Raw genomic sequence first — 57,671 nt, forward strand, 5'->3', positions numbered from 1 at the left:
CTTGGCGCGATCCGAAAGGCGCGAAGGATCAGTGCGCTTGGCCAAATGATCATAGAATGTTGCAGGGGCAATCGGCAGCAGACGGCAGATTGGCTCGACCCCATAATCCGCGCGGTGGTCTTCTATGAACCGGATCATCGTTTCAGTGGGCGGTCGAGCTCCGCCTGGGCAAAATATGCAGACGCTTTGCGCAGGATCTCATTGGCTTGCTTGAGCTCGCGCACTTCGCGCTCAAGCTCCTTCATCTTCTCGGTCTGCTCGGTCGTGATACCGCCGCGCTGGCCGGTATCGACCTCGGCCTTCTTGACCCATTCGTTCAGCGTCTGAGGCGCGCAACCGATCTTCGATGAAATCGACAGGATCGCCGACCAACGGCTTTCATGCTGCCCTGCGCCTTCCAAAACCATCCGCACAGCGCGCTCGCGTACTTCCGGTGAATACTTGTTCGTTGTCTTTGTCATGATGCTCCATCCTACTCAGGAGTTGGAGCCTCCGGCAAACCCGGTGCGGGTCAATTGGCACTGCCGCCCTCTGTTTCAGCGGCTCGGTTAAGAACGTCTTTGGACGCTCTTAGACCGGATAATCTGATCCGACATGGAAGATGTGACACTACGGGCTACTTGAGGCACGAGGACGCCTGTGCCCCTATTGGCGGGAAGGGGCGCACTGAGAAAGGAGGTTCTCGGAATGAATGTGATAGATTCTCGAACGGATAGAACCTCACAGGTTATTCGGTCGGCGGTCTTCGAACCTCTTGCCAAGGCGTCTCCGGTCTTGGAGGCCCACCAGACTCAGCTTGGCAATGGCGAGTACAAGATTGACGCGGTTGTAGGCCGCGCTCAAGAGACCTGGCTCATCAGGAACCGTGTCGACCCCCTCAGCGTCGGTCATATCGTTCCCGACCCGTCCCTGATTGCTTTCGTGGTGCCAGTCCACTGGCGCGGTGAGTATTTTTTCAACGGCGTCTCCGCTTCCGCTTCAACCCTGTACATCAGTTCTGGCCCAGACGGATATTCGACGCGGGGCGCCGGGCGCGACTACTTCACTATCGGGTTGAACCGGGACAGTTTTGTCAGGTCACTGGCCGCGCTCGAGGGCGTGGAGCCTGACGAAATCCATCTGCATGATGGCGCCCTGTACCTGCCGCCTTTGTCGGCAATCCGGCTGCGCCGTTCCCTGAGCGCCTGCCTTGCTGAACTATCCGCCGGTTCGGGCTGCCACCACACCCGCCAGGCTGTGATCGCCGAATGCCTGTATGACGTCATGTTGGAAGCGTACATGGCTGGCACACCAGTTACGGGCATGCGGATGCCGCTCGCAAAGAGCTATCAACGGATTGTGAGAGGTGCCGAGGAGCACTTTATGGCGGCCGAGGGAGCGCCGGTGTCCCTCGCAGATCTGTGCAGGGCCACAGGCGTGGGACGCACGGTGTTCTACGATGCCTTCAATTCGGTCTACGGGACCTCCCCCCTGAACTATTTCAAGAAACGACGTCTGATGCAGGCCCGAACGGCACTCGCGATGTCCCGACCAGACGAGACGAAAGTCAAAGAAGTCGCCCTCTCGCTTGGACTAACTCACTTGGGGCGGTTTTCAACGGAGTACAGAAACCTCTTCGGAGAAACACCGTCGGTCACACTCAGTTCTCCAGATTAGAGTCGGTCGTAGGCGTTTCTCATCCCAGCCTGAAGCTGGGCGTTTTCTCGTGCACATTCCCCAATATGCCCGTCCACGACTATGGCCTGGCATGCACCGCGCCGCGAGGCAGAGAAAAGACGGAAGATTCGGATAGCGTAATTCCTTTCCCATCAAGAGACGGAAGATTCGGATAATGTAATTTCTTTCCGACCTCCGGGGTTTGTCTAAGCTTTTTCTGCAGTTAGCAACTGGGCGTCGCGGATGAACCACGACGTTCATTGGGTGTCATTGCATTGCTCGCAGAGCCCTTGGTGGTCGGCGATCAAGGATGTTGTGCGGGGGAGTCATAGCATGACGAAAGCGTTTTACAGACGATCGAACTGTGCATCTCTGGCTGCGCTGTCTTGCTCATTGACATTGACATTGACATCAAACGTTACCTTTGCGGATGCCGATCTTGCCAAGCAGCTTTCGAACCCCGTGGCGAGCCTGATCAGCGTCCCGTTCCAGTTCAACTACGACGACGGCATCGGCCCGAACGATACCTCGCGCCGGACGCTGTTGATCGAGCCGGTCTTTCCGTTCGACATCGGGGAGAACTGGAACCTAATTTCGCGGACCATCATTCCCCTTGTCGACATTGAGGCTCCAGCGCCCGGACTCGACGACATTTCGGGGTTGGGAGATATCCAGCAGTCCCTGTTCTTCTCCCCGAAGCAACCTGTTGGAGGCTGGATTCTTGGCTTCGGTCCGATCGCCCTCTTGCCAACGGCAACCGACGACGCGCTTTCCAGCAAGCAGTTCGGCCTTGGTCCGACCGCCGTTGCGCTTCGGCAGGCCAACGGCTGGACGTTCGGCGGGCTGGTCAACCACATCTGGGGCATCAACGAACCGGATGATCGCGAGCAGTACAACACGACCTTCGTGCAGCCGTTCCTGACCTATACGACGCCGGACGCTTGGACCTTCTCGTTGAATACGGAATCCACCTACGACTGGAACACCGAGGAATGGAGTGTTCCGGTCAATGCCGGCGTCAGCAAGCTCGTGACATTCGGCAAGCAGCCGATCAGCTTCCAGCTCGCAGGCCGGCGCTATGTCGATGGAAACGAGAACGGTCCCGATTGGGGTGCGCGATTCAACGTGACTTTCCTTTTCCCGAAATAGACCGGCGAACACACAACCGGCGATCTCTAAAAAACCTGTTAGTGGAGACTATTCAATATGAGCAAGAACTCTACCGCTCTCCTACTTCTCGCGTCCCTTGCCTTGCCCACTGGGGCCTTTGCGCAGTCCTTTGACCTTGTCATCGCGGGCGGTCGGGTGATGGACCCCGAAACCGGCTTCGATGCCGTTGCCAATGTTGGCATCAACAATGGCTTCATTACCGAGATCACCGACCAGGAACTCGAAGGAGCGCGGGTGATCGACGCCACGGGCCACGTGGTCGCCCCCGGTTTCATCGACTACCACTCACATGCTCAGTCGGAGTTCGGGCACAAGCTCTATGTTCGGGATGGCGTGACCACTCCGCTGGACCTCGAGGTGGGCGCGTTCCCGGTCAAGAACTTCTATGAATATTGGGACGGCAAGTCCTTCGTGAACTACGGGACCAACGTTGCGCATGTCGGCGCGCGTGTGGCGGTGCTCGACGGGCAGGAACCGGACGGACGTGTTCTCTACAGTCCGGCCCTCGGGGCAGCCATGCAGGACGGAGCGAAGTTCAAGACGAAGACCTTCGATCCGCTTGATGAGGGCGCGATCATCGAGGCGATCGAAACGGAGCTGAAGCAAGGTGGGATCGGAATTGCCTATCCCATCGGGTACTACACCGTGGTTGGCAGCCCGGAACTCATGGGCGTTACCAGCTTGGCTGCCAAATACGATGTGCCAATCACCACGCATGTCCGGTATCTGGCCCAAATCCCGCCCAGCGGCTTCATGGGCATCACGGAGATGCTGACCATTGCGCGCGAGAACAACGTGCCGATGCTGATCCACCATGTGCAGAGCAACTGTCTTGGTCTGACAAAGCAATGCCTTGACCTGATCGACTCGGCCCGGGCCAACGGCCAGAAGGTGGTTGGCGAGTTCTACCCCTATGAATATGCCGGCACCTATGTGGATGCCGATTACAATGCGCCGGGTTTCGAAGAGCGGATGGGCATTCAGGCTTCGGACTACAAGCTGGCGGCGACGGGCGAACCGCTGACGAACGAGGAATTCGATCGTCTGCGCAAGGAAGCGCCCGGAACCGATCTGCTGATGTACACCATGAAGCAGGAATACATCGACGAAGCCTTCGCCCGGCCGGGCGTGATCGTCGGATCGGACGGGATGCCGTGGATTATCACAGACGATGACGGGAACAAGCTTGGCTTTACCGCAACGTTCGACACGCCCTACGGCAAGGCGAACGGACACGCCCGCGGCGCAGGAACCCACGCGAAGATCCTGCGCATGGTGCGTGAGGACGGGACGGTCTCGTTGATGGATGCCATCTCCAAGATGAGCTACGAGCCGGCCTTGTTCCTTGAAGACCATGTGCCCCAAATGAAGATCCGCGGGCGCGTTCAGGAGGGCTCGGCCGCCGACATCACGATCTTCGATCCCGAGACGGTGACCGATAACTCGACCCCCAAGATCGGCGAGAACTCTCTGCCCTCGACCGGCATTCCCTATGTCGTCGTGAATGGTCGGGTCGTGGTGGACGACTCGGTCGTGCAGAACATTCCAGCGGGAGTTGCCATCCGGAATGCGCTCGCAAACTGAAAAAGTTGACTGAAACACCTTCTCCCTGGTCGAGCATTGGCTTGGCCGGGGATCTCGCGTTTTTCGACAGGGAGGAAAGACCTTGGCTAAACAAAGCTCAGCAACCGCGCTTGCAACCTTTCTTGCTTTGTCCGTCTCTTCAACGGCCATTGCACAGGACTACGATCTCGTCATCACCGGCGGACGGGTCATGGACCCGGAGACGCTCTACGACGACATCGCCAACGTCGGGATCACGGACGGCCGGATTGTCGAGATCTCGAAGGACACTCTGACTGGCGCGGACGAGATCGACGCCACGGGCCACGTCGTCGCGCCCGGCTTCATCGATACACATTTTCACTGGCAGGCACCGATCGGCTACAGGTTCGGGCTGCACGACGGGCTGACCAGCAGCATGGATCTGGAGATGGGCTGCGCTGCAAACCTCATCCCGGAATGGTATGCCGCGCGCGAAGGCGTTACGCAGGCCAACTACGGATGCGCGGCGAGCCACGAGATCGCGCGTTCTATCGCCATCGACGGGGCCAGCGGGGACAACCTGCTGCGCGGCCCGATTGCTGTTCTGGAAACCCGCAAGCAATCCGGCTGGAGCCAGACCAAGGCAGATTATGACACTGGCAACGAGATTCTGCGCATCCTCGACAAGGGCTTGCAGGACGGCGCGGTCGGGATCGGCAGCACGCTGGGCTACATGCGCAACAGTGTTACCTCGCGCGAGATGTTCGAGGTTCAGAAGGTCGCCGCCCGCTACGGCCGGCACACCGGCGTCCACACGCGCTTCACCCCGGACAATGCAACCAACGAGAATGTGGGCGCGCAGGAGGCTTTGGCCAACGGTCTCGCGCTCGACGCGCCGGTTTCGATCCTGCACTTCAACAATCCCGGCTACCGTTTGACGCATGAATTGCTGACACGTCTGTCCGAACAGGGTCACAACGTCTGGGGCGAGGTCTATCCCTACTCGGCTGGGGCAACCACGGTGAACGCGGTCTTCATGCAGCCTGAAAACTGGGTGGACAGGCTCGGCCATAGATACGAGGACACGGTGCAGGACCCCATCACCGGTGACTTCTACACGACGGCATCGTTCGAGGAGGCCCTGAAAGACGATCCGACCCGCGAGATCATCCTCTTCAAGATGCCAGAGGAGGACTCGGTGCGCTGGCTGACGCTGCGCGGCACGACGATGGCAAGTGACGCGATGGCAGCGACACCGCTCTTTGGCGCGTGGGACACGCCGTCCGATCAGATTGGCAACACTCATCCGCGCACCTCGGGCGCACGTGCCAAGGCGATCCGGCTCGCCCGAGAGAACGACATTCCGCTGATGCAGATCATGTCGATACTCAGCTACAACGCCGCCAAACACCTGGGCGACACCGGACTAAAGGCCATGCAGGAACGTGGTCGGCTGCAGGAAGGGATGGTCGCCGATATCGTCGTGTTCGACCCAGCAACGGTGACGGACAACTCGACCTATGCCGAAGGGCTGGTGCCGTCGACCGGGTTCAAGGCGGTTGTCGTTAACGGGACCGTCGCGGTGCGGGACGACGAGTTGCTCAGCGTCTTTCCGGGCCAGCCGATCCGCTTCGAGCCCGAGGCCACGCCGCGCTTCGAGCCGGTGAGCGAGGAGGCGTGGAATCTCGAGTTTTCCACCGGTATGCCCGACATCGCCCCCGGCCTGCCGCCCGAGGGCGGCAATTGAGCCGCCGCGGGGGCGGACAAGGGATGCGCGTGATCCTCGCGACCGCCATGGCCCTCTCCGCGGGGACGGCCGGGTTTGCAGCGGAGCCGGCCACGGTTGACTTCGACGATCTGGCGGACCCGGCGGCCCGCGCCTTCGTCGATCCCTATCTGGAGATGGGGCCGGAGCGGCTGAACGACCTCAGGACGGTCGTCCGGCTCGGCGCGCGGCTTGCGGAGGCGGAGCTGTCCCCGGAGGACAGGAAGCGCCTCGAAGCGCGCCGTTTGGACGCCGAAGCGGCGCTCGCCGATGCTGGCTTCGATATCGCGGCGCTACTGGCGCAGCGCTGGACCGTCGCCCAAAAACGTCGGGAGGCGCAGATCGCCACGAACCCGTTGCTCGAAGGCGCCGCAGTGCGCCTCGAAGGGTACCTGATCCCGGCCGGAACAGGCCCGGACGGCAAGCGGATCGGTTATCTCGTTCCGGTGATCGGGATGTGCAGCCATATTCCCGCGCCGCCGCCCAACGAACTGGTACGGCTGTACTTCGAGCCAGAAAGTGGCACGAGTTCGATCTATCTGCCCGTCAACGTGACCGGAACGCTCCGCGCCGAGGCGAGCGACGAGACCATCCATCTTCTCGACGGAATGGTGCGCATGCAGAGCCTTTGGCGGCTGGACGCGGATACCCTCGTTGCCGAAGGGCCCGTTCCCACGGCCCGAAATACGATTGTCGCTCAAGATCCACTCGAAGTCCGCCCGGCGCAAGAAATCAATCAAGCCCGTTCATCAAGCATTGGAGCAAGAAAGAAATGAAACTCTGGAACCGAACAGCGTCCCTGGTTGCCGTTGCGGCAATCTGTTCCGGCGCAGTCCAGGCACAGGAAGGCACGTCTGACGGACCGATCCTGTTCACCAACGTAGACGTTTTCGATGGCGTCAACGAAGCCCTCATCGAGGACGTCAACGTCGTCGTCACCGACAACGTGATCACTCAGATATCGTCCGAAGAGCTTTCGGTTGCCGGCGGCATGGTGATCGATGGTGAGGGCCACACGCTGATGCCCGGACTGATCGACTCGCACACGCATCTTATGTTTTCCGGGATCACGTTTCCCGAGGTCCTGTTCCAACGACCGGGCTATGGGGTGATCCAGGGCGTTGTGATCGCCGAACAAACGCTGATGAACGGCGTGACGACTGTTCGTGACATGGCCGGAGACGTATTTGACCTGAAGCGGGCGATTGATGAAGGCACGGTCCCCGGCCCGCGGGTCTATCCCTCCGGTGCCATGATTTCGCAGACCAGCGGGCACGCCGATTTCCGGCTCCCCGTCGAACCCAATCCGACCATAACCGGAACGATGACGGTTCCCGGCCAGAAGGGCGCCGGATTGGTCGTCGACGGTGTGCCGCTCATGCTCGCCGCAACGCGTGAGCAGCTTCGCCTTGGCGCCTCGCAGGTCAAACTCGCGATCAGCGGTTCGGTCAGCGGCATCAACGATCCGCTCGATACGACGCAGTTTACCTTGGAGGAAATCGAAGCGGCGGTGGCGGCCGCAGAGAATTGGGGCACCTACGTTACCGTACATGGCTACTCGACCCGCGCCGTCAACCAGGCCATCGATGGCGGGATCAAGTCGGTTGAGCATGGCCAGCTTCTCGACGAAGCCACGTTACAGCGCATGTCGGACGAAGGGGTCTGGCTCAGCATCCAGCCATTCACATTGTGCAATGAGCCCGGGCTGACCCCGGAGCAGAACGCCAAGCAAGCAATTGTCTGCGAAGGAACCGGCAAGGTCTACGAGGCAATCAAATCCTTGCCCGACCTCAAGGTTGTGCACGGAACCGACATCTTCATCAGCCCCGGAAAAGGCATCGGTGTCAGTGAAGAAGTAGAGCAATTGGAGCGCCTTCTGGACTGGTTCACACCCTATGAAATCCTGAAGATGACCACCGGCAATGCGACGGAATTGCTGCAACTGTCCGGGCCGCGCAATCCGTATCCCGGCGTTATCGGACGGGTCGAAGTGGACGCGCTGGCCGATCTCCTGCTCGTCGAAGGCAACCCGTTGGAAAGCCTCGATCCGGTTACTGACCGCGACAACATCAAGATCATCATGAAGGACGGCGTGATTTACAAGAACACGCTGAACTAAGCCTCTGGCGGGCGACGAGCAGACAGGTTTTGTCCGTCGTCTGCCCACCAAATCCTGTCACTGGCTGCAGGTACCGCGTGATGTTTGCCACATGCCGGGCGCAGGCAGGCCGACGAGACATATTGAAAGGAACGGATCATGAGTTTCTACACTACGCGTCGTACTTCGGCGCTTGCAGCCATCGCGTTGATGGCCGCGCCGGTGAGCGCGTCGGCGCAGGACGCGATGTCGGACAGCTGGCAATGGGGCGCCGAACTCTATTTCTGGGGCGCTTCCCTTGGCGGAGAAACGACGACCGGTACCGATATCGAAATGGGTATCGACAAGATCATCGAAGATCTGAATTTCGGCCTCATGGGAACAGTTGCGGCGCAGAAGGGCAAATGGACTGTCTTCGGCGATTTGATCTATTTGGATGTCGAGGAACAAGGCGACACCACTGTAGACGTGCTCGGCTTTGATGTGGACATCGACGGAAAGGTGGATCTTCGCGGTGTCATCAGCACCTTGGGCGTCGGTTATCGGATCTATGAAGGCCCGGGAACTCAACTCGATATCACCGGCGGGCTTCGTTACCTCTGGCTCGACTCTACGATCGAACTCAGCGCGGCTGGCCTGGATGTGAAAGAAGAAGACTCCGGCTCCAACGTCGATGGGGTCGTCGGTTTCCGAGGTCAGACGGACATCAACGAGAACTGGTATCTTTCCTACTACGGCGATGTCGGAACCGGTCAGAGCGATCTGACCTGGCAGGCCGCCGCAGCGGTTAATTACCGGTTCGAAAAGGTCGATGTCGCGCTCGGCTATCGGTACCTCGACTGGGAGTTTGACGAGTTCGGCCCCTTCGACGACCTGAACCTTTCGGGCGCCTTCCTTGGGGCGAAGTTCAGGTTCTGACGCGTTTCGGGAGCTGGCGCTTTCGCATCGGCTGCAGCGCTGGAAGCGCCACCGCTTCCTGACCTTTGATCTTGAAGCAAAGGTCAGGAAGAAAATATTCGAACAAACAAGGATCGACCGGAATGGGAGCAGATTGCACTTGGACTGCGTACAGGTTGCGGAACTGCCTTGCCGCCTTCGCGGCATTCTGTGTGGGCGCAGCCGGACCAGGATCCGCCATTGCAGCTGACGCAGCCTTGAGGCCGGCGACGAAGACCGCGGGAGCCGTCGTCGATTCCGATTTCGGATTTCGAGCGGGGTCAACTATTCTCGCTCCGATCCCGTTCACAAACGATGTTATCGGTTCTGGCCTCACCCTTGGTGCCGGGTATCTCTTCACCTTGCCGGGTTCGAAACCCTCCGGCTTGGGTCTTGGCTACATGCAGACTTCGAACGGAACAGTCGGCTACGGTCTCGGTGGGATCGTCAATTTTGCAGATGGCAGGTGGACACTGGGAGCCGCAGCCGTAGATGGCGACATCAACTACGATCTTCCGGTCGTGTTACCTTTCCTTGGTGAGCAAGACATTTCGCTCAGGCAGTCTTTGACAGGAGGCGGTGTCCAGCTTGGCTATAATTTCACGCCGCAATTCGAAGCCTCGGCAACACTTGCTTATGTGGACACAGTGATCGAGCTTGACAGCGATCTCATCGATGAACTTCCGGGCTTCCTGCAGCCCGATCTCGACACCGAACTTGGTCGCCTGACCTTCGATCTCAAATACGACACAAGGGACGATACATTTTATCCGACGTCGGGTGTTGTCGGTTCTGCCGCGATCACCTTTGCGGAGGAAATCGACTCCGTCTTCAACGATCGATTTCAACTCGATGATCGCTCTTACATGAAAAACGTCCTTTCACTATCCGGCTACCAGTCGGTGGGAGAGAACGGCGTTATTGCTGGGAAGGCCGTGTTTTGCGGCGCTTCCGACAATGCACCTTTTTTCGACACCTGCGGCGTTGGCTTCGTCGATGGTGCAAGGGGGTTCTCGGCGCTGAGCTATCTTGAGGATTATTCCGCCTCTGCGCAGGTTGAATTCCGGGGCCGACTGTCCCAGCGAATTGGTTACGTGGCTTTTGCCGATGTAGGCGGCGGAGGAGGCAGCATTCGAGACATCTCCACTGACAATGGCGGCTACGCCGGCGGCCTTGGTGTCAGGTTTCGCCTTTCGCAACAATTCGCACTGGATTACTCGGCGGATTACGCCATCAACAATGACGGAGACGGGTTCCTCTATCTATATCTGGGACAGCGCTTCTGATGTTGCCGGAAATCGGACTCCGGCATAGGCGAGAGTTGATCGGCAGTGGCGCGAAAGTCCTGAACGTCACCAAGCTTGAGTACGCCTGGAAAAAGGGAGATGTGCCTGTTCTGCGGATCGACGCGCTTGGCCTCGAGAAGGGGGAACGCGTTTTCCTCCGTGGTCCAAGCGGATCAGGAAAGTCGACGCTACTGGCAGCGATTGCCGGAGTCGTCGATATACCGACGGGGAGCATCTCTGTTGCCGGAACTGACGTCGGACAACTCAGGAGCGGTGCACGGGATCGGTTTCGAGTCGATCACGTCGGATTGATCTTCCAGATGTTCAACCTGATCCCTTGGCAATCGGCATTGGAAAACGTTCTGATGCCCTGCCGCTTCTCTCGACGCCGTCGTGAGCGGACGGGCGCAGATCCGAAGCTATCCGCTCTGCGATTGCTCGACGAACTCGGATTGTCAGACCCCGCGCTGGTTTCCGCGCTAGCCATGTCATTGAGTGTTGGCCAGCAGCAGAGGGTTGCGGCAGCACGCGCGCTCATCGGGGCGCCTGAACTGATACTGGCGGATGAACCAACGTCAGCACTCGACGAAGATGCAAAAACATCCTTTCTGGACCTGCTGAAACGAGAATGTGAATCGGTGGGGTCTGCCTTACTTTTTGTAAGCCATGACAGGTCGCTGGAAGAGGGCTTCGATCGCGTGTTGGATATTGCCGAGGTCAACAAGGTATGAAGACCACGCTCTCCCTGGCTGTTGGAAGCCTATGGAACCGGCGTTTCGTGGCGGCCCTCACCGTTCTTGCGATCGCACTCAGTGTATTTCTGGTGATCGGCGTCGAGCGATTGCGTGTTTCCGCGAAAGAGAGTTTCGCTAACTCGGCATCGGGCATCGATCTGATTGTGGCGTCGCGCGGCAATCCGGTGCAGGTCCTCATGGCGACGGTCTTTGGGGTGGGTTCGACTGGACCGGGCATCGACTGGGACACCTACGAGATGGTCGAGGCCCTGCCGCAGGTGGCTTGGGCTGTACCGATTGCGATGGGCGACAACCACCGCGGCTATCCGGTTGTAGGCACAACGCCTGCATATTTCGAGCATTTCAGACATAGCAACGGAAGACCGCTCGCTTTCACATCAGGTCATTCCTTCTCGGAGGCAGACGGCGCTGTTATCGGAGCAGAGATCGCCACGCGTTTTGGCTATGAGATTGGCGCGACTATAGTCAATGCACATGGCGCAGGCGAGGTGGCCTTCGATCTGCACGACGAGGCCCCCTTTGTCGTCGCAGGAATTCTCATGTCGACGGGCACGACCGTGGATCGCATGGTTTTCGTGTCGCTGGAGGGGTTCGACCAACTGCACGCCGAAAAAACCAAAAGTGTCGATCCGTTCGGGCAGGAAACCAGCGCCAAATACGATCACGCCGAGGACGCGACAGACAGCGTTGAGGCCGACCATCACGATCACGATCACGCCCATGAACCTGACAAGATCAACGCGATCTATGTCGGGCTGGCCGATCGCGGCGCGGTCCTTTCCATCCAAAGAGCCATTTCGGAATATCCCGCAGAACCTCTCAGCGCCGTGCTTCCAGCTATGGCGTTGATTGAACTCTGGTCGATCACCGGCGCAGCGGAGCAGGTCATTGTGTTGATGGCATCGGCTGTCGCCTTGGCTGGTATCGTGGCGATGGTCGTCATGCTTTCGGCCTCGCTGGAGGTGCGCCGACGCGAATTCGCGATCCTTCGCTCCGTTGGAGCCACGCCCTTCCGCATCTTCTCTCTTATCGTTCTCGAAGCGGGGCTCGTGACGTCGGCGGGCCTGCTACTGGGATTGGTTTTGCTCGGAGCCCTGACTGAAATGTTGGAGCCGGTGCTTCTTAGCCGGTTTGGACTGCAGGTCGACGCAAGCGCATCTCTGTTGCGTGAAAGCTGGTTGTTGCTCGCGATTTTGGTGGCCGGACTGGCCGCCAGCTTTGTGCCGGCCCTCCGGGTCTATCGAATGACATTGGCCGATGGTCTATCCTTCAGGCTGTAACCCATGGGAGACGTGTCCATGAATATCGTCCAACGTACTATTTCGGTTAGCATTCTCGCACTCCTCATCAGTGCGTCCACGTGCCTGGGAGCAGCACTTCAGATCGGTTGGGACGACCTCGCTCCTCCACCAGCAACGTACGAGAATCCCTTCGCAAACCTTACAAATGAGCAACTCGATGATCTGAGAACGGTTCTTCGCGCGCAATCCTTCGCGGAGGATGAACTCACGGACGAACTGCTGACAAGCGCCGAAGCTGCCCGCCTGCGCTTGAAGGCACAGGACCTGGACATAGATTGGCTGTTCGAACAGCGCCAAATGATCATGGAGAAGCGACGAGAGGAGGCGGTTTCGACGCGCCCGGATATGATCGGGTCGGAAATCCGGATGCCGGGCTATCTGCTTCCGCTCGATCTCAAAGATGGTCGCGCTGTCGAGTTCCTTCTTGTTCCCACAGTGGGGGCTTGTATCCATACGCCGCCGCCGCCGCCGAACCAGATGGTGCATGTCCGCTATCCCGCCGGGGTCGAGGTTGCGGGCCTTTACACGCCGATCTGGATCAGCGGCACACTTTCGTCGAACCTGTCGGAACAGACCGTCCGGTATTCCGACGGCGAGGCCCGGATCGAGGTGAGTTACGCAATGACCGCTGATCTTGTTGAGCCATTCTGATGCGCCATTCTCGACAGGGTGCCCGAAGATGATACCGCGATGTCGCGATTGATCCGTGTTCTGGTTCTGGGACTGGCGGTTATCGGCCTGATTGCGGCTGTGACGGCCACCCTATCTGTATCTACACTGGGTAGCGCTCGGTCATTCGAAGCGGATCTACCGGCTGTGCGAACTGAGTCTCCAAAGCAAACCTTGGCGACATTCTCCACTCTAAAGGCGTTGTTGGAAGAATCGTTGGAGCGGTACCAGAGCGCACGCACGAGCGAGGAATTCGATCGTATCGTTTTCCTTACCGATGAACTCACCTCCCTCATAGATCTGACTGACCAACCGGACGCCGTCAAACAGCGCAATGGCTTGCTGACTGCAATGGTGCTTCTGGACATCTGGGACATTATCCCACCATTAGATCTCGATACAGTACCGGACAAATCTGCCATGATCGGCGATGGGCTTGGGGCATACGTTGTTCCCAACACTCCAATACGCCTCTCGCGCGTCGATGAAGGTGAGCGCGTCGGCGAGTTTTTGTTCGACAAAACAACGATACGAACCGCTCCCCGATTTCTGGTCGGACTGGACAGCACAACGACCGCTGAAACTGGAGTGAACTGGAGAGACGAACTCGAGCAATTCGCCGGGCCGTGGTTACCTGCCACGTGGGTCGGGTCGATCCCTCCATCATTCCAGAAGGATACCTGGGGCACACCGCTTTGGAAGGTTGTCCTCTCGGTGGTGGCAGGCTTCGTTCTGTTTGTGGCTGCGGCGCTTGTCAGCGCTGCGCTACCCGTTGCGCGGCGTGGCAACCTGTTGCCCCCGGTTTCCAAGCTGATCTATTGCGCGTCGATCCTGCCAGTCCTTGTCTTCTTTCACTACCTCCTGACGCGACAGATCAACGTCACCGGCAGATTCGCCGATGGGGCGAACGCATTGTTGGCTGTCATCTGGTTTGGAACGCTTGCGGCCGTTTTCTGGAATGCAATCCTGGCCTGCGCGGCGGCAATATGGTCTTCGCGAACTGGTTCTGGTGATGATGCGGGGGACAGTCTTAGTCAGATGCTCGCCCATATGATCGCTCTCATCGGTGCGGTGTGGATCATCGCCTATGGATTGCAAACCCTCGGATTTCCCGCGCTCAGCGTATTGGCAGGGCTCGGCGTTGGCGGATTGGCTGGTGCCTTGGCAATTCGACCGACACTTGAGAACCTGATCGGTGGATTTGTGCTATACATCGACAAACCGATCAGAGTCGGAGACTGGTGCGAATTTGGGCCCTACAGCGGGATCGTCGAAAAAATCGGTGTCCGTTCCACAAATGTACGTGCCTTGGATCGCACCATAATTTCGATTCCGAACGCCCAGTTCGTAAACATGGAACTAATCAATTGGGCTCGATGCGATCAGATGCTGATCAATCCCACGATCGGTCTGATATATAGTACAAGTTCGGATCAGCTGCGGTATGTACTGGCTGAGGCACGCAGAATGGCAATCGCCCATCCCAGGATCGATAGCGATACCGTCCGGATCCGATTTGCGGGCTATGGCGAATCTTCTTTGAACATCGATATCAGAGTCTACGCGCAGGTGACGGAATGGAACGATTTCTTTGCCATTCGGGAAGATTTTCTTCTGCGCCTGAAGGACATCGTTGAGAGCGCGGGTACGTCTTTCGCTTTCCCCTCTCGCACGCTCTACGTTTCGCGGGACACTCCCCGTGATCCACAGAAAACTGTCGATGCGGAAGATGCGGTCGATGAATGGCGCCGAAGCAAAGAGTTGCCATTTCCCTGGTTCTCATCGGCGGAACGAGAGAAGATGAACAACAGCTTGCGGTACCCTCCACACGGTTCGCCCGACGGCATCCCGGATGAGGTCGAATCGACCTCGGGCAGCGAACCGCTTACGACAAAAGCCGGAGATTCCCCGTCCCATTCAGGCGATTGATAAAAGGTCGTTGCAACAATCGGCTGGGACGCCAATCTCAAGCCGGGTGTCCCCGAACCGTCACCCCACCTTCGCGCACCAGAACGACGTGTGATCGGCGGCGACATACCCATCCGCCGCTCGGAAATACCCCTGCAGCTCGACGGTATCTCCGGCGCTGAGCACCACCATGGTCTGAAGCCAGAGCGAAGTGGCCTCAGAGACATGTGCGCCGGAGATCTCGCCGAACGAGCCCTTGATCTCCGTCGTGCCGTTCAGCACGAGCCGCCCGCGCATCCTCGCCGTGGCACTGGCGTTGACCTTGTAGAGCAGCGTCGCGCCGAAGAGGTAGGTGCCATCGACGGGTGCTGTGAACAGGTTGGTCCCGGCATCGAAACAGCCCTGATCATTGTAGTCGGTGCTGTTGAGGCCGATCTTCGCCCATGTCCCGCCGACGTAGTTGTCGTAGTTGTAGTACGCCTTGAAGCGCGGCAGCCGGGGCTGGTCGACGATGCCGGTGGCATTGTCGACGCTGAGTCCGTCGACGAAGGTGCTCCCGCCGGTTGGTAGCCCTGCATGCGGTTTCCCTGGGCTGGAAATCGAGGCATTCTTCGGCCGAACATGTTGGGAGACACCAATGGCCGACCTTCGAAAGCAAAAGGCATATTCCTACCGGGAAGACCCCGACATACCGGACTTCGATGATGGCGGGCCGATCGCTGTCATGGATGGCGCGTGTGCCCTGTGTTCCTGGGGGGCCCGCACCATCGTCCGGCTGGATCGCTCCGGAGATTTTCGGATCTGCCCGGTCCAGTCTTCGACCGGAACGGCTCTGGTCCGGCACTACGGTCTGGAGCCCGACGATCCAGAGACCTGGCTGTTCCTGGACAACGGTCGGGCCTGGTCGGGAATGGAGGCGATCATCCGGATCGGCGAATGCACGGGTGGTCTTGGGCATCTTGCCTCGGTGATGCGTGTGGTTCCCCGCCATGGCCGCGCGTGGATCTATCGCCGGATTGCCCGCAATCGCTATCGGTTCGGCCGTTCCGACATGTGCGCCTTGCCTGACCCTGAACTGAAGCGCCGGCTCATGACCTGAATGCCGGTTCTTGGTTCCAGTTTATTCAATGACCTTCGATCCGCTTCACAATATTTCGCACGTTGGAGGCGTGCCAATGCCCGCCCCGGCGGGTCTGGATGCCGCGTCGGTTCAGTTCCCTGGCCATGGCCCGCAGGGAGGTGTGGCCCTGCGCCCTGACGTCGGTGACCACCTCGGCCATTCCTTCGGCGAAGGCGTCCGCGTTGGCCCTGACCGTGGCCCGCAAGTGCGCGCCGCCCTGCCCGGCCCGCCGGAGCGCGGCGGCACCATTGGGGTTTCCCAGTTTCACGCCACGGGCCTTGGCGGCGGCCAGCGCCTCTTTCGTGCGGCGGGAGATCGCCTCGCGTTCGGCTTGCGCCACCAGCGCCATGATGCCGACGGTCAGGTCGTTGGCCTCGGGCAGGTCCACGGCAAGGAAATGTACACCCGAATCGCGCAGTGTCAGCAGGAAGGCGGCGTTGCGCGACAGCCGGTCGAGCTTGGCGATGATCAGCGTCGCGCCAGTGAGTCGTGCAAGATCAAGCGCTCCTGTCAGCTCCGGCCGGTCGCCGCGGGTGCCGCTCTCCACTTCGGTGAAGCGGGCGATGAGGATGGCACTGCGCTCTTCGACGAAGATGTCGATGGCCCTGCGCTGTGCATCGAACCCGAGGCCGCTCTGGCCTTAACGCGCGGTTGAGACGCGCTCGTAAGCGATCAAGCGTGGTGGCCGGGAACCGGGCGTATGGGAAGAAAGGAGCCTGGTAGAGGACGACGAGCGGAGAGTTCGGGCTCTGCGTTGCATGTACAAACCTGCCTGACCTTCGTTGCGCAGCTTTGGTCATGGCTCGGAACGCTCCGAATGCGTAGGGATTTCAGAGATCTGCGTCGAGGTCGCAGGTCAGTGTCTGTCCCATCTTCGGGACCTCGGGCGTGCGAGCGTCGTACATGGGCTCTTCGCGCAGGATGCCGTCCGCGTCCCGGTAGACCGCCACCAGGCGGATATCCGTCACCGCTTCGGCCGCGGTGCCCGGCTCCATCCGGGGCACCCGGCTGCGCGCCGCCGGGGTCAGGCCCAGTTCGGTCATGTAGCGGCCCATCAGTTCCATCTGCTTGTTCGACACCGCCAGCCAGGGCGATTGCTGCACGTAGCCGCTCGGGGCTTTCAGCAGCATCGGGGTCGTGGCCAGTTTCTGCTCGGCCTCCACCCAGCGTCCATAGGCCTGGCAGTAGGCCGCCAGCGCCGCCCGGTCCGCCAGGGTCAGCAGTCCGGCCGCATGCAGCGGCGTGGCGAGACGGCGCCATTCCCGGCGTGCCGCAGCGCTCAGATGGGCCGGACAGCGCGGCAGGGCCTCCAGGGGCGTGGCGGCCAGGGTCGCGGCCCGGGGTATGGGTTTGCGGCCTCTCACCGGGATGCCCGGGGGCTGTCGAAGATGGCGAAGGGATCATTGTCATCCACGACGGCATCGGCGCTCACGCGCGTCCGCGCCGAGGGGGTCAGCCCGAACTCGCTGGCATAGCGCACCATGTCCGCCATGGCCTTGTTCGCCGCCCCCACCAGCGGGTTCTGGATGGCGTTGCCGGTCTTGGTGCGCAGCATCAGCCCCTCGGTGAGCGCGTCTTTGGCCGCCACGCGGGCCAGCGCACGTTCTGCCGCGACCCAGCGGCCATAGGCCTGGCAATAGGCGGCCAGCGCCGCCCGGTCGAGGTCGCTCATCAGGCCAAGATCGACCACCTTCACGACCACCCGGTCCCATTCCTGGCGGGCGGCATCGGTCAGGTGGTCGGGCACATCGGGGCGTGCAACCTCGGGGCGCGGCTCATTCGGGTTCAGGCGATGCTTGCGCGCCGTGCCAGCCAGCACCTTCAGCTTCGTGGGTTTCGTCCTGGGTCCGCGCGGCGCCATCATCGGCCTCCATCGATGTCAGTCATGCCGCGACCCCCGGTTCGAATTGTGGCCGCGTCTGCACAGGGCGGGAGGGGCGGTTGTCGGCCCGATCCCCCGGAAGATCGACCCACCCCCCGGGGCACAGGTGCGGCGCAGGCTATCGCTCATGCCGCCGCCTGCCGTCGCGCCAACGCCGTTTCATCGAAGCTGTGCCCGCTGTCCTCCAGGGTGGCCACCCTGCCGGTGAAGGCCTGCCAGCGCTGCACGGCAACATCCGTATAGGCCGGGTCCAGCTCCATGGCATGGCAGGTGCGGGCGGTGGTTTCGGCCGCGATCAGGGTGGTGCCCGAGCCGCAGAAGGGCTCGTAGACCGCCTGCCCCGGGCTGGAATTGTTCAGCATCGGGCGGCGCATGCAGTCCACCGGCTTCTGGGTGCCATGAACCGTCTCGGCGTCCTGATCGCGGCTGGGGATCGCCCAGAGCGTCGATTGCGTGCGGTCGCCGGACCAGTGCCCGGTGCCGCGCACCGCGTAGAAACAGGGCTCGTGCTGCCAGTGGTAATGGCCGCGGCTCAGCACCAGCCGCTCCTTGGCCCAGATGATCTGCGACCGGATCTCAAAACCCTCGGCGACCAGGCTTTCCGCCACGGTGCCCGCATGCAGCGCGCCGTGCCAGACATAAGCCACGTCGCCAGGAAACAGCGCCCAGGCGGCGCGCCAGTCGGCCCGGTCATCGTTCCGCACCTTGCCGGTGCGTTTGGTCTGCGACGCGCCGGCCGCGTTGCGCCAGGCCGGATCATACATCACCCCATAAGGAGGATCGGTCACCATCAGGTGCGGTGCGATCCCGTTCAGCAGGCGCGCCACGGCCTCCGGATCCGTGGCATCGCCGCACAGCAGCCGGTGCGCCCCGAGGCACCACAGATCACCGGCGCGCGAGACCGGCTGCGCGGGCGGCTCGGGGGTCTGCTCCTCCACCGGATCGGCGGCACCATGCCCCAGCAACGCGTCCAGCTCGGGACCCTCGAACCCCAGCGCGCCGAGGTCGACGCCCAGGTCGGACACCTCCCCCAGCTCCAGCGCCAGCAACTCCCGGTCCCAGCCCGCCTGCTCCGCCAGCCGGTTGTCGGCCAGGATGTAGGCGCGCTTCTGCGCATCGCTCAGGTGCCCCAGCTCGATCACCGGCACCGTCGCCTGCCCCAGCTTGCGCGCCGCCAGCACCCGGCCATGTCCTGCGATGATGCCGTTGTCGCCATCCACCAGCACCGGGTTGTTGAACCCGAACGCCCGGATCGAGCCCGCAATCAACGCCACCTGAGCCTCCGAATGCGTCCGCGCGTTGTTGGCGTAGGGGATCAGATCGGCGACCGGGCACTGGCGTATCTCACGCGCCCGCTTGTCCGCTTTTGCTGCCATCATGACCCCCGCCTTGGAATTGTCCGCCCGCATCGGGGCGCTTCAATGGCAGTATAGCAATCCAGGAAAGCGCATATAACCCAGACAGTTACCGACAATGCCCGACAGATGAAGACACGTCCCAGAGGAAACCGAGAAGACGATAGCCGCCCCCAGTTGGCGGATAGCGCGTGATCCGGGGCCTCACCGCAACAGATGCAACAGATGCAACAGATGCAACAGGTAAATTCATTCAGTGCTCACGCGCGCGCGTGAAGAAGAGAACGTTTTCTTCTGTAGCATCTGTTGCACCCGCTTCTCTGCCCCCCACTGACAGACGGTTTGACAGATCACTCCCGCATGTCGTGTACTGACGGGATGCTCGGAGGGGGCGGTTGTCATGGGGCACACGACACTCGGCGTTCTGCCGAAAACCAGGCACTGGAAGGATGTCGTGGACCTGCTGTCCGGCCAGGCAGCGCCCGAGGCCGTGATCGCCGCCAGCGCCAAGGCAGCGCAGACCGACTTGCTGCGGGCCAGCCGCGATCCGATCTTCGTGGAAGCCGTAAGGCTGTTGTTGGCAATCCCTGCTGCGGCAAGAGTCGAGGACTTCGGGGCTGCCCTCAGAAAGATTGGGCTCGACGTTCCGAACAGACCGGAACTGCTCGATCTTGTAACCGCGGTCACTGTCACGCTCGATCAGCGGCGGGCGGCGGCACCGGCGAATAGTGATTTCGGCGAAATGGCATCCCGTGCGCTTGCATCGACGTTGGCAACAACGATCGGCGATGTTTTGCCCGGGCTGTTCGGAGCGACGCCCGAAGATGTCCAGGCGGCGACCCGCAACCTTTCCTGGAACAAGGGGATCGCCGAGTATTCGCGCCGGTTCTTCGGCACGCTTCTGAGCGAGACGCTCTCCTATTGGCTGGATCGAACACTCGACACCGCCGTTGGCACGGACCAGCGCTTCGTCAATGTATCCTCACGGAGTGCATTTGACATCGAACTTGAGCACTTCTCCTGGGAGTCTTCGCGCATCATCAAGGAATTCTCAGGCGGTTGGTACGGCAAGACCCTGCACCGGGATGGTGGCTTCAGTACCGAAGCCGCCGCCTGCTTTGGCCACGTGGCGCTCAAGAAGATCGTCGATGACCTCAGGACGCGGGAGATACGCATTGTCTGAGGCCCGGATAGACGTACAGGGAGAGCCTGACCCGCTTTTTGTCCGGATCAATGGACCGAACCCAAGTTTCCAACTCAGGACCGACGCGATCCGCGCCATGGCACGCGCGGAGATCGACCCTCTGCATCTCGACTTGCTGGAGATCGCGTCAACAGTCTTTTTTGCTGACGGCGCGGTACCCAGGGGTGGACCAACGCGCCCCGAAATGGGAAGCAGCTGGCGTCGGTCCTTCTCTTTCACGATCCCTGTTCGCAACCCGACCTTCTGGAACCGCCCCGACGTGGGCGCGGCCCTGGTTAACACCGTTGGCTTCCTGACCGAAGACTCTGTCAGTTTCGCATTCACTGAAAAAGCCACAGACGTCGAAAGACAACCCTTCCTTGATCTCGACCCTACCGGCGCGGCGTTCGATGCCGAAGAGGTCATTCTGTTCTCAGGAGGGCTGGATTCCTTCGCCGGCGCGCTGGAAGCTCTTTCAACGACCTCAGCCAAGGTAATCCTTCTCACCCATCGATCGGCTCAGAAAGCGATCCCGCGTCAGGTTGAACTCGGAAAACACCTGGCCGACCGGTTTCCAAACCGGATGCTGCACATCAATGTCCTCGCCCGAAGGCGCGGCCAGGAAGCCAGCGACTCTTCGCAGCGCTCGCGATCATTCCTCTTCGCCGCCCTCGGTCAGGTTGTTGCAGGCGTGTTCGGAGCCAGGCGTGTGAGCTTCTACGAAAACGGCGTGATCAGCCACAACCTGCCCATCAGCCCGCAGGTTGTCGGCGCGATGGCGACACGGACGACTCATCCCCTCGCCCTGCGGGAACTTGACCGATTGATGCAGACCCTGGGAGAAACCTACGCGCCAATCGAAAACCGCTACAAATGGATGACGAAACGCGACGTGGTCGAGCGCATCGCGCAGAACGGCGGCGCAGACAGCATTTCTCGCACGGTCAGTTGCACCAGCATCCGTGAACAAACCACGCTCCATACCCATTGTGGAACCTGCTCGCAGTGCCTTGATCGGCGATTTGCGATCCTTGCCGCTGGCCTGGAAGCCCACGACTTTGCCGAGGACTATGGCACCGACGTGTTGTTCGGCGCACGTGAAACCACGCAGTCCAGAACCATGGCAGTGGAATGGACGCGCCACGCAATGCATCTGACGACCCTGGACGCACGTGGCTTTGTAGGCCGCTTTGGCCTCGAGTTCAGCCGGATTGCAGAGGGACACCCGGAACAACGTAAATCGGATACCCTTGATCAGTGTCTGGGCATGCACGCGCGCCATGGCCACTGCGTCAAGGGCGTTCTCGAGCGCATGCTCGTGGAAAAAAGCGACGACATCCTGCATGAGAGGTTTCCGGAAAGCTCGCTCATCGCGCTTTTCCTCGGCAAGCAGTCATCGGATTCGCTGACATTGCCGGTCGACCCGCGCGAAAGCGCGCCACGCGCCGACATTGTTCCCAAGGTCGAACAGGTTGACCTGCGTCCCGACCCGCAGGCACCGCTGATGATCGAATTCCTCGAAGAAGGGGGCGCGCCGGTGGTTTCGGTGGTCGGGATGTGTCGGCTTACAGGACGCGCAGCAACGGTGCCGCACGTACTGAAGGCGGAATACTTCGCGGACAAATGCGCGGGATTGGAGCGCTGCAATCATCGTCACGTCCAATCCGGTGATCTTGCACAACGTCTGGGGACAACGAAAGACGTCATCCGGCAGAGCGTCAAACGCTGCCGGACAATGCTTCGATCCAGCTTTCTGGAATTGCACGACATTGACCCGGAGCGAGAATTGCTGCTCCAGCATCGAGCAGCCTGCGGATATCGGCTTGATCCGGAAATCCTGGTCCGTCGAGACAGCGAATCGTGATCTTTCCCACGTCCACCTGACGCCAACCCGGCAAATGTCACGTCACGAATGGTTTTGTCACGTCAACGACGCTTGACGGCTTCTGAATCGGCTTGTTCAGCGCCGTCACTGTCACGCCGCGGGCAACCTCATGTCACGCCACGCGGCCCAATGCACTCCTGGTCTCGGGTAAACCTGGTCTCGAAGACGAAACTTCGAGGCACGAACGATGGCACAGGACACGCAAGACTGGATCGATGAGAGCACGCCGAACCGCTTTGTCAGTGAACGCGCGCTGGCGCGCCATTGGGGAGTTTCCCGTCGGACACTGCAGCGCTGGCGCGCCGCGGCGGATGGTCCGCCCTTCAGTATCATCGGGGGATCGGTGCGCTACCGCATGCGGGATATTCTCGCTTTTGAGAACCGGCTTCGCGGCGGCAGGGCGGCGAACCAATGACGCCGCCAGCATTGAACCAGGCGCGCCCCGCCATCGAACCGGAAGCCATTTCAACGTTTTGCGACACTGTCTTCGGCTATCTTGAGGGGTGCGCGCCTGTCCGGTTGCTCAGCGAAACCGGCACTCGGGACACGCCGGGCCGGTTTCATTTCCCCAATGCCGACGAGCTTGCGCCGCTGCTGATCAATGTTGCCGCACAGGCAGCCGAGGAACACCGTGCCGTCTATGTCGTTCCGAGCACTGTTGCCAGCCCCGGCTCTGCGCGCGCCGAAGACATCATCCAGACCGGCGTCATTCTCATCGATCTTGATCACGGCGATATCGACGCGAAGCGGGACCATGCGTCCAGGCATTTGGGGGCACCATCGCTGGAAGTCGCCTCGGGAGGCGTGACAGGAGCCGGGCAGATCAAACGGCACCTCTACTGGCGGCTGACCGAAGCGGCCGTAGGCAACGATCTGACGCGTATCGCAGCACTCCGGGGCCTGTTGGCCGACAAGCTCGGCGGCGACACATCGTTCAAGAGCCTACATCAGCCCATTCGCGTCCCGGGCACGATCCACGGCAAGAACGGCATCCTTGCACCGGTCAAGATCATCGCTTGCACGCGCCGCGAATACGACCTTTCCGAACTCGAGGGCGCGGGCGCGCAAATGCCACCGCTTGTTGGTGGCCGGATCGGGATTGACACCGGTTCAGTCCAAAAGCCAGGTCCTGATGCTCGGACCCTCGCGATCACGCCGGTCCATGCGGAAGGCGTCGACGGCCTGACCCGCTTTGAAGCCATCTCGAAGGTGATCGGCCACTGGATCAGGCTAGCGCGTCGGCAAGGCTGCACTCTCGACCAAGCCTGGGAGGCCGTACGCGACCACAATGCCGCAATGATCCGGCCGCCATGGCCCGAGCCCCGGCTGCACCGTGAGTTTGAGGCGCTTCGCAAGCGCGACGCCAAGCAACATGGCCCGTTTCCATCCGACAGGAATGACGCCGCCAACGACGTGGCCCATCCCGTCGCTGGCAACAGCGAAGATGCACTGGCGGATCGCTTCGCGGCGGCGCATTCGCAAGGCTGGAAATTCGTCGCCGCCTGGGGCGCGTGGTTCCAATGGTCGGGCCAGGTCTGGACCCGCGACGGAACCGGTGCCGTGCGGGAACTGGCGCGCCAGATCTGCCGGGTCGCCGCCGCCGAGTGCGACAAGCCGGGCGACGCGCGCCGGATCGCAAGCGAAAAAACCATCATGGCCTGCCTGCGCATTGCCGCCAGCGATCCGCGCATCGCAACGCGCCCCTCGGATTGGGATGCGCATTCCATGCTCCTGAACACGCCCTCCGGCGTGATCGACCTCGAGACCGGCGAGGTCATTCCCTGCGATCCCGCGCTGATGATCACACAGATTACGGCTGTAGCCCCTGGCGGCGATTGCCCCCGCTGGACTGCGTTTCTCGACGAGATCACGGATAGCGACGGCGAATTGATCTCCTATCTGGCACGCCTGGCGGGCTATTGCCTGACCGGTTCGACGCAAGAGCATATGTTCGCCTTCCTTCATGGCGACGGCGCCAACGGCAAGTCGGTGTTTCTCTCGGCTCTGGCCCATGTGCTTGCAGATTACGCCGCAACCTCGACACTCGAGACCTTCATGGCGTCGCGGGCATCTCGTCATCTGACCGAACTGGCGGGACTGAAGGCCGCCCGACTCGTGATCGTTCCCGAAACGGAACAGGGCCACAGTTGGGCCGAGGCGCGGATAAAGACGGTGACCGGAGGCGAAAATATCCGGGCCAACTTCATGCGCCACGATCATTTCGAATTCAGACGGCAATTCAAACTGGTCATTGCCGGCAATCATCGCCCGCAGCTTGCCGGACACGGCGAAGCCATGCGTCGCCGGCTTCACCTCGTGCCCTTCGAGGTGACGATCCCACCCGATCAACGCGACCCTCAATTGACCCGAACGCTTCGGGAGGAAAGCGCCGGTATCTTGCGCTGGATGCTTGCCGGCTGCGCAGAATGGCTACGGGTCGGCCTGAGGCCTCCCCGGCGTGTGCGCGATGCCGGCGATGAGTATTTCGATCAGGAAGACCTGGTTGGCCAGTGGGTCACGGAGTGCTGCAGCGAAGGCCCGGGACAGCAAGCCCGATCCAAGGCGCTCTTTGCGTCCTGGAAATGCTGGGCCGAAGACGCCGCGGTACCGCCCGGCTCCATCAAGACTTTCGGCGAAGCGATGCGATTGCGCGGTCACAGTGCGTCCTACGTCAATCGCTCCCGTGGTTGGAAAGGTATTGGCCTTTCATCTGCGCGGCCCGGCGCAGGGGATGGCCAATGAAGCGCCCCAACCCATTTCCCGCCCACCGGATGACGCCCCGTGAACGCCGCGCCGAATTGTGCGGGTTGCTGGCTCTCGGGTTGGTTCGGTTGCGGATGCGGGATTTGGTGGAAGTATCTGACGCGCACGGAGAAAGGTCCCTACACTCTCCGCCCGACCCATGGCGTCATGCACCTCCAACGCACCGGAGAACCCCATGACCAGACAAGACCCCATTCCCGCCCGCCTGGCCGCGCTGAAGACCACCGCGACGCCGGACCTGAAGCAGCAATGGCGCGAGTTGTTCGACAGCGAACCACCGCCGTTCAATCGCCGCTACCTCGAGAGCCGCCTGGCCTATCGCATCCAGGAGTTGGCCTATGGCGGGTTGAAACCGGCGATGGTGAAGCAGCTGGAAGCCCTCGGTGAACAGCTCGACGGTGGCGACCGCAAGAAAAGCGGTCTGCGCGCCGACAGGGATCGCCCGATCGCGGGCACGCGGCTCATTCGCGAGTACCAGGGCGTCGAGCATCTCGTCACCGTCACCGCCGACGGGTTCGACTGGCAGGGGCGGCCCTACAAGTCGCTGTCCGCCATCGCCCGCGCCATCACCGGTACGCGCTGGAACGGCTGGGTGTTCTTTGGGTTAAGGCGCGGTGGCCGCAGGCCAGCGGAGGCTCCAGTGGCGCCTTCGCAGAGCCGTACGCACGATGCGCAAGTATCGGGCCGGCAGAAAAATCACCGGAGGGGCGCATGACCAAACCCATCGTCCGGAAACTCCGGTGCGCCGTCTACACCCGGAAATCCTCCGAGGAAGGGCTGGAGCAGGAGTTCAACAGCCTTCATGCCCAGAGGGAAGCCTGCGAAGCCTATGTTGCCAGCCAGCGCTCCGAGGGCTGGGTGCTGGTCCGTGATTCCTACGATGACGGCGGCATCTCGGGCGGCACGCTGGAACGCCCTGCCCTGCACCGCCTGCTCGCGGATGTCGAGGACGGGTTGGTCGACGTGGTCGTCGTCTACAAGATCGACCGCCTGTCGCGCGCGCTGATGGATTTTTCCAGGTTGGTCGAGGTGTTCGACCGCAACGGCGTCACCTTCGTGTCCGTCACCCAATCGTTCAACACCACCACCTCCATGGGCCGCCTGACATTGAACATCCTGCTGTCCTTCGCCCAGTTCGAGCGTGAAGTGACCGCCGAACGCATCCGCGACAAGGTCCGCGCCAGCCGGATGAAGGGCATGTGGATGGGCGGCGTGCCGCCGCTGGGCTACGAGGTGAATGACCGCAAGCTGATCATCAAGGAGGCCGACGCCGCGAATGTCCGCTGGATCTTCGACCGGTTCCTCGAGATCGGCTCGGCAACGGAACTGGCGCGGGACCTGGCGGGGCGCGACATCCGCACCCCGAAAGGAAACCGGATCGACAGGAAGTTCCTCTACCGGATGCTGAACAACCGCGCCTACATCGGCGAAGCGGTCCACAAGGGCGAAAGCTATCCCGGCGAGCACGCGGCGATCATCGACCGCGAGACATGGGACAGGGTCCATACAATCCTCCAGGAGAGCCCCCGAAAACGTGCCGCCCGCACCCGCGCCGACACGCCTGCGCTGCTGAAAGGTCTTCTGTATGGCCCCGACGGGGCGGTGTTCTCGCCGACCCACACGCGCAAGGGCGGCAAGCTCTACCGCTACTATGTCAGCCAGACAGTGTTGAAGCACGGGGCTGGCTCCTGTTGCGTGGGTCGCGTGCCAGCAGGGGAGATCGAGGCCGCGGTCATCGACCAACTCCGCGCCGTGTTCCGCCAGCCGGAGATCGTGGCGGGCACATGGAAAGCGGCACGCGCACAGGATGTTGAGATCACAGAGGCCGACGCCCTGACGGCTCTGCAGCAGTTGGCCCCGCTCTGGGACGAATTCTTCCCCGCCGAGCAGGCACGCATCGCGACACTGCTGGTCGAGCGCGTCGACATCGGCACGGACGGCCTGAATGTCAGGCTCCGCGTAGATGGCCTCCTTAGCCTCTCAACCGAAATGCTGGCAGAAAACACGGGGGCCGCCACATGACCCGAAGCACGCCGATCCCCGACACCGTCACAATCCACGTGCCATTCCGCATCGTGAAGCGCGGCGGTCGGAAGGAGATGCAGTTGCCGGAGGGAGCCGTGCAGCCACGGCGGGCCGACAACACGCTGGTCAAGGCGCTGGCCCGTGCGTTCCGATGGAAGAGGATGCTTGAGTCGGGCGAGTTCACGACCATCGCCGAACTGGCCGAACGAGAGGGGATCGCACCGTCCTACATGACCCGCGTCTTGCGCCTCACGCTGCTCGCGCCCGATATCGTCGAGGCAATTTTCGACAGGGCGCAGGGATCGGACGTGACGCTGGCGCGGCTGCTCGAGCCGTTTCCAACCGAGTGGGTGGAGCAGTGCGTTCAGCTCTCTCGAACGACGTAACCGGCCCATTCCGGTCATTGAGTGGGAGCGCCGTGAATGTCTGCTTCTGCTGACGCAATTCACAACGCCTGTTCGGTTTGGCAAAGCCATGCGGCTGGCTTTGCGCCAAGCTCGATCCGCGCGCGCTGTAATAGCATTTCCCTTTGCGTATCGACAAGGTGTTCAGAAAACTGCTCTCGGCTCGAGAAAAACCGTGCATCGTCCTTGAACAGGCCGGTATTCGCCTCTGGTGCAAAGTGTTCCGCCCGCCTGCGCATGACGTCTTTCCTGGTTGTTTCGACTATGGATTGCTGGCTGTCCGGCGCCAGGGTGATGCCAATGAACTCGGCAATAGCCCGCAGTGCGGCAAGCGGATCATGCGACATCGCGGCGTAGTGGAGCCGCAATGCTGCGCGCGCCTCGGAACACCGTAGGTGGTGTATGACCGATGAAAGCGTAACACCGTCGAACCGTACTCGGTTCGATGGAAGCGACACGAATGCGTCAAAGGCGCTTTTCAGCGCTCCGCGGTTGGGGTGACCCGGGGGCGGAACCGTCATGTTGGCAAGGTGACGTCGCATGGACAGGAAACTTTCTCCCGGATCCCGATAAACCGTGACGAACGCGACGCCTTCGGCCAGCGGCAACCCGTCCAGCGGCGTGTGGGTCTTGAACAGGCGGCGGCCATTTGCAGGTTGTGCATTGCGCGTCGGTGCATCGGGATCGCCCCCATGAAAATCCACCCAGGGCGCGACCGAGGACAGCCTGTTGAACCGCACTTCCGGCCCGTGCAGGGCGAGATAGATCATGGCCAACGTCCAGGTCGTGCCGCATTTGGGAGGCGTGGACAAGACGACATCACCAGGCCGAAGTTCGACTTCGGCCCAGCGAGCGCTGTCAAACAGGCTGCCCTGATATCGCGGCAAACTGGGGGGCGTCATCGGGTGTCTCCCAATAAAACAGCCCGTGGATCGGCCATGCGGCAGGACAAGTCTATCAGTTCGTCGGCGTTTCGGCCGCGATTTGTGCCGTGTAGAAGTCAAGGATCTCCTGCCCGTCGAGGCCAATCGCCTGCATGCGCTTCAACCAACCTTGAAGCGGTCCGTTCGATGCCGCCAGCAGTTCCGCTTCAAGGGCATCGCTTGCCGGAATAACCTGCATCTGCGCGTCCAGGCTCTGCATTTTCTTGTCGTTGAGACCCGTCCAGATCGTACCGACGGTCTCTGCGAAGGCTGCACCGGACAGCGCCATGATCGCGGTCTGATCCGCTTGCGAGATTTCATCCCATGCCGCATCGGAAATGACGAAACTGAAGGCGGGCGTAAAGATCTTGCGTTTGGTGACCGTGATCGATTTCGCGTGTTGCAATGCATTGAACTTGTCTGCGTCCCACGGCGGGATGCCGACAAACCCGTCGACAACACCGCTTTGTATCACTTCCGCCATCTGGATGGCGGGACCCGAGACAACGCTGCCGCCGCCCGCGCTCAGGATCGCTGAAGTCACACCGGGCAGGGCCCACATCTTGCGGTTGGTCGCGTCAGCGAGCGTTTCGATGGGCGTTTCATTCAGCGAATAGAAATCCCCGCCAGGCGCCACGAAGGCCGACAGCAGGTGCAGCCCGTCATATTCGTCGATGCCGGACAAATGCGTCTCGTAGGTGCGCCAGAGCGCGATCGACGAAGCGCGCCCGTCACCAGTGCCGGTGAAGGGCATCATCGCCACGAGAGGGCCGGTGATTTCGTCCGCGAGGAAGCCGTTGAAGGTGAAGCCTGCGTCGAACAGCCCGCCCCGGATCGATTCGATCTGTTTCGGAGGCGGGGCGAGGCTGCGCGACGGCACGGTTACGGTAACGCGGCCCTCTGTCGCCGCGGCCACATCCACGGCCCAGGGCGCAAGGACATCGGCACAAAAGAAGTGCTGCGCAGGCCACAGGCAATTGACCAGAAGCTCTTTCGCGCTTGCCGGGCCAGCCAGAAGGGTGGACGCGGTCAGCGTCGAATATAGGAACTTGTTCATGACAACTCCTTTCGAGAGTTCAGTTGCGACCCATCAGGCCGGGGAGGAAAGTAGCGATCGACGGGATGGCGATGACGATTGCCAGCACACCCAGAAGGGCTGCCGCAAACGGCAGGACGCCCAGGAAGATCGTTGAAAGCGCAGTGTTTGGCGCGTTCGCCTTCACCACAAAGACATTCATGCCGACTGGTGGCGTGATCAGGCCAAGTTCGACGACAAGAACCACGACGATGCCAAACCAGATCAGGTCGACCTCGGCCGCAATCAATGCCGGCAAGAAGACCGGGACCAACAGCAATAGAATGCCCACCGCCTCGAAGACCATGCCCATGGCAATGGCAATGGCGGCGACAGCACAGACCAACGCCGTTGGACCGAGTTCCATCCGCATGACAAGGTCGACCACGGCAACGGGAACGCCGGAAAGGTTGAGATACTGGGCAAAGACGCTGGCGCCGAAGATGATCATGAACAGCGACGCGGTGACGGAGGCTGTTTCTGCGAAACAGTCGCGCCAGTCGCGCAATCTCGTCAGGCGGCCGCGCGCAACGGCGATGATGCCCGCCCCGAAGGCACCGATCCCGGCGGCCTCTGTGGGCGTAAAGATGCGACCGTAGATGCCGCCCAGCACCAGCGCGAACAAGGCCAGAACCGGCAGCGCGGCACGCGCGGCACGCCGAGCGTTTTCCGGCGGCAATGCCATTTGCGGTGAGTCTGATTGCGGCGTGCGAACCAAGCAGGCCAGGACGGTCAGAAGGAAGGCCGCAACCAGCACCAGCCCCGGCAACAGTCCCGCCAGAAAGAGCAGGCCGATATCCTGCTCGGCGATGCTGCCATAAAGGATCAAGGGAACCGAGGGCGGGATCATGATGCCCAATGTGCCCCCGGCCGCAATGGTGCCCGTCGAGAGCCGGTCGCCATAGCCGTGGCGGCGCATGGCGGGCAGCGCCACGCGGACCATGGTTGCGGCTGTCGCAATGGATGAACCGCAAGCCGCAGAAAACCCCGCTGATGACAGGATCGTCGCATATGCCAGAACCCCGCGCAGGCGGGAGAAAGCCAGTTGGGCTGCATCGTAGAGATCCTGCGACAGGTTCGCCCGGTGGACAAAGACCCCCATCAACAAGAACAGCGGCACGACGGACAGCGGATAAGAGGTGGCAATGCTCTCGACCTGCTGACCGACCAACGTCAGCGCCGCGCCTGGACCTCGGATCAGTGCCACCGCACAACCCGCCACCACCAGAGTGGCAAACCCGATCCGCACACCGATCAGGCACAGCCCGAGGATGACCAGCAGAACGATCATCGGACCGATCATCGCCCCCGGCCCGTCAGGTGCAGGGCGGTCGCAAGCCCGCACAGCAGTGAATAAGCAAGCAGCGGCACGGCCACTGCGACCTCCAGTACCAGCGATTGCTTGCCGCGCAGCGCAGCATCAAACCCCATGTGTGCCAGTTGCCAGGCGATCGCCGCGAGCCCGACTGCGGTAAATATCCCGATCACCCCGGACATCAGCCTTGGGTACAGCTGCGCCAGCCGGGGCGAGATCAAGTCAATGGCCACATGGGTATTCCGTGCGCTCACAAGGCCCAGACCGCAGAAGACGAAAGCCCCCATGATCCACTGGATGACTTCGGTGGCCCCGAAGAGCGGCCTGTTGAACCCGTAGCGCCCGACCACATCGCAGACTGTCAGGCCAAGAAGGACCGCCCCAAGACCAAGCGCCAGCCATTCGAGAGCGGCGATGGTGCAGGACCGCAGGTCATTGAGAGTTGGCATCACGGTTTCCTTTCTGGTTGATCCCAGTATGAAACCGCCATTACTATTTCTGCAAATGATCCTTTTGCACCTTATCATAACCTGGTGACATGATGATTGAACCTCGCCATCTCGTCCAGCTTGCGGTGATCGTCGAGAAGGCAAGCTTTACCGAGGCCGCGCGGTCTCTGAATGTCACCCAGCCTGCGCTTAGCAAGATGATCAGCCAGTTGGAAAAACGGCTCGACGCGCCACTTCTAAGTCAGCGCAGACCGGTTCTGCCTACACCCCTTGGGGAAAAGCTGGCGCAACAGGGGCGACTGATCCAGACGTCGCTTAACGAAGCGGGACAAGCCATCTCTGACCGCCAACGTGGGCTGCGCGGGCGGATCAGGCTTGGAGCGCCGCCGTTCTTCCTTGAAACGCTCGCCAGCGATGTGGTGCGAGATTTTTCACACCAGCATCCCGATGTGGCTTTCGAATTCGTCGCGGGGTTTCTTGACGAGGTGCGAGACCTTGTCCTGCAACGCCGCCTCGATCTGGCGCTTGGCCCCGTGAACGCGACACTGAACGCCCCATTGCTTCGAACAGAGCGACTGATTTTGGCCCAGAAGGCCCTGTTTTGCCGTTCGGACCACCCGTTGTTGAGCCAGCCATCTGTCACTGCAGAAGACCTGGCGTCCGTCGGTTGGATCGGCCATTCGCCCGGCAGCGTCATCACCTCCGAAATGAAGGCTGATCTCTTCGATTTCGGTGTCGAAGGGATCGAACTGGTGGTGGCCTCGGCGTCTGTCAGCCTCTTGTTGTCGCTGCTCGAAACAACCGACTATCTGTCTTACTTGCCGTTGTTCATGATGCGCGATGCAGTACGCTCAGGCCGCATAAGCGCGCTGCCCGTGACGGGGTTCGCACCGAGAACGCCCTTGGGCCTGATCCACGACGTCACCGCCATGTCCGACCCGCTGGTTCGCGCCTTCGCAGACACGATGAAGACCCACCTGATTGCGGCCGATCTCGAAATCTTGCGAACATTCCCCTACCTCTCACCAAAATGACAGGTTGCTGAACGACCTTCGACTTGCCCGTTGGGGGAGTTGTTCTCTTGAAGGCGGTCATTCGAGCGACCTGCGCCGAACGTCCGCTTCCCGCCCTTCGAGAGCATTGTCGGGAACAGCTTTACACAATAGGCGCCCAGTCGCGCCTGAAATGCGCCCGGCAGGGTTCCGCGTTGTCTGATATCTGCTACACATAAGGAAAGACTGGCAAATTGGTGCCCATGAACCTCACCTCAAAAACCTTTCTGGGGTTCCTCGTTGACCCATTCGGCCGACATCCAAGGTCCCTGACCCTGCAAGACAAGGGTATTGCGACACGCGGGGCGGGTTCGCCCTGGATAGGGCTTGGAGATATATCGACGCGGCCATCGGTGAGGAAAGGCCTTCTCTCGTCGTCTCTATCGCTCGATCTCGGGGGTGGTCGAAACCTGACCTTGCCAGCTGTGGATTCGTCTGCGGCCAGGAAATTCACGCATGCGACTGCCACCGCCTGGAATGAATTCAATCGGGAGGAACTGGAAAAAGAGGACGCCGCAGTCCGGCGCATCCTGCAAGCGCTCGATGCGCTAAAGGTGCCGGATGTTTACCAAGCGGCATGCCATGTAGCGCCGTTGGCGCGCGATGCTGCCGACCTGAACAGCCGAGTGCTGTCCAAGCTGAATGCAGAGGCCGTTGGCAACAAGGTGATGTCCCGAGTTGCCCCGATCACGGCGTTCGCATCCGATCCGAATGCCGTCCGGGACGCGTCAATCGAGGCGTTCGTGGAAGCTCAACTGCTTCGTTGGAAGGATTTCTTCGACACGGTCGAGTCCATGCCGCTGACGCCGGAACAGCGGCTGTCCGTCGTCGTCGACGAAGACGCGACTCTCGTTCTGGCTGGCGCAGGATCAGGCAAGACCAGTGTGATCACTGCGAAGGCAGCGTACCTCGTGAAGGCGGAGATACGGAAGCCAAGTGAGCTCCTGCTGCTTGCCTTCGCGAAAGACGCAGCGACCGAGATGTCGGAGCGGATCGAGGCCAGGTGCGGAGTTCCCGTGGCAGCTCGCACATTCCACGCGTTGGCCTATGAGATCATCGGCGAGGTGGAAGGCGAGAAGCCGCCTTTGGCGCCGACCGCGACAGACGACAAGGCGTTCTTGTCCCTGATGAAGGAGATCCTGCGGCACGTCGTGGCGACCGCCAGTGAGATCGCGCAGACCGTGATTGGCTGGTTCGCCGGTTTCTTCGACGACTTCCCGACAGAGTGGGACTTCAAGACGAAGCACGATTGGTATGCGCAGATCGAAAGCCGCAACTTGCGGACACTGCAAGGCGAGACGGTGAACAGTTTTGAAGAGCTGCTGATCGCCAACTGGTTGTTCCGGAACGGCATCGCCTACGAGTACGAGCCGAGCTACGAGCACAAGCTTCAAAAGACCGGTCGCCGCGTCTATACGCCCGATTTCCGGCTGACAGAGAGCGGCGTCTACATCGAGCATTTCGGCGTGCGCAAGAAGCGCGGAAGGGATGGCGTGGAGGAACTGACCACGGCGCCTTACGTCAATCGCGAGGAATACCTCGCAAGCATGGCCTGGAAACGGCAGGTCCATGCCGAGCACGAGACGGTTCTGGTCGAAACCTACAGCTCGGAGCGTGAAGAAGGCCGGCTGCTCGACGCGCTTGCGGAAAAGCTTGCGCCCCACGTCACGCTGCGGCCGGTTCCGGACATTGCGATCTACGACCGTGTGGCCGAGGTCGGGGTGGTGGACAGCTTCACTTCAATGATGGGCACCTTCCTGCGTCACTTCAAGAACGGCGGCTACAGGGTCGAGGACTGCTCCGACAAAGCACAGTCACTCAAGATGGGCGAGCGGGCCGAGGCCTTCCTCACGATCTTCGCGGCCGTGTTCCGAGAATATCAGTCCCGCCTGGGCGATCGGATCGACTTCGAAGACATGGTGAACCGCGCCACGGCCCTTGTCGAAAGCGGGCGCTACCAGAGCCAGTTCCGGCATATCCTCGTCGACGAGTTCCAGGACATCTCGACCGGGCGGGCGAAGCTGATCCAGGCTCTCAAGCGCCAGCATTCCGATGCTAAGGTGTTTGCCGTTGGCGATGACTGGCAGTCGATCTACCGCTTTGCCGGGTCGGACATCCATATCATGCGCAACTTCGGCACGGAGTTCGGCGGCACATATGCAGGGGCCATCGGCGTCCATCGGACCGTCGATCTTGGTCGGACCTTCCGATCTGTCGACAAGATCGCATTGGCGGCCCGTCGCTTCGTTCTCCGCAACTCGGCACAGATCACCAAGACGGTGATACCAGCTGGCGAAACGGACGAACCTTCGATCAGGATCGCCTGGACGCGGCGCGACACCGGGGAGAAGACCTTGAACGAAGCCGTGGCTTCTCTTGCCGCTACTGAAGGAAAGGGAGGCGGTAAGCCGTCGATCCTTATCCTCGGGCGATATCGGTTCCTGAGGCCCGATGTCGGGCGGCTTCAGCGCCAAAACCCCGGAGCGACGATTTCCTTCAAGACCATCCATGCATCGAAAGGCCTAGAGGCCGATCACGTGATCATCCTTGGCGCCGACAACGCCAAGATGGGCTTCCCGTCGAAGATCGTCGATGACCCTCTGCTCAGCCTGGTATCGCCCGAGGCCGAGCCATATCCGAATGCCGAAGAACGACGCGTTATGTACGTCGCCGTGACCCGGGCGCGGCGTTCCGTCACCATCCTTGCATCCGAGGCGCGCCCCTCCATCTTCGTCGAAGAGCTGATGAAAGAGCCCGAGTTCGGCGTGGCTGTGCCTTTGGAGGCTCAGAAGCACACCCACACCTGCCCGGGTTGCGGCGGGCGTCTGCTCCATATGGCTGGCAAGGACGGTCGCGACTGGTATCGCTGCGAGCATGTGAAGCTGTGCGGCAGTCGCATGCCGGCTTGTCCGGCCTGCGGTGTCGGCCTCCCGGTTCGTTCCAAGACCAGAGGAGAACTGATTTGTAGCGATTGCGGTGAGAGCCAGCAAGCTTGCCCCAGTTGCGAAGCAGGGTGGCTTGTCAAACGGCGCGGTCGCTATGGAGCATTTCTCGGCTGTGTCCGCTTCCCAGATTGTGATGGCAAAGCCAAGCTGCAGAAAAACGCATGACATGCTGAAAGAGCGCGACCCAGCCGCCATGGGTACGACCTGCGGCTAAGGTCCACAGGCAGCGCATTCCGGGCGCTCATGGTCGCCACGGCGAACGACAGTTCTCCGCCCTTCGTTTAGCACATCGAAAAATGCTGCGCTTCGGAAGCCCTGATGGTGAGCGACCTAGGGGAACCAGCGAAAGTTCGATTTCTGTTCCATCTTACCGAACGTGACTCCGGTCGAAGTGCTCAGGCAGCCCCGGCGGAAAGTTCCTTTATTACAGTGGCTTGCAAAGAATTCACCAAATTCCCGCAGTCATCAGGTTCAGAGAAATTCGGCTACAGAGAACGCTTTTAGCCTTCCCATCGGCAGCACCGGTGCTTAGCCCCGCCAACATAACCCTCGAAAATAACGAGAAAATCCGACCGCAGCGGGGTCCGGAGAAACGTTTCGCAAGGGCGAGTGGCGGAGGGGATGGGACTGGGGTCGAACATTCTCTACAGCCCAAGCCATTGATACAATTAAGTTACAGCGTGGTGTGGACCGTCGTCCGCCTCAATCGCGACTGGCAGCCAACCAAGGGTCAAGCGCTCGAACGTCGGCGGGTACAGGATCCTGCATCACATGGCCAGATCTTCCACAGTAGCCCGATGCCCCCCAATGACGATCTTTGCGAGGTCAAAACCGATGTTGGTAGTCATTACCATAGATGCCTTTCCTTCCAGTTCGCACGTTGACAGCGCAAACTCGGTCAACTGCGATGTGGTCATGGGATAGCGGCGTGCCCCCTAACCTCCTGTTGTCAACAAGGTTCCAGATGGCGGAAACCTAGACCTAGCCCGAAATAGGGTTTACTTGGCTACATCTTGTGGGCATCGTTGGCCTTAATACGATCTGGCAGAACACGAGATCTCCAATCATGTCCAACCCGACCGCCCTGACCCGGCGAACGCTTCTTGCCGCTTCCGGTGGAGCCGCGCTGGCGCTACTGGCCGGCCCGCTTGCCGGACAACATGTGTATAAAGAGGTCCACGAGCTCAAACCCAACGAGTTCACCTGGCATCCCGAGCGTCAGCCAACGGGGCCGGTAGCAGTCATCGTGTCGCTGACGGATCAACGGGTCCATGTCTATCGCAACGGCGTTCGGATTGCTGTTTCGACCTGTTCCACCGGCAAGTCCGGGCACGAAACCCCGACGGGAGTGTTCGTGGTCCTGCAGAAGGACCGGAATCACCGCTCGTCGACCTACAACAACGCGCCCATGCCCAACATGAACCGGCTGACGTGGGATGGCATTGCTCTCCACGCCGGGAACCTTCCGGGCTATCCGGCCTCGCATGGGTGCGTGCGTCTGCCGCTGAAGTTCTCGGCCCTGCTGTTCGAAGTTACGCACCTCGGGACGCCCGTCATTATTGCCGACGAGCATCACTTTCCCGTGGACGTAGTGCATCCGGGAATGGTCCTCGCGAGCTATGCCGAGCACGAATTCGAGGATGTCGTCTCAACCCTCGAAGGGCGCAAACATCCGGCGGACTGGGCCTTGGACGATGCCTATCCGGTCACAACGATGCTTGCGTCCTCGCATGACCGCAAAATCGTGATCATCGAGAACGACGTGGAAGTCGCCTCCGGGGCGCTCGAATGGGACGGTGACCCATTGGGCGCTCATGTCTACGTCCTTGAGGACGCCCATGAAGGTGCCAAGGGCATGCACTGGCAAGCGCTCACCTATGGCACTTCGCAGAGTGCCGAGATGCAGGATCTCAAGCGGGTGCGCACGGACAAAGCATTCGCTCAGCAGATCCGTCAGTATATTCACCCGGGCATGATCTACATCATGACCGATCTGCCGCTGCATCCCAATAGCCGCTCGCAACGCGACTTCGTGATCATGTCGTGATGGCGAGGCGGACTGGAAAGATGCAGAACCGTTTCAATGCTTTCGCGGCTGTTTTGCTCGCAAGCATCGCTCTTGCGGCCTGTTCGAAGTCGTCGGGCGATTCCGAGAGCGTCGTTGTATCCGACTTTGTAGAGCAGGAAGCCAATGAGTGATCTATGCCGCATTGCCGGAGCGATCGGACTTGCCGCCGCCGCCTGCTTGTCGCCGACCGCTGGCCGCACAAGTGACTGGACCATCGTCTCGGTGAACGGGACGGCCGCGACCGGGCAGCCCCAGATCACGCTTGGCGCGGATGGCACTATTGCCGGAAATACTGGCTGCAACAGCTTCACCGGGTCGGCGCGTTTCGAGAACGCCATGCTAGTGGTGGAGGCTCCACTGGCCGTGACGCGAATGGCCTGCTCCGGCGATGGCCTGGCACGGCAGGAAGCAGCGATCCTGCAGCTGCTGGAGGGGGAAACAGCGTTCACGCATGACCCCTTCACCGGCGCATCCACTCTCTCCCGCAGTGAAGACCAGATGGCGCTGGCCGAATTGGCGGCTTCGGTCTTCGATATCGACTTCGTCACTGTGGACGGACTCAGCGGCCCACTCAATATTCGACAGGCGCCCGGCACGGATGCGCCCTTGGTCACGCGTGTCTTGCCCGGAACGCTCCTGCGAAATCAGGGATGCGAGGTCGGTGACACCTATGACTGGTGCAACATCACCTTTCTGGACGCTTCGGGAACCACGGGCTGGGCCGCTACGGAGTATCTGCGACCCGCGCCTGCCGCGGTTCGGGCGCAGCAGGGGCTTTTCGACAACATTGGCACCCTCGAATGCCGCGGCTCGGTCGAGGGGGAAGTCGCGCTTTGCGACTATGGCGTTGCGCGAGACGGCGACCACTCCGCGGTTTTGGTGATCTATGATCCGGACGGCGGCGAGCGCGTCGTGCATTTTGCAGAAGGTGAGCTGGCCTATGCCGAGACCGCCGAAGGCACCGCCTCCGATGCGCAGGACAGTGAACTATCGGGGGACTTGCTTGTGGTGACATTGGGTCAGCAGACCTACGAAGTGCCGCAGACTGTAATCGTAGGAAACGGGGAATAACACACCCGCAATGCGGCGAAGAGAAATATCCACCATTTGATCCTCGCAGTCGCAAGCCGGCCCGGAAGGCGTTGCATGCCGTTCCTCACCCCACTGGCAGACGTCCGCTGGCAAACAAGGCTGGTGGCAAACAAGGCTGGAGGGAAATTGCGCCGCCTTTGTGGCGGGATTCCCGATCGTGATTGACACCTCTGCCGTCAGCGTTCCCTTTCCTATCCCGAGATACTCAAGGCGTCGGCAAAGGCATGGATTGCCGCGTCCCGATTTTCAGTACCGTAGACGCGAAGTAGACCCAGCTCTGTGGCGCGTTGAACCGTCAGTTCCCCGTCAAGCAAAGCGGCATACACCGTATCTGGCACCAGAACGGTCAGTTCCGTCTCGGCCGCAGGACTTGCATGGTATCGAGCGCCGGTTCGTGGGTCATTGATGCGCATCCATGCCCCGCTTTGGGTCAGCAGGACAGCAAGCTCCGGACCACCAGAAAGTGCGCGCGCAGCAAGGCGCCGCATGTGGGCAACCGCCCGCAAACGGATGACGTAGAGGGCCGCGTAGCGTGCTGAGTTATCCTTCGGCAATTCTGCAATATGTCCGGCATCTATTGCCGCTCTGGTCGCAAGCGCAATTGGAATTGACCCCCGGTGATCAACGGAGAAACCACTTAGATCTAGGGCTTCTAGGGAACAGGACGCGGCTGGTGCAGCTACGAGACTGGCTGCAACCATGACAGCCAAGGCCGCTCGGACGGGAACCAATGATTGACAGGAACCAGTCATGTCCGGATCATCGCCCTGCAAGATTGATCGTCACTGGCGCGAAATCGAAATAGGATGCGAAGGTAAAGATCGCCTCGGGATCGCCGTCCACCGTCGCCGTGCCATCTTCGATTGCGTCGCGCAGCGTAGCACGTCCAAGGACAAAGTCGTAGATCACCGAGCTTGGTAGGGTCAAAGTCACATCAGCATCTTCGGGCACTTCATCTTCGAACACAGCGACCCCGTTGCGAATGGTAAACCCATGTTCTTCATCTCGATCGTTGATCATGAAGCCGATGGAAACATCGCCCTCCGCCGCCTTTTCACCGTCAATCTTGACGCGAAGGTTTTCGAGTATTGTCCCTATGCTGAATTGCTGGATGATCACCGGGTTCGCGAAATTGAACGCGCCGGACCGATCGAGGCTGCCGTCAAGTTCAGCAGCACCGGACAGCGCGAAGTTGCGGTAGTAGATGTTCGACTGATCGTAACCCCAGGCGCGCATGGCATCGGCCTTGACCTGACGCGCCTCGACGTCGGACGGGTCTGCGCGAACCAAGTGTGTCGTAATCTCCATGGCCCAGCCATAGTCTTCTGCCTCGATGGCCTGACGTGCAATATCCAGCACCGCGTCGCGCCCGCCCATTGCGGAGACATAGAGTTTCGCACGCCGGTCAAATGCGGGCACGGCTAGTTCCGTGGCATCGCCGGAGTACCAGCCGAGATACCCATTGTAGACGTTACGCACCACGTGAGCGACGCTGCCGTAGAACTCCTGTAACCAAGGGTCGTTCGCGAGACTCTCAGGGAGCTGAATCAGGTCGACGAGTTCTTCGCGCGTCGCCCCCTTGTTCATGTGCCGGATCGACTGGTCATGAACATACTGGATCGCGTCGCGATAGTTCCGGATGCGCTCCGTGATGAACTCGTTCCCGACCCAGGACCGCATGTGCGAGTGGGTGTAAGCGTCGCTTTGCTCCGCATAGGAGAGCAGCCGGTCCACGCCCTTGTACCATTTGACAAGGTCGCGATATTTCGTGCCGCGCAAGGTATAGAGATTCGGAAATGTCTCGCCCTGAATGGTTTCCGATCCGTGCACCAGTCGAAGGTCAGGGAAGTAGATGTCGATTTCGTCCTCAGCGTCCCCGTAGGCCTCAAAAAGAACCATCCTGACCCCCGACACCTCGACTTCGAGTTCGTCCTCGACAGTGTCGGTCGGGGCATAAAACGAAATCTCCCCACCCGCGAATGTCGGCCCCAGCCCTGCATGAACCAGACCCTCGGCGTTCTGTCCAAGGTATGTCGCGCCCCCATAGGCCGTTCGCTCGGTCAGGATTTCGCCTACGACACTGGCATCATTGGCGAGATACTCCATGAACTGGTGATGGGCGAACACGCGGACACGCCCGCTGTCGACGTCTTCCTGTGTGACCCCAAGGCCAGCCGACCCGAAGGAATGATCCGGATGGCGATGGGAGTAGATGATCGCGGTGACAGGCAGGTCGATGTCGGTCGTTTCGCGAAAGTCCTCGATGATCCGCTGGGACGCGGCGTCGCTCTCTCCCGGATCGACCACGATGAGACCGTCTTCACCGACAACGATCAGGGTCGACGTGAGCTGCCATCCGGCCATCAGGAAGGCCCGGCCCTCGACAGGTTCATAGATCGTCTTCGCCATCTGCTGCGCGAAGCTCGTCATGCGCGGATTGATGGTATCGGCGGGTTCGGTGATCGCGAGATTGTCGAAAGTCGCCCGGACCGGCGCGAGATTCTGAAGGATCGCCGGGTCGGCATATGGCTCGACGTCCTTCGGCACATTGCGGCTGGCGACCTCAGGGGTCAGCAAGGTTTCGTCGAAAGCCTGCGCAGCATGCGCAAGACAAACGACTGCACATGTCACCAGCAGACAGCTCATCCGCGATCTCTTCTCAAACTTCATCTATCAAAAATCTCCTTTTGTGCCTGGATCGCGGTACCACGGACGAACCCGGGTCTTTAGACGGTAGTCGCCTCGCCAAGAGCTGGCAACCTTGGTGACTGCGATGCCCCCCTCATCTGGGAGAGGTCTCCTTGCGAGCTCCGTAGCCTGCCTTCGCTCTGATCAATCAGTCTGCACTGGGCATCTCGCACCGTCCTGTCGGGGCGTTCCGGCTGCTGGCTCAAATCTCGTCTGTCATGCTTGGTGCCGTCGCAGTTCTGAACCGCCCCGGGTTTACCGGAGAGTTTCTGGTTCAATGATCAGGCTGCTTTTTCGGCAGCGTTCAAGCTTGCGTAGAAATCCTCCTCTGCTTCTTGCGGGGTGAGATATCCGATGGCGCTGTGCAGTCGGCCGGTGTTGTACCAGTCGACCCATTTCAGGGTTTCCAATCGACTTGGCCGGTAGACTTCCAGGGGCCGAGGAAATTGATGACCTCTGTCTTGAACAGACCGATGATGCTTTCGGCCAAGGCGTTGTCGTAGCTGTCGCCGACGCTGCCGACCGAGGTGTCGATCCCGGCCTCGGCCAGACGCTCGGTGTAACGGATCGACAGGTATTGGCTGCCCCGATCGCTGTGATGGATCAGCTTGTCGGCTTCGGATGGCGCCCGCTGACAGATCGCCTGGTTCAGTGCGTCGAGGACGAAGCCGGTGGTCATCGAGGTCGAAACGCGCCAGCCGACGATCTTCTGGGCGAAGACGTCGATGACGAAGGCGACGTACACCATGCCCTGCCAGCTTGAGACGTAGGTGAAATCCGAAACCCAGAGCTGGTTCGGCATGGCTGCCACGAAGGCTCGGTTCACCTTGTCGTCCGGGCAAGGTTGCGCTGCATCGGGGTTGGTCGTGATGACCTTCTTGCCGCGTACAACGCCTTGCAATCCCATAACCTTCATCAGCCGTTCCACGGTGCAGCGGGCGATGTCCCGCCCTTCGCGGCGCAACTGGTGCCAGACTTTGCGGGCGCCATAGCGTTTGCGACTGTTGTCGAAGGCATCCTGGATGGCGGCCCGATCAACAGCATCCTGCTTTGCACGACCAGATGCCAACAAGGGATCACGCTCAACGGCCTTGTGCGCATAAAACGTGGATGGTGCGATCCCCAGAACCCGGCAGATCGGCCCGACACCAAAAGCCCCTCGGTGATCATCGATGAACGCGATCATCGTTTGAACGGGCGGTCGAGCTCCGCCGCCGCGAAATATGCGCTGGCCTTCTTCAGGATCTCGTTGGCGGTTCGAAGCTCACGGTTCTCCCGCTCCAAATCTTTGATCCTGTCCTTCTCCGCACTCGTCAGCCCCGCCCGCTGACCGGCATCACGCTCGGCCTGCTGGCACCAGACGCGCAGGCTGTCCGGCGAACATCCCAACTTCGGTGCAATTGCCCGATATGCAGCGCTGTCGCTGCTGTAATCGGCACGGTTCTCACGAACCAGCCGAACACCGCGTTCGCGAAGCTCGGCCGGATAGGCGGGGGTGAATCGTCTTGTCGTCATAGGGCTCATCCTTTGAGTGTTTTACTCTCCGGTAAACCCGGGGCGGTTCATTCAGCTTGGAGCCAGTCGCCGGGGGTGACCGGGCCTCCGATCCGCCGACGCCACTTGAACGTTAAGTGGCAGCATAGGGGGACCGAGCACCGGCCCGCTACACATGCACTGCGGCACCCTGATCCCCCTGGATTGGGACCCCTAGCGGACGGTCTCAGCACCTTCCAACTGCAAGACACGGTAATCGTCACCCTCAACGATTATGAAGAGATCGTCTCCGTTGAAATCGATGGTGTTCGAAGACGTCATCAGGCGCGCGAACGCCTCGCCTCGCGATGGATCTGGACAGAGTGCCAGCGTCGCGGGACCCGGGGTCATCGTCAGCATCGAATCCTCCAGCGTCCAGTCCCCGGTGATTCGGTTACAATCGGACTGCATCGTGTAGCTGCCATCCTCGGACAAGGTAACCTCATAGTTTTCCGAAGCGTCGATTTCGATTTCCTCGAGATCTGCCGTAGCGGCCATTGTCCACCTCCAAGGTGTGGATGTCAGTTTCAGGCGCGGGTTGGACAACTCGGCGATAACGTCGAACGCGGCGTCCATGACCGGGTCTTCACCGTTGCGGACGGCAGCGAGGGTTTCCAGCGTCACGGGAACACGAACATCGGGAATGACGCCTGCGGCTTCGAGATTTGGCTCGTTCGAGTCACGGAACGTCGTACGCCCCGCAGTATACTGGAACGTGATCCCCTCTGGCATTGCGATCCGATCAATGAACCCTCCAGCCCCGAGAGAGGCGTGCTGGCCGACAACAACCGCGCGATCGAGGCGCTGGAGATGTTGCGTGAAATACTCGCAAGCACTGGCACAGCCCTGGTCGATCAGAATGACCAACGGACCGGTGAACGCCAAATCAGGACGCGGGGCATAGAGCGTTCGATCCGCCGCAAATTGCCTGACAAACCCGCCAACATCCGTATCGTACGCATAAGTATCAAAGGGCTGTTCGGGCATGGGGTCATCTTCTGTGAAGAAGTAAGACGCCATCACTTGGTAGAGTTCGACCAATCCGCCCCCGTTTCCGCGGAGGTCTAGGATCATGCCGGTGCTACCGGTTTCGGCCTCGATCTGAAGCGCCTCCTCCAGCACGGCGATCTTCGACAGCATGTGATCCGAGAAGTTGCGCCAGGAGACGATGGCCACACCACCGACGGAGGAGAAATCGATTGGCATCGAGGACTTCTCCGGTTCTGACGGTTCAAAAGGCACCATGTAGTCACCAGCCGTCAGTTGGACGGTTTGAGTGTCCTGATCGTCCGGAGTGCGGAAGGTGAACGTTACGTCAGCTCCATCGGGAAACCTGAACAAGCGTGGCGCCCGCAGGTAGGGCTGCAATTCAGCGACACCCGTCGCCTCGATCAACGGCAGCGATGAGAGGTACTCGCCCACGGGCGTGCTGTTGACCTCGAGAATTTCGGTGGCCTCAGTCCAACCTGCATCTGCGGCTGGAGAGCCTTCGGCGACCCTGCTCACAATGATCATGTCGCCGGGCAGGATGCCCGCGTCACGGTCGGAAACGACCAAGGCCTCCGCACCGATCCCGGCGCCGAACCGAGACAGTTCGGCGTCCTGCTTCGCCGAATTGATCGCCTCGTTCAGAAAACCGGCACTGACAGCGGTATGGGTGTCCTCGAAGGACAGTGCCATGTCGTTCAGAGCAAGATAGAAATCTCCGGCGCCATTGGCGGCCGTCGCAGCCTCCATGACTGGACGATAGGTCGAAGATACAGCATCCCAATCGATGCCCCGAAACTCGGAATAGGCGTACCGGGTACGCAGGTGATCGATCAGCGCGTCGAATGCTTCGACATAGCCGAGGTCCGAGAAGTCGGGAGATGCCGCATCCTCAGCTTCGATCGTATGGATTTCCGGGCGCGGATTGGTCTCTAGGGTAACGCTTCCGTCAGCTTCCAGTCTGGCGACCGACCAGCCCTGTGGCACGACCTGCTGCGGATCGTCCTCGGTGAACCATGCTCCATCTTCGCCCCACCCAGCCGAAAAGGCCTCCACGCCATCTTCGGAGAAAAGCAGCAGCGTCCCGGTCTCTATGGCACCGGTCCTTTGGTCGAGCAGGATCGAGAACAGCCCGCCATACTGTTCGAGCTGCTCGAGATAGCTGTCGGAGGAGAGGTTCGGTGCGGACACAACCGTGAAGATGCCCAGCCCCGCACTGCCATCGCCGTTCAAGTCCAAACGACCGCCCGGAGGAACGATGGGAAGGTCGATCCGGTATCGACCCTCGCCCGTGAACAGCGGGTCGACAAACCGCCCGAGAACCTGGTTGTCGGCAACTACGTAGCTGTCGAAGCGCCCAGAAACGATGTCGGTGGCATCCAGAAGAGCGACCGAAGGATTTGGCCAGTACTGCGGCTGGAAGATGAAGCTCTCGGACAAAACGAACCCTTCAACAGTGACTGGCTCGCCGTGGGCGACAACGCTGCTCACGAAAAAAAGCGCTGTGAATGAAAGAACCTGCTTTCGTCCCATCAATTCCTCCTCAACCTTCGTTCCGTTCAGGCCTTGGGCCGAACATGATCTTCACATTTGGCCGGTCAGGATGCGATGAAAAGACACTGATCGTGATTGCATCGGCACTTCGACATCATGAGCCAGCTCTCACCTCGGATCAGTCAGATCAGGCTCGGCATGGGGCGAACGCCTTCGTAGCGAGTGACGACCCCGCTCGATTGAACTGCCATTTTATCGCCACCTGATCGCTGAGCGCTCTACGGCGATGCAACAACGCCCACGGGCAACTCGCCGTCACAGATGAAGGCGCCCTTTCCTGAAGTTCCCTCGATCTCGAAAGCGTCCTCGCCAGGTACAAAGATCATGAAGAGGGCAATCGCATCATAAACGACTTCCCCACCTGGTAGGTCCAGCTCTTTCCGCAACTGCAACGAGTTCGTCGTGATCGAGTTGCCCGAAGCAGCTACGTTGGCTGTGCAGAGCCCATCGACGCATGACCAGACATTGTCCTCGATGATGTCTTCTTCACCAAGAAAGATCGCGAGGCCATCAGCATCTGCAGCGTCTCGCGCAGCAATTCGCAGGGGTTCTACATTCAGATCGTCGTCCGCTCCAGTTTCACTCCAAGCCATCGCACCGGTGCATTGAACAACGGAACCACCGAACAGCGCCTCCAGTGACTCACTCGCGCTTGCGATTGAAGGAACAAATGAGGCTGCCAAAAGCCACGCTGCAGCTATTGGGTGTGTCAGATTGTTCATCCTACTTCCATTTCACGTGCATGTATTGAGGCCAGAAAAACGAACCGATCAGAGCGATGTGTTGAGCAACATCAGATGATCTGAACGACATAAGGCCAAGTTCCTTCCGGCCTCGACAACACTTGGCTTCGGCGACCCAAGTCAACGTGGAAGCTGGATGCCGCTGTTGCGTCAGTTGCACGCCGGGTAGTTGGCGCGATCTGCTTCCGTCACATCCACAGGGCATTCGGTCGCGCGATTTGCTTCCGAGATATCCGCCTCTGTCGTAAAGGATTGCTCTTCGACGCATCCCGCCAGGGCAGCGAGGATGACGGAAACAGCAAGGGCATTCTTCATGGTCTTTCCTTTGATTCTGGTCAGTGTCTTCGTTCCATCCGGGTGACTCAGCAGTCGCCCGGCGGAAGCATGGTTACATCGGAATAGCGGCCATCGGACGTGGTGATGCGTGCACAGGCGCCAGTGCTTCGGTTGAACCAGAACGCCGTCAGGCCTTCCGTACGAATGAGTTCGTATCCAAGGTTCTGAATTCCCATTTCTGCCTGACCGGCGCGCGCGCCCTCAAATGCAGACAGGTCGCTGCTGCTACCAACGGAGGGTTGACCAACCGTCGGTCCATCTTCCGCGCAAGCGGCGAGCAACAAAACAACGGCAGTAGCCGTAAGCCTGGTTGAAAGCATCATCGCGTCGTCCTTTGTCTTCCTCGCAAAGCGTAACGATTACGACCGGTTGCGCAACCCTTCACCCACTGCTTGTTCAAGGCAGAGCTGGTCGCTAGGCTAAGAGGCAAAACACCCAGGGAGTAGCACATGTCGTTCAAGAAGCTCGCCGCTGCAGCAGTCGCTGCAATGTCCATCGCGTGCCCCGTCCTTGCTGCCGAGCAGGATGCCATCGACGGATGTATCGACCAACTGAGGGTGGTTGGTGGGCCGGATGGTCAGTCTGGCGAAGTGCTGAGTTCGGAATTTTCAGAAGCAGCGACCTTGGTGATGCTGCGTGACCTCGGCGGCACGACTTGGCGCTGCCTTGCCTATTCCGACGGAACTGTTGAGGAGCTGAGCGTCGCGAACGCTGCCGATGATGGCGGGGGAGCCATGGCAGGCGCAACGGATCAAGTGCGCGTCAGTTTCGACGCAGGTACGACCGGGACCGAGCTAAGCGACACGCTGGCGCCAGGCGCTTCGCGCCAATACGTCATCGGTGCTGCCGCCGAGCAGGACCTGTACACCCGCGTCGCGGCAGACGGGCCGACGCTGGATTATCAGATCTTCAACCCGGACGGCTCGTTCCTGTTGGAGCGCACCGGCGGCGATCTGGAATATCGGGGCGAGCTTTGGCAGTCCGGCGATCACGTGATCGAAGTTATCAATCGGACCGGGTCAGAGCAGAGCTACAACCTGATCATCGGCATCGAATAACCGTTTGTCACCAGGGAGAAATCGGATTTGGCCACTTCCTTGACCAGCGAAGGCGCCCGCTCGTGCATGAGTTGACCGCGATATTCCGATGAGACTTTGCAAGATTATTGTCGGACTGTTCGGTTTGCTTTGGCTCCTTGCCATTGCGATCCTTCTCATCGGACAGTTTGGCCTGTTCGGACAAGAGCGCGATCCGCTGGCCGGAGTGTTTCTGATACCGCTTGGTTTTCCGTGGAATCGCTTCATCGACATCGCACCTGAAGCTTCATGGCCCTGGCTCGCCACCGCTATACCACTGATCAACCTGCTTCTGCTTTGGTCGATCTGCCGCTTTCTCGGAAATAGAAACACAAAATAAGGACTGGAGCGCTTTATGAGACCAATACTCAAATACCTTTCTGTCGCCGTTGCGGCTATGGCGGCAAGGCCCGGACTTGCTCAGGAGCAAGCCGCTGAAGCCATTGGCGCCGGAATGGGGATGGTCATCGGGCTGACCATTGCGATCGTCGTCGGCGCGATTGTTGGCTGGCTGGCCAGCCTGATCGTCAAAGGCTCTGGCTCGGGGCTGCTGACGGATATCTTGATCGGCATCGGTGGATCGATACTGGCCAGCTTTCTATTCCCCGCGATCGGTCTTACCTTCGGTGGGAGCCCCATTGCCGCGATCCTCTCTCCACTTCTCGGGGCGATTATCTTGCTCCTCGTCATCAAGTTGGTTCGGCGCTGATCCTGTTACCGGTTCTGCGATACATATGCACACGAAACATCTTCCTTTGACCTAGCGCGACTGTTGTCCGGCAATGCAGAGGCATAGCCCCTGACGTGCGATGGTTGGGCCACTTCAGCCAATCTTCGCGTCCCAGAAGGACGTGTGATCGGCTGCGAAATAGCCGTCCGCGACCCGGAAATGCCCCTGCAGCTCGACGGTATCGCCCGCGGTGAGGACCGCTTCCGGCGCACCGAAGCCGACCGCTTGTGACAGCGCCGAGGGTCGCGGCGCGCCGGGCGGCAGGTCGTAGGCCTCCCGATCCTGACGCACGGCCTCGATGCCGCGCGCTTCGGCGGCGGCAGTCGAGATGAGCCGCAGCGGGATTGAGCGGCCGTCATGGGCGAGCGTGCGTTTGGCGCTTTTCCAGTGCGGCCTGCGTTTCGATCGCGCAGTATTTTTTGGCTTTTGGCCTCAACCTGTTCATGTCGCCCTGCATTTTCGGAGCCGCTCGATCCTGTCCAGCAAGTTCGCGACGTTGGAGGCGTGCCAATGCCCGCCCCGGCGGGTCTGGATGCCGCGTCGGTTCAGTTCCCTGGCCATGGCCCGCAGGGAGGTGTGGCCCTGCGCCCTGACGTCGGTGACCACCTCGGCCATTCCTTCGGCGAAGGCGTCCGCGTTGGCCCTGACCGTGGCCCGCAAGTGCGCGCCGCCCTGCCCGGCCCGCCGGAGCGCGGCGGCACCATTGGGGTTTCCCAGTTTCACGCCACGGGCCTTGGCGGCGGCCAGCGCCTCTTTCGTGCGGCGGGAGATCGCCTCGCGTTCGGCTTGCGCCACCAGCGCCATGATGCCGACGGTCAGGTCGTTGGCCTCGGGCAGGTCCACGGCAAGGAAATGTACACCCGAATCGCGCAGTGTCAGCAGGAAGGCGGCGTTGCGCGACAGCCGGTCGAGCTTGGCGATGATCAGCGTCGCGCCAGTGAGTCGTGCAAGATCAAGCGCTCCTGTCAGCTCCGGCCGGTCGCCGCGGGTGCCGCTCTCCACTTCGGTGAAGCGGGCGATGAGGATGGCACTGCGCTCTTCGACGAAGATGTCGATGGCCCTGCGCTGTGCATCGAACCCGAGGCCGCTCTGGCCTTAACGCGCGGTTGAGACGCGCTCGTAAGCGATCAAGCGTGGTGGCCGGGAACCGGGCGTATGGGAAGAAAGGAGCCTGGTAGAGGACGACGAGCGGAGAGTTCGGGCTCTGCGTTGCATGTACAAACCTGCCTGACCTTCGTTGCGCAGCTTTGGTCATGGCTCGGAACGCTCCGAATGCGTAGGGATTTCAGAGATCTGCGTCGAGGTCGCAGGTCAGTGTCTGTCCCATCTTCGGGACCTCGGGCGTGCGAGCGTCGTACATGGGCTCTTCGCGCAGGATGCCGTCCGCGTCCCGGTAGACCGCCACCAGGCGGATATCCGTCACCGCTTCGGCCGCGGTGCCCGGCTCCATCCGGGGCACCCGGCTGCGCGCCGCCGGGGTCAGGCCCAGTTCGGTCATGTAGCGGCCCATCAGTTCCATCTGCTTGTTCGACACCGCCAGCCAGGGCGATTGCTGCACGTAGCCGCTCGGGGCTTTCAGCAGCATCGGGGTCGTGGCCAGTTTCTGCTCGGCCTCCACCCAGCGTCCATAGGCCTGGCAGTAGGCCGCCAGCGCCGCCCGGTCCGCCAGGGTCAGCAGTCCGGCCGCATGCAGCGGCGTGGCGAGACGGCGCCATTCCCGGCGTGCCGCAGCGCTCAGATGGGCCGGACAGCGCGGCAGGGCCTCCAGGGGCGTGGCGGCCAGGGTCGCGGCCCGGGGTATGGGTTTGCGGCCTCTCACCGGGATGCCCGGGGGCTGTCGAAGATGGCGAAGGGATCATTGTCATCCACGACGGCATCGGCGCTCACGCGCGTCCGCGCCGAGGGGGTCAGCCCGAACTCGCTGGCATAGCGCACCATGTCCGCCATGGCCTTGTTCGCCGCCCCCACCAGCGGGTTCTGGATGGCGTTGCCGGTCTTGGTGCGCAGCATCAGCCCCTCGGTGAGCGCGTCTTTGGCCGCCACGCGGGCCAGCGCACGTTCTGCCGCGACCCAGCGGCCATAGGCCTGGCAATAGGCGGCCAGCGCCGCCCGGTCGAGGTCGCTCATCAGGCCAAGATCGACCACCTTCACGACCACCCGGTCCCATTCCTGGCGGGCGGCATCGGTCAGGTGGTCGGGCACATCGGGGCGTGCAACCTCGGGGCGCGGCTCATTCGGGTTCAGGCGATGCTTGCGCGCCGTGCCAGCCAGCACCTTCAGCTTCGTGGGTTTCGTCCTGGGTCCGCGCGGCGCCATCATCGGCCTCCATCGATGTCAGTCATGCCGCGACCCCCGGTTCGAATTGTGGCCGCGTCTGCACAGGGCGGGAGGGGCGGTTGTCGGCCCGATCCCCCGGAAGATCGACCCACCCCCCGGGGCACAGGTGCGGCGCAGGCTATCGCTCATGCCGCCGCCTGCCGTCGCGCCAACGCCGTTTCATCGAAGCTGTGCCCGCTGTCCTCCAGGGTGGCCACCCTGCCGGTGAAGGCCTGCCAGCGCTGCACGGCAACATCCGTATAGGCCGGGTCCAGCTCCATGGCATGGCAGGTGCGGGCGGTGGTTTCGGCCGCGATCAGGGTGGTGCCCGAGCCGCAGAAGGGCTCGTAGACCGCCTGCCCCGGGCTGGAATTGTTCAGCATCGGGCGGCGCATGCAGTCCACCGGCTTCTGGGTGCCATGAACCGTCTCGGCGTCCTGATCGCGGCTGGGGATCGCCCAGAGCGTCGATTGCGTGCGGTCGCCGGACCAGTGCCCGGTGCCGCGCACCGCGTAGAAACAGGGCTCGTGCTGCCAGTGGTAATGGCCGCGGCTCAGCACCAGCCGCTCCTTGGCCCAGATGATCTGCGACCGGATCTCAAAACCCTCGGCGACCAGGCTTTCCGCCACGGTGCCCGCATGCAGCGCGCCGTGCCAGACATAAGCCACGTCGCCAGGAAACAGCGCCCAGGCGGCGCGCCAGTCGGCCCGGTCATCGTTCCGCACCTTGCCGGTGCGTTTGGTCTGCGACGCGCCGGCCGCGTTGCGCCAGGCCGGATCATACATCACCCCATAAGGAGGATCGGTCACCATCAGGTGCGGTGCGATCCCGTTCAGCAGGCGCGCCACGGCCTCCGGATCCGTGGCATCGCCGCACAGCAGCCGGTGCGCCCCGAGGCACCACAGATCACCGGCGCGCGAGACCGGCTGCGCGGGCGGCTCGGGGGTCTGCTCCTCCACCGGATCGGCGGCACCATGCCCCAGCAACGCGTCCAGCTCGGGACCCTCGAACCCCAGCGCGCCGAGGTCGACGCCCAGGTCGGACACCTCCCCCAGCTCCAGCGCCAGCAACTCCCGGTCCCAGCCCGCCTGCTCCGCCAGCCGGTTGTCGGCCAGGATGTAGGCGCGCTTCTGCGCATCGCTCAGGTGCCCCAGCTCGATCACCGGCACCGTCGCCTGCCCCAGCTTGCGCGCCGCCAGCACCCGGCCATGTCCTGCGATGATGCCGTTGTCGCCATCCACCAGCACCGGGTTGTTGAACCCGAACGCCCGGATCGAGCCGGCAATCAACGCCACCTGCGCCGCCGAATGCGTCCGCGCGTTGTTGGCGTAGGGGATCAACTGATCGGTTGGCCGGTGCTCGATCGCTTGCGCACCGGGAGGGACCACGTCATCAGCTGGATTCGCCCTGATTGCCCTGCCTGCCATATTCACCACCTGTTTCCTGCCTCTCTCGCCAGTCTACACCAGACCGTAACCTACTGGTATCCTGACAATAACCACCACGCACCGCCAATATCCGCCACGTCACGCGAAGCCCCAATCCAGACACTGACGCAGGTTACGATGGGCGTAGCGCAAGCAGCACCGAAGACGTTCTGGTTTATGTTCCCTCGGCGCTGCCTTGCGAAGGCTTCCAGCCGGCCAGATCACCAAGCACAGCTTCCAGACCACCGCGCGGATCTTCCACGCAGCCCTCGATCCACCAGACGCCCTGCCAGGAGCGTCCGCGCCCGGACCGCTGGTAACACGCGTATTTAAGGGACATTTCCCTATAAGAAGTATTCATAGGGGTTTGTCCCTTAAATGGCGTTCGGGCCAACGCCTTCTTGGCTTGTTCGACATTTCTGAACAATTCTGGATGCAACACGGCTGCGTCAGCCGGGCTATCGACCGCCAGGCCCGCCAGCAGCATCCGTTGCACAACATCGGGACGCTCCAGATCCCAGGCCGCCAGCCGGTCATGGACCAGTGGCAAGGCCACATCCGCCAGAAGATGCACATCGAGCGGGTTGGCAGCCGTGCGGTTTACACCGCGACCCCGGCCGATCACCTGGACAAGCTCGTCGTCGCAGATCGCGGCGCGCACCCGTTCTGCCTTGGGATCCTCATGACGAATGACACGCACGGTCCGAGTGGACCCATCGCGCATGTGAATGCCGGCCATCTGCTTTTGGTATCCACCCTTCGGGACACTCCCATCATAGGCCGCGCAGAAGGGCACCAGCGCCTCCGAGGACGGCAAGGGGCGTCCGACGACGATGATTACCGCAACATCTCCGAACTGGTCGATCCCTGCCAGCGCGTTGAAATGCCCGGTTTCCACGCCCGGGATGGACCTGAACGCAGACTCACAAGCCTTGTGCGTGACCACAAGAACCCGCCCCGGTGCATATCTGTGAGATTGCCATCGAACATACGCTACACAGTCTTCCAGCAGGGCTGTGCGGGCCTTGTCGCGCGCACCCCTGCCCAGAAGTGCCGCCTTCGAGAACCCGCCGGCGACCAGCTTGACCGACATATGGGGCGCGGAGGCTTCGACTGTTTGTGTCGCCAGCCCCGGCAAGACGCAGGTTGCCATTTCCGGCCGAAGCGTCGCGTCGAGATGCAGGATCGGCACGGGTTGGAAACTGGGGTGCGGCGCCATGAGCTCCGTCAGATCGATCCTCAGCTCCCCTGCGGCCCCCTGTCCCGCTCTGACCTCTACACATCCGGCCGATCGGTTTGGGCTCCCGCACAGTCCCGCGACCGCCCGCCACATTCGTGCCAGGTCCTTGGCCCTCTGGTTTTCCAGGGCGCGCTTCATACCCTCTGAACGCGCGCGCCGGTCCTGCCCCGGACAGAGGTTCGGGGAGATCATGCCGCGGAACTCCAGACGTTCTGCCAATTGGCACATGTCCGCAGACAATCCGGCCGCCTCAAGCGCCCTGCGCGTCAGTGGGCGTCCGATACAGCTGACGCAGGCCGCATGCAGACGTTTGCGCAGTGCATCCCCATCGGCCAGCCGCAGGGCCGCCACGTTGCGCGCAAGCGCGGTTCCAGGATCTGCCGCCCGAGGTGGCGCAAGGCAGATATCTGCAGTTTTGCGCAGCGCCCGGCTCCAACAGCCTTCATCGATCAGGATGGCTGCAAGCTGTGCCGAGGAAATGGGCAACCCACTGAACAGCACGTCGTAGGCCGCAACGATGATGTCGGCCGCCGCGACATCGCACCGGTTCTCCTGCTTGAGGCAGCCGTTGAGGAATTGGCAGCTCCGTCCATCGCTGTCCTGGCAAATCGTCGTCTGCGGCGGCAGACCGGCGGCCAGGGCTGCCCTGATCCCGTCAATGTCCCTGCACAGCGGCTGGCCGCTGCCCGGATCTGCCCGCTCGTACCCGCGATGCACCGCAATCTTCAATCCGGTACCGCGCCCGTGGTCGGCCATTTCCTCAGCCAGCGCGTGGGAGGGGACCAGGATCAACAGGCGATCAGGGTGACCCGCCGCCCCCAGCTTGGCGCGCAGCCGCGCAAGATGGGTCAGCGCAATCCGGCTTTTGCCCAGCCCGACCGTGGCCCGGATCCCGATGCGCGGAGGCATCTGGGTCCGCCCGCCCTCATGCCACTGCAGGATTTGGCGACAAGCACCCTCCATGTACGTCTCAAGACGGTCGCGGGCGCCGACCACGTCCAGAACCGGCGGGTCGTAATCCGGCCTGGCTTCACAACCACTGCGCGGCGCAAGACGGTCTTCGCGGTGAAGTCGCAGCTTGTCCGCGATCTTTCGCCTCGCATCACCCAGGTCATAGCCCCGGCCGCCATCCTGGCGCGGCCGGCCGAGGTCCGTGGTGGCGCAAAACCGGTCCCAGGCCCTTGCGGCCAATCGGTCCGGCTCCGGGTCGTCACCGATATCCAGGGCATCATGGAGGGCATGCCAGGTGATGCTGGACAGCCAGCTGTCCCGCCCATCGATCACCAGACCGTCCTCGTTCCTGACCGGGCCTGTCGCTGCCGGGGTCCCCCTGGACGCACGCTTGCCTCCCCTTGCAGGCCTGTTGCGCAGATCCAGTCGCGCCGCCATATCGCCGAGGAACGTTTCGATCCCCGCCGCGTCGATCTCGGGAAGTTCCTGCAACGGGATGTCCAGCGGCGTGTCTCCCTGCGGCCAGTAATAGGGCCTGCCGGTTCCCGGGTGCCGGCCAAAAGCCACGAATTGCTGTCCGGTTCCAAGCACCTCGATTGCTCCCAGCTTGCGCTTGGCAAACGGCTGGACGGTGCGATAGAGCAGCAATCGTTTTGGCCAAAGGCCAACCCTTGTCGGGGCCTCCCCGAAACGGCGCACTGCTTCGGCGCACACCTCATGGGCCTGGTCTGGGTCGAGCAGATCGATGTCCAACCCGACCAGGTTCCCGGTGCGAAGTCCGACGCCGCAGTCTGGATATCTAGCGCTCCAGTCCTGCACGCTGGCCGCGTCGATGGCCACGGTGGACCAACGGCTCAGGGCTGGTCTCTTGGTACCGGGCAGGATCGGCAGCGGTGCATAGCCGTTGTCCAGAAGTTGCGCTGCCGCAAGTTCAAATGTCTCGAACCCAGCAGGTTCGGGGCGGCGCTCGGCCCCCCTTTGATCCTTCGGTCTGTCCGGTGGGGGCTTGACTGGCGCCGCCACCGCGCGAGAACCTCAGTCGCCCTGCCGATGTGCCTGCTCCCAGGCAAGCACATCTTCGCGCAGGTACCGGATCGACGCGCCAATCATGAGCCAGGGCGGACCGGAACCCGTACCGGCTCGCCCGCGACATCCGCGGTATCGGATTCCGGACGGCAGACCTGATCGCCGGCAAGATCGGCATCGAGAAGACCGCCACGATCCGCGTGCGCGCCGGCATCTCCTTCGCACTGACCGAGGCGATGAGCGACGGGCATTGCGGATTGCCCGTGACCGACCTCATGGCGCTGGCCGAGAAGCTTCTCGAGGTTCCGCGCCCGCTGATTGAGACCGCGCTCGACCTTGAGATCGCGGACGAAACCGTGATCCGCGACGCGGTCGGCGAGACCGCCTGTATCTTCCTGGCCGGCCTCTACCAGGCCGAACGCGGGATCGCGCAGCACCTTCAGAGGCTGTCCGTGGCGCCGCTTCCCTGGGCCGCGATTGACGCCGACAAGGCCCTGCCATGGATCGAGCAAAGAACAGGGCTCACGCTGGCCGAGAGCCAGGCCGAGGCGATCCGGCTGGCACTGCGCTCGAAGGTCCTCGTGATTACCGGCGGCCCCGGCGTCGGCAAGACAACCATCGTCAATTCCATCCTGCGAATTCTCGCCGCGAAATCGGTCGAACTCCTGCTCTGCGCACCGACAGGCCGCGCCGCCAAGCGCATGACCGAGGCCACCGGACGGGAAGCGAAGACAATCCATCGGTTGCTGGAATTCGATCCCAGGGGCTTCCGGTTCAAGCACGACGAGGACAACCCGCTCGACTGCGATCTCCTCGTGATCGATGAAAGCTCGATGGTCGACGTCTCGCTGATGCTCTCGCTCCTGCGTGCGGTTCCGGACCGATCGGCGGTTCTGATCGTCGGTGACATCGACCAGCTGCCCTCGGTCGGCCCCGGGCAGGTCCTGGCCGATATCATCGGCTCCGGCGTGGTGCCGGTCGTGCGCCTGACCGAGGTGTTCCGCCAGGCCGCCAGCAGCCAGATCATTTCCAGCGCGCACCGGATCAACCAGGGCAGGCAGCCGGACCTTTCGAAGCCTGACGGAGAGACGGATTTCTATTTCGTTCCGGCGGCCGAACCCGAGCAGGCGGTCGAGCGTATTGTTGAGCTTGTCCGCAACAGGATTCCCCGCCGCTTCGGGCTCGATCCGATCCGAGAGGTGCAGGTCCTCTGTCCGATGAACCGCGGCGGCGTCGGCGCCCGTTCGCTGAACATCGAACTCCAGGCCGCCCTGAACCCATCCGGCGACAACAAGGTCGAGCGGTTCGGCTGGACCTTCGCGCCCGGCGACAAGGTCATGCAGATCGAGAACGACTATGACAAGGAGGTCTACAACGGTGACATCGGCTATGTCGGCGGGATCGATGCCGAGGAGCAGGAACTCTCGGTGGACTTCGATGGCCGGAACGTCGTCTTCGGTTTCGGCGAACTGGACACGCTCGTGCCCGCATACGCTGCCACGATCCACAAGAGCCAGGGTTCCGAGTACCCGGCCGTGATCATTCCGGTGATGACCCAGCATTACGCCATGCTGCAGCGAAATCTGCTCTACACCGGCATCACTCGTGGCAAGAGGCTGGTGGTGCTGGTCGGCCAGAAGAGAGCAGTGGCGATCGCCGTGAAGAACGTGTCGGGGCGGAGACGGTGGTCCAGGCTACACGAATGGCTGGCCGGAGATGTCGTGACCTGACCGAATTGCGCGAAACCGGGCGAAGCGGCACGAGATATTCGTCGTGTCCGCCAGATCGGACGTTGCAGTTCAGTGCAGCCGGGCGTGCACCAGATACGCCTCGACGCTGTCCTCGCCCAGCGCCCGAAGGGCTTCGAGCCGGTGCAAGCCCTCCAGCAGGACGTACCGCCCTTTTCCCTGCCGCAAACGGATCGGAGTCGTCTGCCCGATCTCGATGATGCTCTCGGCAAAGGTCTCCACCTTTGCCGGATCGAGTGTCTTTTTCCGCTTTGCGGGCACGTAAATCTCTGCGATCGGGTACTTCTTCTTCTCCAGCATTCAGAGCCGCCCTTGTTTCACGTTGCATCCCCGGTCGGGCCGTATCCCACCGCGCAAGAGCGACGGTATGCAAGCTCGAAGCTCGCATGCTGTCGCGACCGCTTTTCCCAACGGGATTCGACAGGGCGAATGAGATCGCGCCAATGCTACGCCCGCGGCCGGCGACAAGGCAAAGGCAACTTTCCGGTTTCTCTTGCCGACGCCGTTCCGCAGCGTGACCCGTCCGGCGATGCCGCGCATCCCACCGGCTGCGCAGACCTGCGCATGAACCCCGCGCGCGCCATGTAGCGATAGCGATCCTGACCAGGATGGGTAGCGTCGCCATCATGCGAGACAAGAACCGATCCAGACCTGCTGTTGCCGGCCCGAATCCACTGCCGCCCGACCAGAT

47 protein-coding genes, 6 pseudogenes and 2 other annotated features are annotated in these 57,671 nt (G+C 61.4%); of the genes and pseudogenes, 28 read left to right on the forward strand and 25 right to left on the reverse strand.

The features are described 5' to 3' along the window. Positions 1-461: pseudogene (locus AB0T83_RS07410) on the reverse strand (transposase); the annotation flags it as partial. After that, positions 64-180, reverse strand: a sequence feature (AL1L pseudoknot). (Overlaps the previous pseudogene by 117 nt.) Before the next feature lie 226 nt (positions 462-687). Here AB0T83_RS07410 and AB0T83_RS07415 point away from each other — a divergent pair. The 12 genes from AB0T83_RS07415 to AB0T83_RS07470 all read left to right on the forward strand — a co-directional run bounded on the left by AB0T83_RS07415 (position 688) and on the right by AB0T83_RS07470 (position 15,110). Continuing rightward, a complete protein-coding gene (locus tag AB0T83_RS07415) occupies positions 688-1,656 on the forward strand; it encodes a helix-turn-helix domain-containing protein (protein ID WP_366192402.1) in 969 nt (322 codons plus the stop codon). Positions 1,657-1,989: 333 nt separating this feature from the next. Further along, positions 1,990-2,805: a transporter family protein gene (locus tag AB0T83_RS07420; RefSeq protein ID WP_366192403.1), complete on the forward strand. Its 816-nt coding sequence runs from the start codon at positions 1,990-1,992 to the stop codon at positions 2,803-2,805. 57 nt (positions 2,806-2,862) lie between these two features. Continuing rightward, a complete protein-coding gene (locus AB0T83_RS07425) occupies positions 2,863-4,410 on the forward strand; it encodes an amidohydrolase family protein (RefSeq protein WP_366192404.1) in 1,548 nt (515 codons plus the stop codon). Positions 4,411-4,492: 82 nt separating this feature from the next. Then, entirely contained in the window at positions 4,493-6,118 is a 1,626-nt protein-coding gene (locus tag AB0T83_RS07430; protein WP_366192405.1) for an amidohydrolase family protein, read from the forward strand. A 23-nt stretch (positions 6,119-6,141) separates the two neighbouring features. After that, positions 6,142-6,912: a DUF3299 domain-containing protein gene (locus tag AB0T83_RS07435; RefSeq protein ID WP_366192406.1), complete on the forward strand. Its 771-nt coding sequence runs from the start codon at positions 6,142-6,144 to the stop codon at positions 6,910-6,912. Further along, positions 6,909-8,255, forward strand: a complete 1,347-nt coding sequence (locus tag AB0T83_RS07440) for a metal-dependent hydrolase family protein (RefSeq protein WP_366192407.1) — start codon at positions 6,909-6,911, stop codon at positions 8,253-8,255. The genes AB0T83_RS07435 and AB0T83_RS07440 overlap by 4 nt, the downstream gene beginning before the upstream one ends. A 138-nt stretch (positions 8,256-8,393) precedes the next feature. Further along, on the forward strand, positions 8,394-9,152 hold the full coding sequence (locus AB0T83_RS07445; RefSeq protein WP_366192408.1) for a porin family protein: 759 nt from the start codon (positions 8,394-8,396) through the stop codon (positions 9,150-9,152). Between the two features lie 236 nt (positions 9,153-9,388). Beyond that, a complete protein-coding gene (locus AB0T83_RS07450) occupies positions 9,389-10,456 on the forward strand; it encodes a BamA/TamA family outer membrane protein (RefSeq protein ID WP_366192409.1) in 1,068 nt (355 codons plus the stop codon). After that, positions 10,456-11,187 (forward strand): ABC transporter ATP-binding protein, encoded by a 732-nt coding sequence (locus AB0T83_RS07455; RefSeq protein WP_366192410.1) that lies wholly within the window; start codon positions 10,456-10,458, stop codon positions 11,185-11,187. Before AB0T83_RS07450 ends, AB0T83_RS07455 begins: the two co-directional genes overlap by 1 nt. Further along, positions 11,184-12,491, forward strand: coding sequence for an ABC transporter permease (locus tag AB0T83_RS07460; RefSeq protein ID WP_366192411.1), 1,308 nt, complete (start codon positions 11,184-11,186; stop codon positions 12,489-12,491). The genes AB0T83_RS07455 and AB0T83_RS07460 overlap by 4 nt, the downstream gene beginning before the upstream one ends. A gap of 18 nt (positions 12,492-12,509) precedes the next feature. After that, the gene (locus AB0T83_RS07465) at positions 12,510-13,163 is read left to right on the forward strand and encodes a DUF3299 domain-containing protein (protein WP_366192412.1); all 654 of its coding nucleotides are present in this window, start codon (positions 12,510-12,512) and stop codon (positions 13,161-13,163) included. Positions 13,164-13,202: 39 nt separating this feature from the next. Next, the gene (locus AB0T83_RS07470) at positions 13,203-15,110 is read left to right on the forward strand and encodes a mechanosensitive ion channel family protein (RefSeq protein WP_366192413.1); all 1,908 of its coding nucleotides are present in this window, start codon (positions 13,203-13,205) and stop codon (positions 15,108-15,110) included. 60 nt (positions 15,111-15,170) lie between these two features. On the opposite strand, the gene AB0T83_RS07475 is transcribed toward AB0T83_RS07470, so the two are convergent. Beyond that, entirely contained in the window at positions 15,171-15,386 is a 216-nt protein-coding gene (locus AB0T83_RS07475) for a hypothetical protein (RefSeq protein ID WP_366192414.1), read from the reverse strand. A gap of 340 nt (positions 15,387-15,726) precedes the next feature. Here AB0T83_RS07475 and AB0T83_RS07480 point away from each other — a divergent pair, with 340 nt between their 5' ends. Continuing rightward, complete coding sequence (locus tag AB0T83_RS07480) at positions 15,727-16,188, forward strand: thiol-disulfide oxidoreductase DCC family protein (protein ID WP_366192415.1); 462 nt, start codon at positions 15,727-15,729, stop codon at positions 16,186-16,188. 25 nt (positions 16,189-16,213) lie between these two features. Here AB0T83_RS07480 and AB0T83_RS07485 read toward each other — a convergent pair whose 3' ends face one another. From AB0T83_RS07485 to AB0T83_RS07505, 5 genes and pseudogenes are all read right to left on the reverse strand, one after another. After that, positions 16,214-16,369, reverse strand: a complete 156-nt coding sequence (locus tag AB0T83_RS07485; RefSeq protein ID WP_366192545.1) for a recombinase family protein — start codon at positions 16,367-16,369, stop codon at positions 16,214-16,216. Positions 16,370-16,486: 117 nt separating this feature from the next. Then, a pseudogene (locus tag AB0T83_RS07490) lies at positions 16,487-16,819 on the reverse strand (recombinase family protein); the annotation flags it as partial. A gap of 220 nt (positions 16,820-17,039) precedes the next feature. Continuing rightward, complete coding sequence (locus tag AB0T83_RS07495; RefSeq protein ID WP_366192416.1) at positions 17,040-17,573, reverse strand: phage terminase small subunit P27 family; 534 nt, start codon at positions 17,571-17,573, stop codon at positions 17,040-17,042. Continuing rightward, positions 17,570-18,070, reverse strand: a complete 501-nt coding sequence (locus tag AB0T83_RS07500) for a phage terminase small subunit P27 family (RefSeq protein ID WP_366192417.1) — start codon at positions 18,068-18,070, stop codon at positions 17,570-17,572. The genes AB0T83_RS07495 and AB0T83_RS07500 overlap by 4 nt, the downstream gene beginning before the upstream one ends. Positions 18,071-18,216: 146 nt before the next feature. After that, positions 18,217-19,470 carry a site-specific DNA-methyltransferase gene (locus tag AB0T83_RS07505; RefSeq protein ID WP_366192418.1) on the reverse strand — a complete coding sequence of 418 codons (1,254 nt, stop codon included), beginning with the start codon at positions 19,468-19,470 and terminating at the stop codon, positions 18,217-18,219. Positions 19,471-19,900: 430 nt separating this feature from the next. Between AB0T83_RS07505 and AB0T83_RS07510 the strand changes: the two genes are divergently transcribed. From AB0T83_RS07510 to AB0T83_RS07540, 7 genes and pseudogenes are all read left to right on the forward strand, one after another. Beyond that, positions 19,901-20,629: a hypothetical protein gene (locus AB0T83_RS07510; protein WP_366192419.1), complete on the forward strand. Its 729-nt coding sequence runs from the start codon at positions 19,901-19,903 to the stop codon at positions 20,627-20,629. A gap of 97 nt (positions 20,630-20,726) precedes the next feature. Next, positions 20,727-22,493 (forward strand): adenine nucleotide alpha hydrolase family protein, encoded by a 1,767-nt coding sequence (locus AB0T83_RS07515; RefSeq protein WP_366192420.1) that lies wholly within the window; start codon positions 20,727-20,729, stop codon positions 22,491-22,493. Positions 22,494-22,701: 208 nt separating this feature from the next. Continuing rightward, positions 22,702-22,929, forward strand: a complete 228-nt coding sequence (locus AB0T83_RS07520; protein ID WP_366192421.1) for a helix-turn-helix transcriptional regulator — start codon at positions 22,702-22,704, stop codon at positions 22,927-22,929. Beyond that, on the forward strand, positions 22,926-25,256 hold the full coding sequence (locus AB0T83_RS07525) for a phage/plasmid primase, P4 family (RefSeq protein ID WP_366192422.1): 2,331 nt from the start codon (positions 22,926-22,928) through the stop codon (positions 25,254-25,256). The genes AB0T83_RS07520 and AB0T83_RS07525 overlap by 4 nt, the downstream gene beginning before the upstream one ends. Positions 25,257-25,452: 196 nt before the next feature. Further along, a pseudogene (locus AB0T83_RS07530) lies at positions 25,453-25,887 on the forward strand (DUF2924 domain-containing protein); the annotation flags it as partial. A gap of 101 nt (positions 25,888-25,988) precedes the next feature. After that, positions 25,989-27,299: a recombinase family protein gene (locus AB0T83_RS07535; RefSeq protein WP_366192423.1), complete on the forward strand. Its 1,311-nt coding sequence runs from the start codon at positions 25,989-25,991 to the stop codon at positions 27,297-27,299. Next, positions 27,296-27,688 (forward strand): hypothetical protein, encoded by a 393-nt coding sequence (locus AB0T83_RS07540; RefSeq protein ID WP_366192424.1) that lies wholly within the window; start codon positions 27,296-27,298, stop codon positions 27,686-27,688. Before AB0T83_RS07535 ends, AB0T83_RS07540 begins: the two co-directional genes overlap by 4 nt. Before the next feature lie 59 nt (positions 27,689-27,747). Here the strand turns inward: AB0T83_RS07540 and AB0T83_RS07545 are convergent, their stop codons facing one another. Genes AB0T83_RS07545 through AB0T83_RS07560 form a run of 4 tightly spaced genes read right to left on the reverse strand, consistent with a single transcriptional unit; the run spans position 27,748 to position 31,468 of the window. Then, on the reverse strand, positions 27,748-28,608 hold the full coding sequence (locus AB0T83_RS07545) for a sulfotransferase domain-containing protein (protein ID WP_366192425.1): 861 nt from the start codon (positions 28,606-28,608) through the stop codon (positions 27,748-27,750). Positions 28,609-28,663: 55 nt separating this feature from the next. Further along, positions 28,664-29,686: a type 2 periplasmic-binding domain-containing protein gene (locus AB0T83_RS07550; protein ID WP_366192426.1), complete on the reverse strand. Its 1,023-nt coding sequence runs from the start codon at positions 29,684-29,686 to the stop codon at positions 28,664-28,666. A 19-nt stretch (positions 29,687-29,705) separates the two neighbouring features. Then, positions 29,706-30,995: a TRAP transporter large permease gene (locus AB0T83_RS07555; RefSeq protein WP_366192427.1), complete on the reverse strand. Its 1,290-nt coding sequence runs from the start codon at positions 30,993-30,995 to the stop codon at positions 29,706-29,708. Between the two features lie 8 nt (positions 30,996-31,003). Further along, complete coding sequence (locus AB0T83_RS07560) at positions 31,004-31,468, reverse strand: TRAP transporter small permease (RefSeq protein ID WP_366192428.1); 465 nt, start codon at positions 31,466-31,468, stop codon at positions 31,004-31,006. Between the two features lie 89 nt (positions 31,469-31,557). Between AB0T83_RS07560 and AB0T83_RS07565 the strand changes: the two genes are divergently transcribed. The 4 genes from AB0T83_RS07565 to AB0T83_RS07580 all read left to right on the forward strand — a co-directional run bounded on the left by AB0T83_RS07565 (position 31,558) and on the right by AB0T83_RS07580 (position 38,604). Further along, a complete protein-coding gene (locus tag AB0T83_RS07565) occupies positions 31,558-32,502 on the forward strand; it encodes a LysR family transcriptional regulator (RefSeq protein ID WP_366192429.1) in 945 nt (314 codons plus the stop codon). Positions 32,503-32,723: 221 nt separating this feature from the next. Further along, positions 32,724-35,630 carry a UvrD-helicase domain-containing protein gene (locus tag AB0T83_RS07570; RefSeq protein WP_366192430.1) on the forward strand — a complete coding sequence of 969 codons (2,907 nt, stop codon included), beginning with the start codon at positions 32,724-32,726 and terminating at the stop codon, positions 35,628-35,630. A gap of 901 nt (positions 35,631-36,531) precedes the next feature. Then, the gene (locus tag AB0T83_RS07575) at positions 36,532-37,512 is read left to right on the forward strand and encodes a L,D-transpeptidase (protein WP_366192431.1); all 981 of its coding nucleotides are present in this window, start codon (positions 36,532-36,534) and stop codon (positions 37,510-37,512) included. A gap of 144 nt (positions 37,513-37,656) precedes the next feature. Next, complete coding sequence (locus tag AB0T83_RS07580; RefSeq protein WP_366192432.1) at positions 37,657-38,604, forward strand: META domain-containing protein; 948 nt, start codon at positions 37,657-37,659, stop codon at positions 38,602-38,604. A gap of 212 nt (positions 38,605-38,816) precedes the next feature. Here the strand turns inward: AB0T83_RS07580 and AB0T83_RS07585 are convergent, their stop codons facing one another. The 7 genes and pseudogenes from AB0T83_RS07585 to AB0T83_RS07615 form a co-directional block, all read right to left on the reverse strand. Then, complete coding sequence (locus tag AB0T83_RS07585) at positions 38,817-39,179, reverse strand: hypothetical protein (protein ID WP_366192433.1); 363 nt, start codon at positions 39,177-39,179, stop codon at positions 38,817-38,819. Positions 39,180-39,384: 205 nt separating this feature from the next. Next, on the reverse strand, positions 39,385-41,295 hold the full coding sequence (locus tag AB0T83_RS07590) for an alkyl sulfatase dimerization domain-containing protein (RefSeq protein WP_366192434.1): 1,911 nt from the start codon (positions 41,293-41,295) through the stop codon (positions 39,385-39,387). Positions 41,296-41,594: 299 nt separating this feature from the next. Next, a pseudogene (locus AB0T83_RS07595) lies at positions 41,595-42,828 on the reverse strand (IS3 family transposase). After that, positions 42,425-42,541: a sequence feature (AL1L pseudoknot), on the reverse strand. (Overlaps the previous pseudogene by 117 nt.) A gap of 192 nt (positions 42,829-43,020) precedes the next feature. Next, the gene (locus tag AB0T83_RS07600; protein WP_366192435.1) at positions 43,021-45,366 is read right to left on the reverse strand and encodes a S41 family peptidase; all 2,346 of its coding nucleotides are present in this window, start codon (positions 45,364-45,366) and stop codon (positions 43,021-43,023) included. A 239-nt stretch (positions 45,367-45,605) separates the two neighbouring features. Further along, complete coding sequence (locus tag AB0T83_RS07605) at positions 45,606-46,109, reverse strand: hypothetical protein (RefSeq protein ID WP_366192436.1); 504 nt, start codon at positions 46,107-46,109, stop codon at positions 45,606-45,608. A 171-nt stretch (positions 46,110-46,280) separates the two neighbouring features. Further along, the gene (locus tag AB0T83_RS07610; protein WP_156461686.1) at positions 46,281-46,445 is read right to left on the reverse strand and encodes a hypothetical protein; all 165 of its coding nucleotides are present in this window, start codon (positions 46,443-46,445) and stop codon (positions 46,281-46,283) included. Positions 46,446-46,492: 47 nt separating this feature from the next. Next, positions 46,493-46,789, reverse strand: a complete 297-nt coding sequence (locus AB0T83_RS07615) for a hypothetical protein (protein WP_366192437.1) — start codon at positions 46,787-46,789, stop codon at positions 46,493-46,495. Between the two features lie 126 nt (positions 46,790-46,915). On the opposite strand from AB0T83_RS07615, the gene AB0T83_RS07620 reads away from it, so the two are divergent. The 3 genes from AB0T83_RS07620 (at position 46,916) to AB0T83_RS07630 (ending at position 48,251) form a co-directional block, all read left to right on the forward strand. Beyond that, positions 46,916-47,524, forward strand: coding sequence for a hypothetical protein (locus tag AB0T83_RS07620; protein WP_366192438.1), 609 nt, complete (start codon positions 46,916-46,918; stop codon positions 47,522-47,524). Positions 47,525-47,612: 88 nt separating this feature from the next. Then, positions 47,613-47,882: a hypothetical protein gene (locus tag AB0T83_RS07625; protein ID WP_366192439.1), complete on the forward strand. Its 270-nt coding sequence runs from the start codon at positions 47,613-47,615 to the stop codon at positions 47,880-47,882. 15 nt (positions 47,883-47,897) lie between these two features. Further along, complete coding sequence (locus AB0T83_RS07630) at positions 47,898-48,251, forward strand: GlsB/YeaQ/YmgE family stress response membrane protein (protein WP_366192440.1); 354 nt, start codon at positions 47,898-47,900, stop codon at positions 48,249-48,251. Positions 48,252-48,365: 114 nt separating this feature from the next. Here the strand turns inward: AB0T83_RS07630 and AB0T83_RS07635 are convergent, their stop codons facing one another. From AB0T83_RS07635 to AB0T83_RS07660, 6 genes and pseudogenes are all read right to left on the reverse strand, one after another. Next, the gene (locus tag AB0T83_RS07635; RefSeq protein WP_366192441.1) at positions 48,366-48,563 is read right to left on the reverse strand and encodes a hypothetical protein; all 198 of its coding nucleotides are present in this window, start codon (positions 48,561-48,563) and stop codon (positions 48,366-48,368) included. Positions 48,564-48,713: 150 nt separating this feature from the next. Continuing rightward, a pseudogene (locus tag AB0T83_RS07640) lies at positions 48,714-49,337 on the reverse strand (recombinase family protein); the annotation flags it as partial. A 220-nt stretch (positions 49,338-49,557) separates the two neighbouring features. Next, positions 49,558-50,091 carry a phage terminase small subunit P27 family gene (locus tag AB0T83_RS07645; RefSeq protein ID WP_366192416.1) on the reverse strand — a complete coding sequence of 178 codons (534 nt, stop codon included), beginning with the start codon at positions 50,089-50,091 and terminating at the stop codon, positions 49,558-49,560. Next, positions 50,088-50,588, reverse strand: coding sequence for a phage terminase small subunit P27 family (locus AB0T83_RS07650; protein WP_366192417.1), 501 nt, complete (start codon positions 50,586-50,588; stop codon positions 50,088-50,090). The genes AB0T83_RS07645 and AB0T83_RS07650 overlap by 4 nt, the downstream gene beginning before the upstream one ends. Before the next feature lie 146 nt (positions 50,589-50,734). After that, complete coding sequence (locus tag AB0T83_RS07655; protein ID WP_366192442.1) at positions 50,735-52,015, reverse strand: site-specific DNA-methyltransferase; 1,281 nt, start codon at positions 52,013-52,015, stop codon at positions 50,735-50,737. Between the two features lie 175 nt (positions 52,016-52,190). Next, positions 52,191-55,229: a bifunctional DNA primase/polymerase gene (locus AB0T83_RS07660; RefSeq protein WP_366192443.1), complete on the reverse strand. Its 3,039-nt coding sequence runs from the start codon at positions 55,227-55,229 to the stop codon at positions 52,191-52,193. Between the two features lie 110 nt (positions 55,230-55,339). Here AB0T83_RS07660 and recD2 point away from each other — a divergent pair. Further along, positions 55,340-56,962 (forward strand): annotated as a pseudogene (gene recD2, locus AB0T83_RS07665) (SF1B family DNA helicase RecD2); the annotation flags it as partial. Between the two features lie 69 nt (positions 56,963-57,031). Here the strand turns inward: recD2 and AB0T83_RS07670 are convergent. After that, positions 57,032-57,280 carry a ParB N-terminal domain-containing protein gene (locus AB0T83_RS07670; protein ID WP_366192444.1) on the reverse strand — a complete coding sequence of 83 codons (249 nt, stop codon included), beginning with the start codon at positions 57,278-57,280 and terminating at the stop codon, positions 57,032-57,034. Between the last annotated feature and the right edge of the window lie 391 nt (positions 57,281-57,671).

This window comes from Meridianimarinicoccus marinus (genome assembly GCF_040689105.1).
Lineage (GTDB): Bacteria > Pseudomonadota > Alphaproteobacteria > Rhodobacterales > Rhodobacteraceae > Meridianimarinicoccus > Meridianimarinicoccus marinus.

Coding starts and splice junctions, on each gene's coding strand:
- AB0T83_RS07500 (WP_366192417.1), bottom strand. CDS start 18,070: ATGGCGCCGCGCGGACCCAGGACGAAACCCACGAAGCTGAAGGTGCTG.
- AB0T83_RS07565 (WP_366192429.1), top strand. CDS start 31,558: ATGATGATTGAACCTCGCCATCTCGTCCAGCTTGCGGTGATCGTCGAG.
- AB0T83_RS07620 (WP_366192438.1), top strand. CDS start 46,916: ATGTCGTTCAAGAAGCTCGCCGCTGCAGCAGTCGCTGCAATGTCCATC.
- AB0T83_RS07545 (WP_366192425.1), bottom strand. CDS start 28,608: ATGACGCCCCCCAGTTTGCCGCGATATCAGGGCAGCCTGTTTGACAGC.
- AB0T83_RS07570 (WP_366192430.1), top strand. CDS start 32,724: ATGAACCTCACCTCAAAAACCTTTCTGGGGTTCCTCGTTGACCCATTC.
- AB0T83_RS07590 (WP_366192434.1), bottom strand. CDS start 41,295: ATGAAGTTTGAGAAGAGATCGCGGATGAGCTGTCTGCTGGTGACATGT.
- AB0T83_RS07415 (WP_366192402.1), top strand. CDS start 688: ATGAATGTGATAGATTCTCGAACGGATAGAACCTCACAGGTTATTCGG.
- AB0T83_RS07575 (WP_366192431.1), top strand. CDS start 36,532: ATGTCCAACCCGACCGCCCTGACCCGGCGAACGCTTCTTGCCGCTTCC.
- AB0T83_RS07555 (WP_366192427.1), bottom strand. CDS start 30,995: ATGATCGTTCTGCTGGTCATCCTCGGGCTGTGCCTGATCGGTGTGCGG.
- AB0T83_RS07465 (WP_366192412.1), top strand. CDS start 12,510: ATGAATATCGTCCAACGTACTATTTCGGTTAGCATTCTCGCACTCCTC.
- AB0T83_RS07525 (WP_366192422.1), top strand. CDS start 22,926: ATGACGCCGCCAGCATTGAACCAGGCGCGCCCCGCCATCGAACCGGAA.
- AB0T83_RS07610 (WP_156461686.1), bottom strand. CDS start 46,445: ATGAAGAATGCCCTTGCTGTTTCCGTCATCCTCGCTGCCCTGGCGGGA.
- AB0T83_RS07420 (WP_366192403.1), top strand. CDS start 1,990: ATGACGAAAGCGTTTTACAGACGATCGAACTGTGCATCTCTGGCTGCG.
- AB0T83_RS07435 (WP_366192406.1), top strand. CDS start 6,142: ATGCGCGTGATCCTCGCGACCGCCATGGCCCTCTCCGCGGGGACGGCC.
- AB0T83_RS07670 (WP_366192444.1), bottom strand. CDS start 57,280: ATGCTGGAGAAGAAGAAGTACCCGATCGCAGAGATTTACGTGCCCGCA.
- AB0T83_RS07655 (WP_366192442.1), bottom strand. CDS start 52,015: ATGGCAGGCAGGGCAATCAGGGCGAATCCAGCTGATGACGTGGTCCCT.
- AB0T83_RS07470 (WP_366192413.1), top strand. CDS start 13,203: ATGTCGCGATTGATCCGTGTTCTGGTTCTGGGACTGGCGGTTATCGGC.
- AB0T83_RS07480 (WP_366192415.1), top strand. CDS start 15,727: ATGGCCGACCTTCGAAAGCAAAAGGCATATTCCTACCGGGAAGACCCC.
- AB0T83_RS07460 (WP_366192411.1), top strand. CDS start 11,184: ATGAAGACCACGCTCTCCCTGGCTGTTGGAAGCCTATGGAACCGGCGT.
- AB0T83_RS07560 (WP_366192428.1), bottom strand. CDS start 31,468: ATGCCAACTCTCAATGACCTGCGGTCCTGCACCATCGCCGCTCTCGAA.
- AB0T83_RS07615 (WP_366192437.1), bottom strand. CDS start 46,789: ATGATGCTTTCAACCAGGCTTACGGCTACTGCCGTTGTTTTGTTGCTC.
- AB0T83_RS07600 (WP_366192435.1), bottom strand. CDS start 45,366: ATGGGACGAAAGCAGGTTCTTTCATTCACAGCGCTTTTTTTCGTGAGC.
- AB0T83_RS07485 (WP_366192545.1), bottom strand. CDS start 16,369: ATGGCCGAGGTGGTCACCGACGTCAGGGCGCAGGGCCACACCTCCCTG.
- AB0T83_RS07455 (WP_366192410.1), top strand. CDS start 10,456: ATGTTGCCGGAAATCGGACTCCGGCATAGGCGAGAGTTGATCGGCAGT.
- AB0T83_RS07605 (WP_366192436.1), bottom strand. CDS start 46,109: ATGAACAATCTGACACACCCAATAGCTGCAGCGTGGCTTTTGGCAGCC.
- AB0T83_RS07505 (WP_366192418.1), bottom strand. CDS start 19,470: ATGATGGCAGCAAAAGCGGACAAGCGGGCGCGTGAGATACGCCAGTGC.
- AB0T83_RS07550 (WP_366192426.1), bottom strand. CDS start 29,686: ATGAACAAGTTCCTATATTCGACGCTGACCGCGTCCACCCTTCTGGCT.
- AB0T83_RS07425 (WP_366192404.1), top strand. CDS start 2,863: ATGAGCAAGAACTCTACCGCTCTCCTACTTCTCGCGTCCCTTGCCTTG.
- AB0T83_RS07520 (WP_366192421.1), top strand. CDS start 22,702: ATGGCACAGGACACGCAAGACTGGATCGATGAGAGCACGCCGAACCGC.
- AB0T83_RS07650 (WP_366192417.1), bottom strand. CDS start 50,588: ATGGCGCCGCGCGGACCCAGGACGAAACCCACGAAGCTGAAGGTGCTG.
- AB0T83_RS07475 (WP_366192414.1), bottom strand. CDS start 15,386: ATGCGCGGGCGGCTCGTGCTGAACGGCACGACGGAGATCAAGGGCTCG.
- AB0T83_RS07515 (WP_366192420.1), top strand. CDS start 20,727: ATGGCACGCGCGGAGATCGACCCTCTGCATCTCGACTTGCTGGAGATC.
- AB0T83_RS07540 (WP_366192424.1), top strand. CDS start 27,296: ATGACCCGAAGCACGCCGATCCCCGACACCGTCACAATCCACGTGCCA.
- AB0T83_RS07625 (WP_366192439.1), top strand. CDS start 47,613: ATGAGACTTTGCAAGATTATTGTCGGACTGTTCGGTTTGCTTTGGCTC.
- AB0T83_RS07445 (WP_366192408.1), top strand. CDS start 8,394: ATGAGTTTCTACACTACGCGTCGTACTTCGGCGCTTGCAGCCATCGCG.
- AB0T83_RS07440 (WP_366192407.1), top strand. CDS start 6,909: ATGAAACTCTGGAACCGAACAGCGTCCCTGGTTGCCGTTGCGGCAATC.
- AB0T83_RS07535 (WP_366192423.1), top strand. CDS start 25,989: ATGACCAAACCCATCGTCCGGAAACTCCGGTGCGCCGTCTACACCCGG.
- AB0T83_RS07580 (WP_366192432.1), top strand. CDS start 37,657: ATGAGTGATCTATGCCGCATTGCCGGAGCGATCGGACTTGCCGCCGCC.
- AB0T83_RS07630 (WP_366192440.1), top strand. CDS start 47,898: ATGAGACCAATACTCAAATACCTTTCTGTCGCCGTTGCGGCTATGGCG.